Genomic DNA, 57671 nt, shown 5'->3' with positions numbered 1-57671 from the left:
GCAGCACGAAGAACACCGCATTGCCGACCCCGAATTTCGGCGCGATGAAGGTGATCGAGATCACGTAGAAGGCAACGAGGAGCCCCGCGAGAAACAGATACCAAGGCTGCCCCGGCAGACGTGCGAGCGGCGCGGGACCGACGGTGAAGAGCATCACGATCACCGCACCCGACAGCGCCACGCAGAACAGGACGACCGCCGCGACCGCAGGCGATGCGATCCGCGCGCCAAGCTGGGCATTGAGCGCGGCCAGCACCGGAATCCCTATCCCGGCGGCAAGCATGATGGCGGCATAGCGCAGGGCGTCGGGCATGGTCTGTCTCCTGTTGTTTTGCGGCGGAGAGTGGCGCGGAAGGTCGGGAGGCGCAAGCTGGATCGCGAAGCGTTCGGTCTGTTCGTCTGCGCGCACGAACCGCTTGGGACGACAAGCCCCAAGGCCGCGCCCGACCCTCAGCACCATCCCTGCAAAAGCAAACGGGCAGAGGTTCCCCCTGCCCGTCGCAAATTCCTGAAAGCTCTCGCCTCAGACCGCCTTCTTCAGCGCCTCGACCAGATCGGTCTTCTCCCAGGAGAAGCCGCCATCGGCCTCCGGGGCGCGACCGAAATGGCCATAGGCCGCGGTGCGCTCGTAGATCGGCTTGCAAAGATCGAGCGTCTCGCGGATGCCTTTCGGCGTCAGGTCCATCACCTGCGCCACGGCTTTCTCGATCACCTCGTCGGGCACTTCGCCGGTGCCGAACGTGTCGACATAGATCGACAGCGGTTTCGCCACGCCGATCGCGTAGGACACCTGGATCACGCATTTGCGCGCCATGCCTGCCGCAACCACGTTCTTCGCCAGATAGCGCGCCGCATAGGCCGCCGAACGGTCCACCTTGGTCGGGTCCTTGCCCGAGAACGCGCCGCCGCCATGCGGGGCCGAGCCGCCATAGGTGTCCACGATGATCTTGCGCCCGGTGAGGCCCGCATCGCCATCCGGCCCACCGATCACGAAAGTCCCGGTCGGGTTCACCCACCATTCGGTCTCGTCGGTGATCCAGCCTTCGGGCAGGGTCTCGCGGATATAGGGTTCGACGATGGCGCGGATATCATCCGAGGTCTGATGCTCGTGGGCGTGCTGGGTCGAAAGCACGATCTGGCTCACGCCGACGGGGCGGCCATTCTCGTAGCGCACCGAGAGCTGCGATTTCGCATCGGGGCGCAGTTCGGGCTCGGCGCCGGATTTGCGCGCTTCGGCCAGACGGCGCAGGATCGCGTGCGAATAATGGATCGGCGCGGGCATCAGTTCGGGGGTCTCGTCGGCGGCGAAGCCGAACATGATCCCCTGATCGCCGGCCCCGTCCTTGTCGACGCCCTGAGAGATATGGGCAGATTGCGGGTGCAGGAAGTTCGCGACTTTCAGCGTCGCCCAGTGGAACTCGTCCTGCTCGTAGCCGATATCCTTGACGCAATCGCGCACGATCTTGTCGATGCCTTCGAGATATTCGGCGAGCTTGGTTTTATCGGCCAGACCGACCTCGCCACCGACCACGACCTGATTGGTCGTCGCGAATGTTTCGCAGGCGACCCGCGCGTTGGGCTCTGCAGCCAGGAAAGTATCGAGAACGGCATCCGAAATCCGGTCACAGACCTTATCGGGATGCCCCTCCGAAACGGATTCGGAGGTGAAGACGTAATTCGCGCGTGCCATGAAAGGGTGCTCCGTTGTTGATATCCCCACCCCGTCAGGAAGCCGTTGGGGTGGTTCGGCTTTCTAGCTAGGAGCGCCTGCCGGTCGGGTCAATCGAAATACGCGTAAAGAGTGAAAGAAGCGCCAAAGCTGCAACAATCAGCGCGATGAACGGTGCGTCACCCAGCTTCGAATAGAGCGTCGGCGGCAGGCTTGGCGGCAGCGCCACGTCGAGCTTGCCCATCCGGTCGAGTCCGAGGCTCGCCGTGATCCGCCCCTTGGCGTCGATCATCGCAGTCACCCCGGTATTGGCGTCGCGCGCAAGCGGCAGGCCCTGTTCGATCGCGCGGAGCCGCGCCTGCGCGAAATGCTGATAGGGCCCGCTGAGCGTGCCGAACCACGCGTCATTCGTGACCTGCAAGATCCAGTCGGGCCGCTGCGGGAAGCCGCGCAGGTCCTGCGGGAAGATCGCCTCGTAGCAAATGAGCGGCGCGACATGGCCGAGCTTGCCCAGATCGAGCAGCTTCTCCCCCGGCCCGGACGAATAGCCATTGCCGACCTGCGCCGCGAAGGCGGTGATCCCGATTTTCGCCAGCGCATCGCCGAAGGGCATGTATTCGCCGAACGGCACGAGATGGGATTTGTCGTAAAGCGCCTCGATCCGGTCATCGGGGGTGATGACGGCGAGCGAATTGAAATAGCGGCTGCCTTCACTGCGCTGCACCCCCATCGCGAGCGGGATGCCACCCGCCGCCTCGGTCGACATCTCGAGCCCACCCTGCGGATGGTCGAGCAGGAACGGCACCGCCGTCTCGGGCCAGACGATCAGGTCGGGCTTGGGCTGACCGGGCGCGGGATCGGCCTTCGTCAGGTCCAGCAGGCGCTGGAAGAATTTCATCCGGTATTGCGGCAGCCATTTCAGGTTCTGCGGCGCATTGGGCTGTACCAGACGCAGGGTGATCGGCTCGGGCCTCGGCGCCACCGGCGCGTTGAGCCGCGCCACCCCGCCGAGCCAAAGCCCGACCAGCACGACCAGCGCCGCGCCCACGATCCCGAGGGCGGCAGGCATCCGCATCCCGCGCGTCATCGCGGGTGCGCTCGCGATCAGCAAGGTGATCAGGCTCAGCCCCAGCGGCCCGACAAAGGCCGCCGCCTGCGCGACGGGCGAGCCGATCCAGATATGGCCGACCAGCACCCACGGAAACCCGGTGAAGACGTAGGAGCGCAGCGCATCCGAAGCCGCCATGCCAAGCGCGATCCCGAGCGCACGCGAGCGCGGCCCCTGCCCCGCATAGGCCCCGAGCCCGTATCCGATCGCCCAGAATGCGCCCATCCCTGCGGCCATCAGGACCAGCGCGAAAGGCGCCATCCAGCCATAGACATCGGCCTCGACCATGAAAGGCTCGACGATCCAGAACATCGCGGCCAGCGCATAGCCGAAGCCGGTGGCGAACCCGATCCAGATCGTGGAGGCGCGCCAGCGTTCGGCGGAGGCGAACCAGACTGAGGCCGCCAGCGCGGGCAGCGCGATCCACCACAGACCGAGCGGCGCCTGCCCGGCGGCGAACAGAACACCGAAAAGCGCTGCCAGAGCCAAGCTCTGCCAGCGCGGGCGCAACGGTGCGCGAAAGCCCTCTCGGATGGTCGCGATCATGGGCGCGTCATAGCCCGCTCACTCGGCGGGCGCCACTCCCGGCAGACGTACGCGCAGACGTTTGATCCGGCGCGGATCGGCATCGACCACCTCGTATTCGACGCCGTTCTCGGTCACCACGACCTCGCCGCGCGCGGGCACCCGGCCAAGCTGCATGAAAACCAGACCGCCCATCGAATCGATCTCGTCATCGGCCTCCTCGTCGGAGAGCCGCATCCCGATCTGCGCTTCGAACTCGTTGACCGGCGCGCGGGCCTGCACGACCCATTGGCCGGGCTTTTCCTCGCGCCAATAAGCGTCGTCGGCCTCGTCATGCTCGTCCTCGATCTCGCCGATCACCTGTTCGATCAGGTCTTCGAGCGTGAGCAGACCGTCGACCCCGCCATATTCGTCGATCACCAGCGCCATATGGGTGCGCTGCACCTGCATCTTCTGCAAGAGCACGCCGATCGGCATCGACGGCGGCACGTAAAGGAGCGGACGGATCAGCTTGCGCAGCGAGAACCGGCCATTGCCCGATCCGAAGCCGTATTCCAGCGCCAGGTCTTTCAGGTGGACGAGGCCCAGAGGCGTATCCAGCGTTTCCTTGAAGACCGGCAGGCGCGAATAGCCGTGCTGGCGGAACTTCTCCACCAGCTCGTCGCGGGTGATGGAGACCGGAACGGCCTCGATCTCGACTTTGGGAATGGCGACATCGCCCACCCGCATCTTGCGCAGGTTCCCCAGCCCCAGCGGCGCTGGCGCGGGTTTGGGCGGCATTTCTACCTGTGGGGCCTCTTCTTCCATTGGGCGTTGCCCGAAAAAGCGGCTGAGCAACCCGCGCGAAGCGGGCTCCGAAGACTGACCGGGTTCTGCGTTTTCCGAACTACCGGTATTGGCGGAGGTAACTCCGTCGGCGACCTGTCCCATTGTTCCTTTCCGAAAGATGACGCGGAATGCGCCTAGTCTTACACATATGGGTTACGAATTCCTACGCTTTCAAGAAGCCGGATTTCGATTTGTTCCATAACTTGCGCATCTTCGTCGCGAATATGGTCATAGCCCAACAGGTGCAGCACCGCATGGATGAGCAGATGCAGCGTGTGATCTTCGACGGATTTGCCTTGCTCTTCGGCCTCCCGGGCGCAGGTTTCATAGGCGATCGCGAGGTCGCCGAGCTCGATCTCACCGAAGACATCGGGCGCGGGCGGTTCGGGATGCGCGCCGGGCTCTTCCGCGCCGCGTTCTTCGGCGGGCCAGCTGAGCACATTGGTGGGCTTCGCCTTGTCGCGATATTCGCCGTTCAGCTCGGCGATGCGCGCATCGTCGCAGGCGAGCACCGAGAGGCGGCAGAGCTCCGTCTCGATTCCGCGATCCTCCAGCACCAGTGACGCGGCGCGGGTCATCAGGTCTTCGAGCCCGACCGTCTCCCAGCGGGGGTCTTCGATCTCGAGGTCAATTTCCATCGGAATTCCCGCCCTCCGTGCCAAGCGTCAGATCGCCCACCTTCTGCCCGGCCTTGTCATAAACCAACACCTGCCCCCCATCGGTCACCACCACAGTATAGTTGCGCGCGAAGGTCACGGCCTCGGCCTGTGCGCCCTCGGGCAGCGTGATCGCGGCGGGCAGTTGCGGCAGCGGATCGGGTTGCTGCAAGCGGATGACAAGCAGCGCCACGATCGCTACAAGCCCGACGATCATCACCGCCGCAAGCGTGGTCACCAGTATCTTGAGAAAGCGAAGATCGGGTGGCAGCGTGGTGGCAGGCTCTTCGTCAGGCAGGTCGGACATGAACAAGGAAATCCTCAGCATCGAGATCGGACCCGGCATGGGCCCCCGCCTTGATAAGGCCTTGGCGGCGGCTGTGCCAGAGGAAGCGGCGCTCTCGCGCTCGCGTCTGGCGAAACTGATCGCGGAGGGCTCGGTCAGCCGCGAGGGCGTGGCCGTGACCGATCAGAAAACCAAGGTCGCCGAGGGCGAGGTCTATCAGATCGCGCTGGAGCCTCCGAAAGAGGTCGAGACCGTCGCGCAGGACATTCCGCTGGAAGTGCTGTGGGAGGATGACGACCTGATCGTCGTGAACAAACCCGCGGGCATGGTCACGCACCCCGCGCCGGGCACGCCCGAAGGCACGCTGGTCAACGCGCTGCTGCACCATTTCGGCGGGAATCTCTCGGGGATCGGCGGCGACGCGCGCCCCGGCATCGTGCACCGCATCGACAAGGACACATCGGGCCTGCTCGTCGTCGCGAAATCGGACCGGGCGCATCACGGGCTCGCCGCGCAATTCGAGGCGCATACGGTTCATCGCCATTACCGCGCGCTTTGCCACGGCGTCCCGCAGGCTTCCGATCCGCGGCTGCGCGGACTGAACGGCGTCAGCTTCGAGCAAGGCGGCGTGCTGAAGATCGTCACGCAACTCGCCCGCCACAAGACCGACCGGCAGAAACAGGCGGTGGTGGCCCATGGCGGGCGGCATGCCGTCACCCGGGCCCGCACGATCGAGGATTTCAACGGAACGGCGGCGCTGATCGATTGCTGGCTCGAGACCGGGCGCACCCATCAGATCCGCGTCCATATGGCCTATGCGGGGCACGGGCTGATCGGCGATCAGACCTATGGCGGCAAGCGCAAGATCTCGGAAAAAGCGGTGGGCGCGGCTGCGGCAGAGGCCGTCCGCGCCTTCCCGCGTCAGGCGCTCCACGCGGCGACGCTTGGCTTCGTTCATCCCGTCACCGGAGAGGAACTGTCCTTCGAGGCGCCCCTGCCCGACGACATGACCGACCTGATCGACGCGCTGCGCGCCGCCTCCATGCCCCCTGCAGGCGGCACCGCCCCGTGAACGTCTGGTGGGCGGAGCTTCTGACGCTGCTGTTTCACTTCGGCAGTCAGGCGCTCGCGCTGCTGCGCGTGTTCACCCGTCCCGACAAGCCGCCCGCGGTGCGCGCAAGCTGGACGGTGCTTATCCTGTCGGTGCCGTTCCTCGGCGTCATCCTCTACATCCTGATCGGGGAGACGCGACTCAACCAGCGCGTCGCGCGCAAGCTGCAGGCGACGGTCGCCGCCCTGCCCGCCCCCGATCCGGTCGAGCCCGCAGACCTCGAGGCCATCTCCCCGGCCTATCGCGCGGCCTTCGCCCGGGCCGCCGCGATCAACGGCTACGCGCCGAGTAGCGGCGATGCCATCGCCTTCCTGCCCGACCCTGCCGATCAGCTCGAACCGCTGATCGCCGATATCGACGCCGCCACCCGAAGCGTGCACCTCATCACCTATATCTGGCTGACAGACCTGACCGGCATCGCGATGGCCGAGGCGCTGACCCGCGCGGCCGAACGCGGGGTGACCGTGCGCGTCCTCGTCGACGGGCTGGGCGCGCGCGGCTTCATCAAGTCGCGCCATTGGAAGGCGATGAAGAAGGCCGGAGTGAAGACCGCGATCGCCTTTTCCTTCCGCTGGCCGCTGTTCAAGCTCGCGACGATGCGGATCGACCTGCGCAACCACCGCAAGCTCGCCGTGATCGACGGGCATGTGGCCTATACCGGTTCGCGCAACATCGCCGACCCGGAGTTCCGCATCAAGGCGCGCTTCGCGCCGTGGAAGGATGTCATGCTGCGGATCGAGGGGCCGCTCGCCGCCCAGCACCAGCACATCTTCGCGACCGACTGGGTGACGCATAGCCGGGAGGAAATCTCGGACCTCGTGATCCCCACTCCCGCCGCGCCGACCGCGCGGCCCGGAACGGCGGTCGCCTTCGCCACGGGGCCGATGCTGGACACGCGCGGGGTGCCGGATGTGTTCCTTGCGGTGATCGGGGCCGCGCGCGAGACGCTGACCCTCTCCACCCCCTATTTCGTGCCGGGCGAGGAAATCGCCTCCGCCCTGCGCGCCGCCAAGCGCCGGGGGGTGCGAGTGCAGGTGATCGTGCCGAGACGCAACGACTCGCGCTTCGTCGCCCATGCCGCGCGCAGCTTCTACCCGGTGCTGGCCGAGGCGGGCGTCGAGATCTGGGAGCACGGGCCGGGCCTGCTGCACGCCAAGACCCTGCTGGCCGATGGCCGCGTCGCGATCCTCGGCTCGGCCAATCTCGACCGACGCAGCTTCGAGCTGAATTACGAGAATTGCGTGCTGATCGAGGACCACGAACTCGGTCTCGAACTGGGCGAACGCCAGCGCCACTGGATCGCGCAGGCCCGCCGCGTCGGACCGGAGCGGATCGCGGAATGGCCCCTGCACTGGAAAATCATCAACAACCTGATGTCGGTGCTCGCGCCGATCTTGTGAAGCGTCAGATGTTTTTTTACACATCCGCGACGGAAATCCCGTTACGATACGTTGATCTTTCTATGCGACTGCGTCAGGGCGGCTTTCGGTGAACCAATCCGCACTGCCTTGCGTTTCTTGAAAGAACGGGGGGCGATCCCCATATTGAGCAGCCGCCAAAAGGGAGACATGGGAGACGATGACGAGCTACACGAACCTTCCGGCCCCGAGTCCTGAGCAGGGGCTGAACCGCTACCTTCAGGAGATCCGGAAGTTCCCGCTTCTGGAGCCGGAACAGGAATATATGCTGGCCAAGAGCTGGGCCGACCACCAGGACACCGATGCCGCGCACCAGTTGGTGACGTCGCACCTGCGTCTCGCCGCGAAGATCGCGATGGGCTATCGCGGTTACGGGCTGCCGCAGGCCGAGGTGATCTCGGAGGCGAATGTCGGTCTGATGCAGGCCGTGAAGCGCTTCGATCCCGAGAAGGGCTTCCGCCTTGCGACCTACGCTATGTGGTGGATTCGCGCCGCGATCCAGGAATACATCCTGCGCTCGTGGAGCCTCGTGAAGCTGGGCACCACCTCCGCGCAGAAGAAGCTGTTCTTCAACCTGCGCAAGGCGAAGTCCAAGATCGGCGCCTATGAAGACGGCGATATGCGCCCCGAGAACGTCAAACAGATCGCGTCCGATCTGAACGTGACCGAGGAAGAAGTGATCTCGATGAACCGGCGGATGTCGGGCTCGGACGCCTCGCTGAACGCACAGATCGGCGCGGGTGACGAAGGCGGGGCCGCGCAGTGGCAGGACTGGCTCGAAGACGAGGATGCCGATCAGGCCGAGGCCTATGCCGAGACCGAGGAGATGGAAGCCCGCCGCGAGATGCTGATGGACGCGATGGACGTTCTCAACGACCGCGAGAAGGACATCCTGATGCAGCGCCGCCTGCGCGACGATCCCGTCACGCTGGAGGAACTCTCGGGCGTCTATGACGTCTCGCGCGAGCGTATCCGCCAGATCGAGGTGCGCGCCTTCGAGAAGCTGCAGAAGCGCATGACCGAACTGGCACGGGAAAAAGGCATGAACGTGCCCGCGTAACCCGCGAACAGTAACGAGTGCGAAAGTATGTCGCCGCTCCCTTCCCGGGGGCGGCGATTTTCTTTGCGCCGCGCCGCATAAGCATTACCTTCGCCCCGGATACGAGCACGAAAAGAGGGAGAGAGACGATGCAGGTGTTGAACTGGGGAATCCTCGGCGCCGCGAAATTTGCGCGCGAACATATGGGCCGGGCGATCCATGCGGCTGAGGGCGCGCGGCTGGCGGCGCTCGCGACGTCGAGCCCCGAAAAAGCCGATCCGTTCAAGGCCTTCGCGCCCGATCTCAAGGTTCATGACAGCTATGATGCGCTGCTCGCCGACCCCGAGATCGACGTGGTCTATATCCCGCTGCCCAACACGCTCCATGTCGAGTGGACGAAGAAGGCGCTGGCGGCAGGCAAGCATGTGCTGACGGAAAAGCCCATTGCGATGAAGGCCGAGGAGATCGACGGGCTGATAGACGCGCGCGACGCCGCCGGCAAGTTCGCGACCGAGGCCTACATGATCGTGCATCACCCGCAATGGCGGCAGGTGCGCGACTGGCTCGATGCCGGTGCAATCGGAGAGCTGCGGCACGCCGATGTGGCCTTCACCTTCAACAACCCCGACCCCACCAATATCCGCAACAAGCCGGAGATGGGCGGCGGCTCGGTTCCCGATATCGGCGTCTATGCCTATTCCTGCGTGCGCTTCGCAGCCCGGGCCGAACCGGGCGATCTGCGCGCCGTCATCCATCGCGAGAACGATGTCGACACGTTCACGCAGGTCACGGGCGAGATGGTCGGCGACAAGGGCCGCTTCACCTATGGCGCGCTGACCTCGACCCGGCTGCATCCGCGCCAGGAAGCGGTCTTCCAGGGCTCCGAAGGTTTGATCCGCCTCACCTGCCCGTTCAACGCGAATGTTTTCGATCAGGCGGAGGTCACGCTGATCCGCAAGGGCAAGCCGGACGAGGTGGTCCGCTACCCGGGCGTGAATCAATATGTGATCCAGGTGGAGGCCTTCGTGCGTCATGTCACCGAGGGCGCGCCCTATGCGTGGACACTTGAAGATGCGCGCGGCACACAGGCGATGATCGACAAAGTGTTCGCCAGCGAACAGGGATAGCGCAGGCTCGCACAGGGAACAAAGCACGCGTGACGGGGTTCAGGACGAATGAAATCAGACAGTTCCCAAAGTGACGCGCAGGGCGGGTCCGACAACGGCAGCGGAAAAGCCCAGAACAACGCCGTGCGCGAACGGCACGAGGAGCGCTCGGTGAAGCAAGCCTCGCGCCTCTCCGCGCGGTTGATCTACGCCGTGATCCGGCATGACGGCGACGAAGAGCTGAACCGCCCGCTCACCTCTCTCGTGTGGTCGGGGCTCGCGGCGGGCATCCTGATCAGCCTCTCGGTCATCGCGCAGGCGAGCTTGCATGCGCGTCTGCCCGACGAAAGCTGGCGGATTCTGGTCGAGTCCCTCGGCTATTCGGCCGGGTTCATGGTGGTGATCTTCGGGCGGATGCAGCTGTTCACCGAGAACACGATCACCACCGTCCTGCCGGTGGTGGCCGAACGGTCGCTGACATGCCTGCTGAAAATGCTGCGGCTCTGGGCGATCGTGCTTGCGTCGAACATTCTTGGCTGCGCGATCGCCTCGGGGTTCCTGAGCATTCCCCATGTCATCCCCAACGAGATGACCGACAGCCTGCTGGCCGTGGCGCGCCACGCGACCGACGGCGACATGGGACAGAACTTCTACCGCGCGATGCCGGCGGGCATCATCATCGCCGCCGTGGTGTGGATCATGCCCGCGGCGCAGGGCAGTTCGTTCCTCGTGATCCTCGCGATGACATGGCTGCTCGCGGCTTCGGGCTCGGCGCACGTCGTCGCGGGCTCGGTCGAGGCGGGGCTGCTTGTCTGGAGCGGCCATATGAGCCTGACCGAGGCGATCAGCCGGTTTTTCTTCCCGGTTCTCGCAGGCAATGTCGCGGGCGGCACGGCGGTCTTCACGCTGCTGACATGGGGTCAGGTGAAGAACGAGGTGATCGGCGAGCACGACGAGGCAAACGGCGAGTCCTGAGCCGCCCCGACCGAGTTTTTCAAACCATATGCGAAAACCGCCGGGCGCGCCTCAGCGCAGCTTCGGCGGCTTGCTCGGATCCATGCCGGGGGCGGAACCGGGCCGCAGTTCCTGCACCTCTTCCTCGACCGGCTCGGGGACATGCAGCACGAGCCCCTTGTCCAGCAGAAGCTGCGCGGCCTTGTCCTCGGGCTCGAGGAAGGTCACGTCCAACTCGCCCGCATCCAGCCCCGAGAAGGTCAGCGCCTCGCCCATTGCCTTGGCGATACCCGCGCGGAAATGCTCATGCGCGCCGATCACCGCGAGCACATGGCCCCGGTGGCCGTCCTCGTAGGTGACGCCGCCCAGCACGGCAGCCTGCGCGATCCCGGCAAGCTGGTCCAGCTTGGCCTCGAAGGCGGGCAGCAGCAGCGCGATCACTGCGGGCGACAGGCCCGGAGCGGTGAATTCCACCGGACGGCCCTGCGCCTCCAACGGCGTATGCGCGAGCGTCTCGGTCAGCCAGTCCAGCGCCTCGGGCGGCAACAGCATCGCCGAGTCCGCAACACCGAGATTGACGCCCAGCCCGATATTCTCGCCCACCAGATGCTGCGCGATCACCCGCCCCGGCAGCGCCGCGTAGGGCTGCGGCCCGTCCGCGAATTCGCCGAGACGGTCTTCGGTATCGAAGACGAGAACGAACTCGCCCTCTTCGGTGGAGAACACCTGCGGCTTGATGTTTTCGTCCTCGGGCTCTTCTTCGAGCAGCAGGAACAACTCGGCATCGGCGAGACGGTCGAACACGGCGAGACGCTTGGCCTCGTTCTCCGGCTCGGCTTCCATCGCGGCATGGGCGCGGTCATAGGGGGTCATGTCAGCTCCTTCACCCGGGCGCGCAGGACAGGCAGCAGGTCGGCCTCGAACCACGGGTTTTTCTTCAGCCATCCCGTATTGCGCCAAGACGGATGAGGCAAGGGGAAGAGGCGCGGCGCGTGGTCCCGCCAGCCCAGCACGGCCTGCGTCACGTTGCGTGTGCCCAGATGCCAGCGCTGCGCGGCGCCGCCCACAAGAAGCGTCAGATCGACCGGGCCGATTTCCTCCATCACCCGGTCGCGCCACGTCTGGGCGCAGATTGCGGGCGGCGGCAGGTCGGACCCCTTCGTGTCATAGCCCGGAAAGCAGAACGCCATCGGCGCGATCGCGATGCGCGAGACGTCGTAGAAGGTCTCGCGATCGACGCCCATCCAGTCGCGCAGCCGGTCGCCCGAGCGATCGTTGAACGGCACGCCGGTCTCGTGCACCCGGATCCCTGGCGCCTGCCCCACGATCAGCACGCGTGCGCCGGCGGCGAACCACGCGACGGGACGCGGCGAATGCCCGGTCGCGGTCGCGCGGAACCGCGCCGCGCAAAGGCGGCAGTCGCGGATCTCGTCTTGCACGGGGCGGGTCATCGTTTCTCCTCTAGTGTCAATGTGTTCGTCATTGCATAACCCTCCCACAACTGAACATAATGCTGCCCAAATCCAAGGTTAGGCGGGTTCTCACACTGCTGCCCCCGTGATTTAGTGGCGAGGCGCGCACAGATGGAGACCCGGGCCAAAAAGTAATGATCGTATTCGAGAACGTCTCCAAATCCTTCTGGACCGGCAAGCAGCGCAAGGTGATCCTCGAACGCGCCAGCTTCCGCGTGGAGCTGGGCCAGAGCCTCGGCATTCTCGCGCCCAACGGCACCGGCAAGACCACGATCATCAACATGATGGCAGGGCTGGAAAAGCCCGACGAGGGCGAGATTCGCCGCACCAGCCGGGTCTCGTTCCCGCTGGGCTTCATGGGCGGCGTCGTCTCGAAACATTCGGCGCGCGAAAACGCCCGCTTCATCGCGCGGCTCTACGGGCTCGATCCCGATTATGTCGAGGCCTTCTCGCGCTGGCTGACCGGGATCGCGGAATATTTCGACCAGCCCGTGGGCACCTACAGTTCGGGGATGCGCGCGCGGTTCACCTTTTCCCTCCTGCTCGCGCTGGAATTCGACATATACCTGATCGACGAGGGGATGCCCTCGACCACCGATGTGGAGTTCAACCGCAAGGCCGGCTCGATCCTGCGCGACCGGCTGCGCAATTCCACCGTGGTCGTGGTCTCGCACCAACCCTCCACGATCGAGAAATTCTGCAATCGTGCGGCGGTGCTGCGCGACGGGCAACTTTACCAGTTCGACACTCTTGAAGAAGCGAAGCGGTTGTATGACTACCAGTCCTAAGGCCCCGAAATTCCGTATCCGCCGAGATGGGCCGGTGATCACGGGGAGCGACGGCTCGCTGCAGCTGGGGGCGATGCCGCTGAAATCGAGCGCCGGGACGACGGGAGAGCCGACCACGCCGCGCGCCTCCAACGCCTCTGCGGCCTCCGCCGCGCAAGCCGCACCCTCTTCCGACACGCCGGAACCGCAACGGCAACGGCAACGGCAACGGCGGCACAGAGACAGCGATCCCTCCAGCATGTTCGAGCCGCAGGATGACGGGTTCGGCGATCAGAAATTCCCGACGGCGGAGCGCAACGGCGCCGAGGTGATCGATGCGGGCCAGCGCACCCCCGAGGAAGAAATCGACGCGATCCGCGCCGAGGGGCTGACCGGCCGCCAGTTGCGCCTCGCCCGCCGGATGGCGCAGAAACACGGCGTGCAGGCCAGTTCCGATTTCGAGGCCGTGCTGCTCCTGCGCCGCCGCGGGATCGATCCGTTCGACCGCTCGAATATCGTGGCGATGGTGAAACCCGGCGAGGCGGAAGCGACTTCGCGGGCGCTGGCGCGGACCGACGGGCCGGGCGCGGATACCCGCGTGAACCTGCCGCAGACGATCAAGAAAGGTCAGCTCCCCTCGACCGAGGTGATGACCGAGGATCGTCGCGCCGCCGAGATCCTGCGCATCCAGCGCGACATCGCCAAACGGCGCCGCCGCAAGCTGATGCTGCTGGGTGCGCGGCTGGGCTTCTTCGTCGTGCTACCGACGCTGATGGCCGCCTATTACTATTTCGCGATGGCCACGCCGATGTATGCGACGAAATCGGCCTTCGTGATCCAGAAGGCCGAAGGGCTGGGCAATTCCGGGCTGGGGTCGCTCTTCTCGGGCACGCAGCTCGCCACCAATCAGGACTCGGTGACAGTGCAATCCTATCTGCAGTCGCGCGATGCCATGAAACGGCTCGACCGCGATCAGGGTTTCAAGAAAATCTTCGAGGATCCGAGCATCGACCCGCTTCAGCGCCTGCCGAAGGATGCCACCGACGAGCAGGCCTACCGGCTTTACTCGAAAATGGTCGAGATCGGCTACGACCCTTCCGAGGGCATCGTTAAGATGGAGGTCATCGCCCCTGATCCGCAGAAATCGCAGCAATTCTCCGAGTCACTGATCTCCTATGCCGAACAGCAGGTGGACCAGCTGACATCACGGTTGCGCGACGACCAGATGAAGGGCGCGCGCGAAAGCTATCAGGATGCTGAGGCGAAGGTTTTCGCCGCGCAATCCAAGGTGCAGCAGCTTCAGGAGAAGGTCGGCGTCCTCGATCCCGTCAGCGAGAACTCGGTGGTGATGGGCCAGGTCGCCAATCTGGAAAACCAGTTGCAGCAGAAACGGCTCGAGCTGGGCCAACTGCTCGACAATGCGCGTCCCAACCAGGCGCGGGTTTCGGGTGTGCAGGGCGACATCAGGCGAATTCAGGCGCTTCTCGAAAAGACGCGTGGCCAACTCACGGCGGGGCGCCAGGCCACCGGGGGCGAGTCGCTCGCCGCCGTCACCGGCCAGTTGCAGATCGCCCAAGGCGAATTGCAGACCCGCCAGATGCTGCTCTCTGCCGCTGCGCAACAGATGGAAACCGCCCGGATCGAGGCCAACAAGCAGGTACGCTATCTGGAGATGGGCGTACGCCCCGTCGCCCCGGACGAGCCCACCTATCCGCGCGCTTTCGAGAACACGCTGTTGGCTTTCCTGATCTTCTCGGGCATCTATCTGATGCTGTCGCTCACAGCGTCGGTCCTGCGCGAGCAGGTCTCGAGCTGAGCTAGAGCGGTCCGTCACAGGCTGCGGAGAGAGAAATGAAAGACGTGAAAATCGGCGGGCTGACCGTCTCGAACGATCGCCCGCTGACGGTGATCGCGGGTCCGTGCCAGCTCGAAAGCCGCGACCATGCGATGATGATCGCGAAGGAAATGGCCCGCGCCTGCGACCAGGCGGGCGCGCAGTTCATCTTCAAGGCGAGCTACGACAAGGCCAACCGCACCAGCCTAAAAGGCAAGCGCGGCCTCGGCATCGACGCGGGACTGAAGATCCTCGAAGAGGTGCGCGCAGAGATCGGCTGCCCGGTGCTGACCGACATCCACGACGCGGAACAGGCCCGGATTGCAGGCGCCGTCGTCGACGTGATCCAGATCCCGGCCTTCCTGTGCCGCCAGACCGATCTGTTGCTGGCCGCGGGCGAGACCGGCTGCGTCGTGAACATCAAGAAGGGCCAGTTCCTCGCGCCGTGGGACATGCCCAACGTGGCCGAGAAGGTCGCCTCCACCGGCAACGAGAAGATCCTGCTGACAGAGCGCGGCACCTCCTTCGGCTACAACACGCTGGTCGCCGATATGCGCGGCCTGCCCGAGATGGCGAAGACCGGCTACCCGGTGATCATGGACGCGACCCATTCGGTGCAGCAGCCCGGCGGTCAGGGCGGCTCCTCTGGCGGTCAGCGCGAATTCGCGCCGGTGATGGCGCGCGCGGCGGTGTCGCTGGGCATTGCGGGGGTATTCATCGAAACCCATGAGGCGCCCGATAGCGCGCCCTCGGACGGGCCGAACATGATTCCGCTCAACCAGATGCCGAAGCTGGTGCAGACGCTGATGGAGTTCGACCGGATCGCCAAGGACGACCCGATCCGGCTGTAATCGCGTATGAGAAAGGGCGCGCGAGTGTTCCGCGCGCCCTGCCCTGTTCGCAAAGACCTGCCTCAGGCGTCGGCCACGACCTCGGCGCGCTGCTGGCCCAGTCCTTCGATCTCCAACTCCACTACATCGCCCGGACGCAGGAAGCGCGGGGTCTCCATCCCCATCGCGACGCCCGGAGGGGTCCCGGTCGAGATCACGTCGCCCGGATGCAGCGTCATGAATTGCGAGAGGTAACTGACCAGCTTCTTCACGCCGAAGACCATCGTCTCGGTCGAGCCGTTCTGCATCACTTCGCCGTTCACGCTCAGCTTCATCGCCAGCTTCTGCGGATCGGCCACCGCGTCGCGCGTCACCAGATACGGTCCGAGCGGGCCGAAGCTGTCGCAGCTCTTGCCCTTGGTCCACTGGCCCGAGCGGTCCTTCTGGTAGCTGCGCTCGGACACGTCGTTGGCGAGCACGTAGCCCGCGACGTAATCCATCGCATCCTCTTCCGAGACGTATTTCGCAGGTTTGCCGATGACGATGCCCAGCTCGACTTCCCAGTCGGTCTGCTCGGCGCCGCGCGGAATCACGATCGGATCGTTCGGGCCCTGGATCGCGGAAGTGGCCTTCATGAAGATCAGCGGCTCCGGCGGCACCGTCGCGCCCGATTCCGCAGCGTGGTCGGCATAGTTCAGCCCGATGCAGATCATCTTCCCGATGCCCGCGATCGGCGCGCCCAGACGCGTGCCTTCGGGCACGGCGGGCAGCTCGGACACGTCCAGCGAGCCGATCGCCGCCAACCCGTCATCCGAGAGCACCGCACCCCCGATATCGGCGACCTGGCCCGACAGGTCGCGGATCACACCCTGACCGTCCATCAGCCCCGGTTTTTCGGCTCCGATAAGCCCGTGACGCAGAAGTTTCATGTAATGTCCTCCATAATTTGGCGGCATCAAGCCTGTGCGGCGACGAAGATGCAAGAGTGTCAGGTGACATGCAGGATGAAAATCCCGAGCAGAACCAGAAGCGCGATCACCAGCGCAAACAGCACCAGCTCGGGCCAGTTGGTTCCTTGGCTGTCCGGGGCCTTGCCGCTTTCGATCGCGGCGCGCAGCATCCGCATGCGCACGAAGGCGAGGATCACCACGACCCCGCCGCTCAGCACCATCGCCAGATCGGACCATTGCGGAAGATCCGTCCGGGTCAACTTCGCCGCGGTGAGCCCGACCCCGACGATCGCGACGGCCGTGCGGAGCCACGCGAGGAAGGTCCGCTCGTTGGCGGCGTGATCCTTGAAGTTCTCGTTCACGGCCACTCTCGAGCCTGCCTTTCCATCGCATCTCGCGCGATCCGCTGCGACACGCCACGCAAGGCGGCGCGCACCGCGCGCTCCTGTATCGGAATCGCATCTGCGGCCCGATCGGTTCCCCTATCCCCGGAAGCGGTCTGCCGCCCTGCCCCTTGGGGAACCCCGCCCCGCTTTCAACTCATCTCACGGCAATCGTGAGCCGCGGATCACGAGATCGTTGCCCCGATCAGCGCTGCGGGAGCGCCTCGCGAGCGTCCCGCCAGCGGATTTCCGCCCGAAAAACAAGGCCCGGCTGGCGCGTGCGCTTTCCGCGGAGGAAGGCTCTCCGAGCGGCTCGTTCAACCAAGATCATCATCGCGTGAGGAGAGGTGGTCGCGCCCCCGTGACTGCATCATTCTGGGCGCTCGCGAACATCCGGCGCCCGCGCCACATGGTCGTGATCGTCCCTCGGCGGGCGTCGGTGCGCCCGACATCTGCATACATCTGAATGTTTGGAACAGATCACTCCGCCATGCATTGTTCGTGAAAACGACGTGAACAAGAACCGACCGACCGGGCTAAAGGGAGAATGGAACAGTGACGAGCATCCACGCGTCGCACCGGCTCGGCCCGGGTCAAACCTGACACCGGAGCCAGCCAATGCAAATCACCGAAACGCTCGGCCTGCTGCTCGCCCTCAGCTTCGTCATCTCGCTACTGGCGTTGACGATCCTGATCTGGGCGATCGCGAACAAGCAGGTCCACACGCCAGACGCCGACGATGCGCGGACCATCTTCGAGCCCGGCGAGGGCGCGGATACCGACGTGCCGAACGACCCTCACCACTTCAACGCGGCGCGCGCCGGTATCGACGCGAGTTCCTCCAGAGTCGTGATGTGGCTCATCGCGGCGGCGGTGTTCTGGCTGATCTACGGCTCGCTGCACGGGCTGGCCGCCTCGCTGGAACTGCACCTGCCCGATCTGATGTCGGGAACTGCGCAGATGACCTTCGGGCGGATGCGCACGGTGCACCTGAACTCGGTCGCCTATGGTTGGGCGAGCCAGGGCGGCCTCGCCGCCGTCTGCTGGATCCTCCCGCGTATCTTCCGCACCGAACTGCGCATGACGGGCCTTCTGAAGACCGGGGTCGTGCTTTGGAATATCGGCCTCGCCGCAGGCGTGTTCGCCATCGCGAACGGCTGGACCGACGGGCTCGAATGGCTCGAGATCCCGTGGCAGATCGACATCGCCCTCGCAGCCGGCGCGGCCTGTTTCGTGGCCCCGCTGATCGCGACCGCGAAGCACCGCAACGTCCATCACATCTACGTCTCCGGCTGGTATTTCCTCGCCGCGGTGCTCTGGTTCCCGGTGCTGTTCGTCATCGCCAACATTCCCGGCGTCCATCACGGGGTCGAGCAGGCCACGATGAACTGGTGGTACGCCCATAACGTGCTGGGCCTCTGGTTGACGCCGCTGGGCGTGGGCGCAGCCTATTACTTCATCCCGAAGATCATCGGCAAACCGGTCTATTCCTACGCGCTCTCGCTGGTTGGCTTCTGGGCGCTGGCGCTGTTCTACAGCCAAGTCGGCATCCACCACCTGATCGGCGGCCCGGTCCCGACCTGGCTGGTGACGCTCTCGGTCGTCCATTCGGTGATGATGTTCGTTCCCGTGATCGCGGTGGCGATCAACCAGCACGTCACGGTGGCGGCCAATCTCTGGGCGCTCAAGGAGTCGATCCCGCTGCGCTTCATCTCCTTCGGGGCGGTGATGTACACGCTGGCCTCGTTCCAGGGCTCGATCGAGGCGCTGCGCTCGGTCAACACGATCACCCACTTCACCCATTACACGGTGGCGCACGCGCATCTGGGCGCCTATGCCTTCGTGTCGCTGGTGCTGATGGGCGTGATCTATCAGGTCGTGCCGCGCGCGACCGGGAAATACTGGCCCTTCCCGCGGATGATCGCATGGCATTTCTGGCTGAACGTGATCGGCTTCGCGATCTACTTCTTCTCGCTGACAATCGGCGGCGTGCTGCAGGGCCTTGCCCAGCTCGATGCGACGAAGCCCTTCGCCGACAGCGTGACCCTGCTCAAGCCCTATCTTGAAGGCCGTTCGCTCGGCGGCGGGCTGATGACGCTGGGCCATGTGCTGCTGGCGATCAACCTCATTGCGCTCGGCTTTTCCAAGAAGACCCGTGAGACCGAAACCGACAACATGGTGGCTGCAGAATGAACCGCTATCTTCCTCTCGCAATCACGGCGCTGGCGATCCTCGCGCTCGCGACCCTGTTCCTGGTGATCGCGCCGGGCATGCAGATCAGCGCACAGGGACCGACGACGGGGCTCAAGCCTTACACCGAGGCCGAGGCGGGCGGCCGTGAGGTCTATGTCTCGCTGGGCTGCCTCTACTGCCACTCGCAGCAGCCGCGTTCGCTGGCCCAGGCCCCCGATGCCGAACGCGGCTGGGGCCGGGCCTCGGTCGCGGGCGACTACGCCTATGACGCCCCTCACCAGCTGGGCACGATGCGCACCGGGCCGGACCTGATGGATATCGGCGACCGCATGCCCTCGCAGGCATGGCAACTGACCCATCTCTATCAGCCCCGCGCGATCTCCAGCTGGTCGATCATGCCCGCCTATCCCTACCTCTTCACGCATAAGGACAAAGCCGGGCCTGACGATGTGGTGGTCAAGCTGCCCGCGAAATACGCGCCAAAATCCGGTGTGATCGTGGCCAAGCAGGATGCGCTCGACCTCGTGAAGTATCTGCAAGGCATGACACGCCAATACGCTCCGCCGAAGGACGGTCTGCGCGACAACGGCTACGCGCTGATCGCCGAGAAGCAACGCGAAGCGACCGATGCCACCAAGGCCTCGAACTGAGACGACGGAGACAAGAATGACCGACAAGAAACCCGATCCCCGGCGTCCCGACGAGACTTTCGAGCCGTTCGAGGCAACCCGCCGCATCCCGTGGCCCGTCTATTCGATCGCGATCGCGCTCGCGATCTGGGGGGTGATCATGCTGGTCCAGACCAGCACGGCCGTTCAGGTCGCGGACAAGGCGCAAACCGAAGCGGCCAAGCAGGAGCCCACGAAACTCGCGCAGGCCGCCGCGCCCGATCTCGACGCGGGCAAGACGCTGTTCGCGGACAATTGCGCGACCTGCCATGGCGATGCCGGTGAAGGCGTCACCGGCGCCTTCCCCCCGCTGCACGGCTCTGACATCGTGAAGCTGGGCGGCGCAAAGGCGGTGACCCAGATCGTGATGCGCGGCATCGGTGGCAAGCTCAACGTCAATGGCGAGAGCTACGAGGGCGAGATGCCCGCCTTCGGCTCTGTTCTCAGCGACACCGAAATCTCCGAAGTCGCATCCTATGTTGCCACCGAGCTCAATGACGACGCCAAGACCATCAGCGCCCCGGAGGTCGCCGATATCCGCAAGGTGGCGGGCGACATGGACCCGCTCGATGGCGGCGCCGGCCTCGCAGGGCTGATCAACAACCTGCCCGCGCAGCCGGAATCCGCAGCTGCCGAGAAAGGTCCCGGGTCCGAGCGCGTCGCGCAGCTCGTCAGTCAGGGCTCGGGCACGGTCTGGGCCTGCGCAAGCTGTCACGGCGACAAGGGCGAAGGCACCGAGACCGTGCCGCGGCTGGCGGGCCTTCCGGCGCCCTATCTGGCCAAGCAGTTGCACGACTTCCAGAAAGGCACCCGGCCCAACGACTCGATGGCCTATGTGGCCAAGGGTCTGAGCGATCAGGAAATCGTCGAACTGGCGAACTACTACGCCACGATGACCAGCCCCTCGGGCGCGAAGCCTTCTCTGGAAGGCGATCTCAAGCGCGGCGCGCAGCTTGCCAAGGAAGGCGACTGGTCGATCGGCGTTCCGGCTTGCTTCACCTGTCACGGGCCCTCGGGCGTCGGCGTCGCGCCGAATTTTCCCGGGATCGCCGCGCAGCAGCCGGCCTATGTCGCGCATCAACTCGCGATGTGGGCAGGCGGCGCGCGCCATAACTCGCCGCTCGGCCTGATGGCGGGGATCGGCAAGGCGCTGAACGATGCGGATCGGCGCGCGGTGGCCGATTACCTCGCCTCGCTCGCCCCGATGCCGGCGATGGACAAAACCGAACTGGCCGCGATGGAAAGCAACATCCCGGTGCGTGAAGGAGTGGATCAATGAGTAACAAGCACCCGTCCGACATCCCTCCGCGCGGAGAGACCGACCCCTCCCGCGGCAAGACGGCCCTGCGCGCGATCCTCGCGGTAGGCGGTGGCCTCGCACTGGTCGTGCTGGGCTCGCTGCTGGTAAATTTCGGCCTCGCACCCAGCTGGTTGACCGGCGCCACGCGTGACCAGAGCGAAGCCGAGGCCGCCGCGCAGCAAAGCGGTGGCGACACTCAGCAGGCGAAGCTTTTCACCCCGCCTGCGGAGAGCACCATTCCCGACGACGATTTCGGCAAGTCGGTCCGCCGAGGCATGGCGATTTTCAACGATACCGGCACCAACGCGCATGACTTCGTCGGAAACGACCTGTCCTGCTCGAACTGCCACCTCGACGCGGGCCGTCAGGCCTTCTCCGCGCCGATGTGGGCCGCCTACCCGGTCTATCCGAAATATCGCGGCAAGAACAAAATGGTGAACACCATGGAGGACCGCATCAAGGGCTGCTTCACCTATTCGATGAACGCGCAAGGTTCGCCCTCGGGGGGACCGCCGCCCTATGGCTCGGATGTCTATCGCGATCTGCAGGCCTATTTCTTCTGGATGTCCAAGGGTCTGCCCACGGGCGAGAAACCGGAAGGCGCAGGCTTCGGCAAGATCGACAAGCCAGCGAAAGAGCCCTCGCGCCAGCGCGGCGAAGCGGTCTTCGCCCAGAACTGCGCGGTTTGCCACGGCGCCGACGGTCAGGGTCAGAAGGACATCAACGGCAAGGTCGTCTTCCCGCCGCTCTGGGGGCCGAACAGCTTCAACTGGGGCGCGGGCATGCACAAGATCAACGCCGCCGCCGCCTTCATCAAGCATAACATGCCGCTGTCGGAGCCGAACAAACTGACCGTGCAGGAAGCCTGGGACGTGGCCGCCTTCGTCGACAGCCATCCGCGCCCGAACGACCCGCGGCAGATCGGCGACGTGACGGTGAAGGACGCCGTCGACAAATGGCACCACAACCATCAGGGCTTCTACGGCAAAGAGGTCGACGGCAAGCTGATGGGTCCGGGATATCCCTCCAGCGATCAGGCCTCGGCGCCTGCGCAAAACGAAAGTTCGGGAGGCTAAGCCTTTCCATTAGACCTCCTAGAACGGGCCGGCGCAGCAATGCGCCGGTCTTTTCCTTTTGAGCCCTTCCCGCGGCGGCCCGCGCTTGCCTTTGGCGATCTGCGCTGCAATATGTCTGGTGAAACATATCGAAGGAGGCCCCATGTCCCTGCCCCGCATCCTCGCCCTTGCGCTTACGACGGCGAGCCTCGCGCTACCCGCCCGCGCAGAGGAGGTCACGATCTTCGCCGCCGCCTCGATGAAGACCGCGCTCGATCAGGTGGCCAAAGCGTGGGAGACGAAGACCGGCGACGTGGCGCATATTTCCTTCGCCGGGTCCGGTGCGCTGGCCCGCCAGATCGCCGCCGGAGCACCGGCCGATATCTACATCTCCGCAAATCCCGGCTGGATGGAGACGGTCGCGAAGACGGGCCGCATCAAGGTGCAGGAGGACCTGCTGGCCAACCACCTTGTGCTGATCGCCCATGATCCGAAAGCGAAACCGGTGACGATTTCTCGCGATCTCGATTTCGACGCGCTTCTGAATGGCGGCAAGCTGGCCATGTCGCTGGTGAACGCGGTGCCCGCAGGCCAATACGGCAAGGCGGCGCTGGAGCATTACGGGCTCTGGTCCAAGGTCGAGCCCGAAGTCGCGCAGGCCGATAACGTGCGCGCGACACTTGCGATGGTGGCACTTGGCGCGGCACCCTACGGGATCACCTATGCGACCGACGCCGTGGCCGAGCCGCGCGTGCATGTCGTGGCGACCTTCCCCGAAGACAGCCACCCACCGATCCGCTACCCCGCCGCCCGCCTCACCGATAGCGACGCGGCGAAAAGCTTCTATGCCGAGCTGAAATCCGACGCCGCCGCGAAGATCTTCCACGTGCAAGGCTTCGAGACACTGAAATGAGCTGGCTGTCGTCCTCCGACTGGCAAGCAGTCTTTCTCTCGCTGAAAGTGGCAGGCTGGGCGACGCTGCTGTCATTGCCGCCAGGACTGTTCGTCGCCTATGCGCTGGCCCGCTGGCGCTTTCCGGGGCGCAGCCTCGTCAACGGGCTGGTGCATCTGCCGCTGATCCTGCCGCCGGTTGTCACTGGCTACCTCTTGCTGATCGGTTTCGCGCCGAACGGGGTGATCGGGGCGGCGCTGGCGCGGGTCGGGATCACGGTGGCTTTCTCATGGCGCGGGGCAGCGCTGGCCGCCGGGATCATGGCCTTTCCGCTGATGGTGCGCGCGATCCGGCTCGCGATCGAGGCGGTGGACCCGAAGCTGGAACAGGCGGCCTCCACCCTCGGGGCCTCGCGCATCGCCAGTTTCGCAACGATCACCCTGCCCCTGATCCTGCCCGGCATCCTTGCGGGCGCGATCACCGCCTTCGCCAAGGCGATGGGCGAATTCGGCGCGACGATTACCTTCGTCTCGAACATCCCCGGCCAGACCCAGACCCTGCCGCTCGCGATCTACTCGCAATTGCAGGTGCCGGGCGGCGAGGTCGAGGCCGCGCGGCTGGTGGTGATCTCGGTCACGCTGGCGCTTGGCGCGCTGTTGGTCTCGGAGTGGCTGGCGCGACGGATCGCGGCGCGGATCGCGGGACAGAACTGATGCTGGAAATCTCGCTCAGCCATCGCCTGCCGGCGCTCGATCTCGACGTAGATTTCACCGCGCCTGAGGGCGTGACCGCGCTGTTCGGCCCGTCCGGCGCGGGCAAGACGACCGTGGTGAACGCGGTCGCGGGGCTGCTGCGGCCCGACCGGGGGCGGATCGTCGTCAATGGAGAGGTGCTGCTCGAGACCGAGGCCGGGATCTGCCTGCCGCCCCACAAGCGCCGCATCGGCTATGTCTTCCAGGACGCCCGGTTGTTCCCGCATCTGAGCGTCAGATCAAACCTACTCTACGGGCAGCGTTTCAACAAAACCAAGACCGCGCCGGAGTTCGACCACATCATCGATATGCTCGGCCTCGGCGCGCTGCTGGAGCGCCGTCCCGCCGCGCTCTCGGGCGGTGAGAAAAGCCGCGTCGCGCTTGGTCGCGCGATCCTGTCGAACCCGCGGATGCTGCTGATGGACGAGCCACTCGCGGCGCTGGACGCTGCGCGAAAATCGGAAATCCTTCCCTATATCGAGAGGTTACGGGACGAAGTTAAACTTCCCATCCTCTATGTCAGCCACGCACCGGCCGAGGTCGCGCGTCTCGCCACCTCCATCGCGCTGATCGAGGCCGGCCGGCTGCGCGGTTTCGGCCCCGCGCGCGAGATTCTGTCCGATCCGACACTCGCCCCCGCGCTCGGGCAGCGCGAAGCGGGGGCGGTGATTTCGGGACGTGTCATGGCGCAGGAAGCCGACGGCCTGACCCGGATCGAAACCGCAGGCGGGCCGGTGCTGCTGCCCTATCGGGAAGGTCAGCCCGGCCAATCGCTGCGGCTGCGAATCCATGCGGGGGACGTAACGCTTGCGGTTGCGCGGCCCGAAGGCCTCTCTGCGCTCAACATCCTGCCGGTGACGGTCACGGAGCTGCGTCCTGCGGCTCCCCCCAGCGTCTATGCCCGCCTGAAGATGGGCGACGAGCATCTGCTGGCCCGGCTCACCACCCGCTCGGTCGCGGCGCTTGGCCTGACCGAGGGGAAGAGGTGCCACGCGATCATCAAGGCGATGTCGGTGGCCTCCGAGGATGTGGGCTAGCAGGCCAGCGGGATTTACCCCGCCAGCAATGCCGCGTTACCGCCCGCCGCCGTGGTGTCGACGCACAGATGCCGCTCGTGGAGGACATCGGCCTTCTGCACAGCGCCGGTGGTCAACGTCAGGATCGGGCCCTCGCGTTTCGCCAGCGCTTTCACAAGGGCGCGCGTATCGTGGCCCCACCAGATGGCGCCCGCGATATCCTCAAGCGTTTCAAGCACGTCCGGGGCGATCTTGCCATCGGCACCGACGGCCACACCGCCCAGCTTCTCGACTTCCTTGATCTGCGCCACCTGCGCAGCTTCGCCCGGCCCGAGGCACAGGATCGGCCCGCGCGGATAGCGGCGCAGCGTGTTGGCCTCGCCCGTCGGCCCCGGCAACTCCAGCGCCTCGAGCGGCTCGCTCGCCTCGGCCTTCGCCGCAGCTTTCGCAAGCTTTTTGCGCAGCGTGTCGAGATCGGCCTTGTGGCCCCATTCGCCGTTTTTCGACGACGCCTCAGGCGCCATCGCGAAGCGGGTCAGGTAAAGCGGTCCACCCGCTTTCGGCCCCGTGCCCGACAGCCCCTCGCCGCCGAAGGGCTGCGAGCCCACGACCGCGCCGATCTGGTTGCGGTTGACGTAAAGGTTGCCGACATGCAGCGCGTCCGAGACCTCCTGCACGCGGTTGTCGATCCGGCTGTGCAGACCCGCGGTCAGCCCGTAGCCGGTGGCGTTGATCGCGTCGAACACCTTCTCGATATCCTCTGCGCGATAGGTCGCGATATGCAGAACCGGGCCGAAGACCTCACGCTCTAGCGCCTCGATGCCGGAGATTTTCACCAGCGTCGGCGCGATGAAATGGCCCTTCGACGGCGCATCGAGCTTGTGCAGCACGCGGCCCTCTTTCTCGGCATTCGCGATATAGGCGGCGATGTCTTCCTGCGCCTCGCTGTCGATCACCGGTCCGACATCGGTCGACAGATACCACGGATCGCCCAGCGACAGCTCGTCCATCGCGCCCTTGATCATCGAAATCAGGTTCTCGGCCACGTCTTCCTGCACATAGAGGCAACGCAGCGCCGAGCAGCGCTGACCCGCCGACTGGAAGGCCGAGGCGATGATGTCGCGCGTCGCCTGTTCGGGCAGCGCGGTCGAATCCACGATCATCGCGTTCAGACCGCCGGTTTCCGCGATCAGCGGCGCGGTCGGATCGAGATTGTCGGCCATCGACCGGCGGATCATCTTCGCCGTCTCGGTCGAGCCGGTGAAGGCGATGCCCGCGATCTTCGGGTTGGACGACAGGGCTGCGCCCACCGTCTCGCCCTGACCCGGCAGCAGTTGCAGCACGTCGCGCGGCACACCCGCCTCATGCATCAGGCGCACGGCGATGGCGGCGACGAGCGGCGTCTGCTCGGCCGGTTTCGCGATCACGCCATTACCGGCAGCCAGCGCCGCCGAGATCTGGCCGGTGAAGATCGCCAGCGGGAAGTTCCACGGGCTGATCGCCGCGAAGATGCCGCGCGCCGTCGGGTCGCTCTCTTCGGCCTGCGCCGAATAATAATGCAGGAAGTCGACCGCCTCGCGCAATTCGCCCACGGCGTCGAGCTGGCTCTTGCCCGCCTCTTTCGCGAGCACCGCGAAGAAGGGTCCGAAGTTTTCCTCGTAAAGCTCGGCCACGCGGCGCAGCACGGCGGCGCGCTCAGCGACCGGGGCAGCCCACGGACGCGCAGCGTCGATGGCGGCCGCGACACAGGCCTCGTCGGCCTCGGTGACCTTGGCCACCTCTTCGCCGGTCGAGGGGTTGATGACGGCCACGGGCTCGCCCGTCGCCTCGCCCGCCACCAGCGGACCCGCATCCGGGATCGCCACATTGCGGGCGGCGTCGATGCGCGCAAGCGTGCCCTCGTCGGTCAGATCGAAGCCCATGGAATTCTCGCGGGACTCGGCGAACACCTCCGAGGGGAGCTTGAGCATCGCCGAACGCTCGGCCGTCTCGAGTTGCACGAACGGGTCTTCCGCGATGGTCTCGGGCGCCACGTCCTCATCGACGATTTGGTGCACGAAGGAAGAGTTCGCGCCGTTCTCCAGCAGGCGACGCACCAGATAGGCCAGCAGGTCGCGATGCGCGCCGACGGGGGCGTAGATGCGGCAGCGGGTGCCCTCTTCGCGGTGGACGATCTCGTGCAGACGCTCGCCCATGCCATGAAGGCGCTGGAACTCATAGGGACGGCCCTCGGCCATCTCGAGGATCGCCGCGACCGAATGGGCATTGTGGGTCGCGAATTGCGGATAGATGCGGTCGGTATAGCTGAACAGCTTGCGCGCATTGGCAAGGTAGCTGACATCGGTCGCAGCCTTCGTGGTGAACAGCGGGAAATCCGGCAGGCCTTCGACCTGCGCCAGCTTCATCTCGGTGTCCCAATAGGCGCCTTTCACCAGACGCACCATGATCTTGCGGTCGAGCTTTTCCGCCAGCGCGCCCAGCCAGTCGATCACGAGGCTCGCGCGTTTGCCGTAAGCCTGCACGACCACGCCGAACCCGTCCCAGCCGGCAAGCTCGGGGTCGGACAGAACCTCCTTGATGATCTTGAGCGAGATCACCAGACGGTCCTGCTCCTCGGCGTCGATGTTGAGGCCCATGTTCCCGGCCTTCGCGGCCTTCGCCAGATCCTTGAGCACCGGCACGATCTCGGCCATGGCGCGCTCTTCCTTGGCGACCTCGTAGCGCGGATGCAGCGCCGAGAGTTTCACCGAGATGCCGGGATTTTCGGCCACAGGGCGGTCCTTGCAGACCTTCGTGATGGCGGCGATGGCGTCGGCGTAATCCTTCGCGTAGCGCTTGGCATCGCGCGCGGTGCGGGCGGCCTCGCCCAGCATGTCATAGCTGTAGGTATAACCGCGATCTTCAAGCTTCTTCGCGCGGCTCAGCGCGTCCTTGATCGTCTCGCCAAGGACAAACTGGCGGCCCATCTCCTTCATCGCGCGGCTGACGGCAGCGCGGATCACCGGCTCGCCCAGACGGCGCACGGCACCGCGCAACACGCCTGCCATGCCGGGCTTTTCGTCTTCGAGCACGCGGCCCGTCAGCATCAGCGCCCAGGTCGAGGCGTTGACCATCGAGGACGACGCGGTGCCCATGTGCTTGCCCCAGTCCGACGGTGCGATCTTGTCTTCGATCAGCGCGTCGATCGTCTCGGCATCGGGCACGCGCAGCATCGCCTCGGCCAGACACATCAGCGCCACGCCTTCCTGCGTGGACAGGCCATATTCCGCGAGGAAATGCTCCATCAGCGTCGGTTTGGCTTCGGTCCGGATACGGCGCACGAGCTTTGCCGCGCGGGCGGAGATCTGCTTGCGATCACTCTCGCTCAGTTCGGCCTGGCCCTTTAGCCGCTCCAGAAGCGCGGCTTCTTCGGCGAATTTCGCCTGTGTCGTGAACTGATCGAACGTGTCGCCCATGCGATCCTCCCTTGAATCTGATTGTCCGATACTATTCGATTTCCTCTAGGCGATTGGCGCAAAGATTTGCTAAGCGATGGTCTCTGGAACTTATTTTTGGAGACTCTGTAGCCCATGAGTGAAGAGATCGATGCAATCGACAGGCGAATCCTCAACGAGCTTATCGCCGATGCACGCCTTCCCGTGGCTGAGATAGCGCGCAGGGTCGGCTTGTCGAAGACGCCGGTGGCCGCGCGCATCCGCCAAATGGAGGAAACCGGGCTCATCAAGGGCTACCGGGCGATGATCTCACCGATCAAGCTGGGGCTGACCCATGTGACCTATATCGAGCTGAAATTGAGCGATACGCGCGAGACCGCGCTGAAGGCGTTCAACGCTGCGGTGCGCGCGATCCCCGAGGTCGAAGAGTGCTACATGATCGCCGGGGGCTTCGATTATCTGGTGAAGATCCGCGCCCGCGACATGGCCGATTACCGGCGGATCATGTCGGAAGAGCTGTCCACCCTGCCCCATGTCCATTCCTCGTCGAGCTATGTCGCGATGGAGACCGTGGTGGAGGCCAGCGCGCCGCCCTTGGAGTGAGGTTACAGAGGGCAGCGCCCGATCGCCGGGCGGGCGTCCCTCGTCATGTGGTCCGTACTTAATCGCGGCCAAATCCGGATGACCTCGATCCGCGCGCTGACGTCACCCAAGCGCCCGCCCGAGGGGGCGGTCGGGCGCTGCCCGGGCCGCTTCGCGGCTGTTCCGGGCAAGCAGATTGCGTTCGTTCAGATCGAGGCCCTCTCTACGCTTCCCTGTCCCTGCACGCGCATATTGGCAATAGTTGTCCACTTGGCACAGGGCGACCAGCCCCGGGCCGCGCCCGACCCTCACCACATTAGGCGCAATAGAAAAGGCGGCAGGTCTCCCCGCCGCCTCTCGATCCGATCAGGTCTAACTCACTCGCCCTGTTTTTTGATCCGCCCGTCGAGCTTGGGTGCGACCGTCCCCTTGCCCTCGATATAGGTCATCACGTCATTGGCCATCAGGTTGCCGTTGCCGGCGTTCACGATGACCTTGCCGCCGCCGAGCGACGTGTAGCCGTCGCCGCCGCCCAGCATGTAATCGTTGGTCGCGACCTTGTAGACCTTGTCCTTGTCGAGCGGCTGACCGCCCACCTCGACCGAGACCACGCGCGACCCGGCCGGTGCGGAGGGATCGTAGACCACGCTCATGCCCGATATCTGCGGGAAACGGCCCGCACCGTTCTCGACCTGGCTGAAGCCGTTCTCCAGCGCGCTCAGGAGCTGCGAGCCGGGGATCTCGGTCACCACCGTCTTGTTGCCGAAGGGCAGCTCGGTCAGCACGTCCTTGCGGGTGATCTTGTGGCCCGCATCATAGGTCGTGTCGCCCCGGATGCCGCCGCCATTGATCAGCGTCACATCGGCCTTGGTCGCGGCGCGCAGCGCATCGGCGATGAGATCGCCCATCGTGCTCTCCTGCGAGCGCACCACGTTGCGCCGCGAGTCCAGTTCGGTCTCCGACGTGCCGATCTGCTGGCCGAGATTGTCGTCGAGTTGCTGCTTGAAGCCGTTGACCAGCTTCATCGATTCCGGATCCGGCGTCACATTCGCGGTGTCGATCCAGCGGAAATCCGGGGTCCAGCTGATCTTGCGCTTGCCGTCCTTCTCGGAGATGTCGACGGTCAGATCGACCGGCATCAGGTAGCGCGCGTCGATCGAGGTCTCCACATAGGCCGTGATCCCGTCATAGAACATCGCATTGAGGTGGTCGTCGCCCGAGATGATGACGTCGAAATCCTTGCTCGCGATCAGGTCGCGGTCGTTCGACTGATCGGTCTGCACGACCCCGATCACCAGATCCGCGCCATCCTCGCGCGCCTTCTTGGCTGCTGCGATGGCGCTGTCCACGGTCGGCCCGAATTTCAGATCGCCCGAATTGGCGACCTCGGGCGTCGTGTCCTGCGCGACCGGAACGAGCGCGACCTTGAGACCGGCGATCTCTTTCATCATCACGCCGCCCAGACCCTGAACCGGCGAGCCGTCTTTCTGGGTGATGTTGATCGCGGCCCACGGGTATTTCGAGGCTTCCATCTTCTTCTCGAAATTCTGCGGGCCGAAATCGAATTCATGGTTGCCCGGCACCGCGATATCGAAGGGCACGATATTGGTCAGGTCGATCGTGTTCTGACCTTCGTCGATCCCCGACAGAAGCGAGGGCGAGAGCATGTCGCCATCGAAGACATAGAGCGTGTTGGGATTGTCCGCGCGCTCCTTCTTGGCGACCGCGTTGAGCCGGGCGAACCCGCCGCGCTCGCCATCACCGTCGAAATTGTAGATATCGCCAACCCCGAGGATCGTGAGCTTCACCGTCTCGGCCTGAATTGGCCCGGCGGCGAGAAGCCCGGTGGAGGCGGCGCCCAGCATGAGGGCAGCCAGACGGCGCTTGAAATCGGACATTTCGGTCTCCCTGCGGAATGAATTTATTCATAGACCCCGAACGGCCGCATGGCCCGGGGCGTGGGAGAAAGCTTAGCCGCACTCTGTCATCGCGCAAACCTCAAGTCAGATGACCTCGCGTTCACGATCGGGCGCGCGCCTCTTTTCGCGTCACCCCGCGCAGATCAGCGCGCTGGGTACGCTTTCAGACCAATACGCCCGCCAAGCGCGCGAACAACGCATGCGCCGCCGCCTCGTCGATCAGGTCGACGGTGAATTGCGCGAAGGTCAGGCCGGTCTCCGGCGCGCTGGAGAACATGACGCGGACGTCCTCGCCCGACTCGGTGATCATGTCGAGCTGCCCGCCGAAGACGGTCGTGTAGCTTCCCGCGAATCCGGACATCATGGCCTCCAAAGCCTTGGCGCAGGCCACGATCTCGTCCGACGACCCTTTGACGGGCCGCAAGATCCGGTCGCTGGGGCCGATCCGCCCCGCAAGCTGCAGCCCCTCGGGCAACTCGATACCCAGCCGGAGCCGCGTGGTGGCGAGAAGCAGCGGGTTTTCCTGCTCCACCGGGGCCTCCCTCTCGGCCTCGGTTTCAGGCACGACGCCGCCGGTGACATTCGGCCCCGGCTTGAGCGCGGGCTCTCGAACGGGCTCGCGCGCAGGATCGCGAAGGAGTTTCGACGCCCGCGTGACACGACGTGGCGACACCTCGGGCGTGCGGTCGACGGGGTTCGGGTCCGGCCGATACTCGGGCTCGGCCCCGGGGGGCGCGACCGGCGCGACCGGCGCGCCCGAATTTGCGGGCTCGGAGCTGCGTTTACGCTCCCCGGGCGCGCGGAACGGCAAGATCGCCCCGCCATGTTCCGAGAGCAGCGGGGACGGCGCGTCATGGGCCCCGATCGCCAGATCCGCCTCGGTCTCGGGATCGAGCGCGTCGAGCCCGGCCACCGCGCGCCCTGTCATCGCCCCGAGCGCCGCGATCAGCGCCGCGCCGCCGCTACGCTGGAACGCTTCATCCGAAGTCTCGGCGGCGCGCAACAGATCACGCGATCCGTGCAGAAATGCGATCCGCGAGAAATACGCCGCCGACTCGCGCTGAACCCGTGCCTTCAGCTTCGCCCGGTCCCTGTCGTTGCGCAGCTTGTCGCCACGCGAAATCGCGAGCAGGCAATCGGACGGGCGCGCAGACCCCAGACATTCGATCAGAGTCTTTTCGGTCAGCCGCCATGCCTGCGAGGCGATCGTGACCCAAATCATCACGTCGCAGGTGGCGATCAGGCCGACCTGTCCTTCGTTGAGATCCTCGGCGCAGGTCAGCGGCACCTCGACGAATTCGAACCCCTGCAGATGCGGCTGCGCGGAATAGACGTAAATCTCGGAGGGCACGGCGCCGCCCTCTTCGACCTCCGCCGCGTCGATCTCCCGCCCCGTCGCGTCGCGCATCACCACGCCCGGCGTCGCCCGGTAGCGCGCGACGACCGTGGGTCGCTCGGTCCGGCCCAGATTGTCGCCGATGCTGCGCGCGCGCAAAATCGCGTTGAGCACCGTGGACTTGCCGGAATTGACCTCGCCGCAGATCGCGACCCGCAACGGTGCGCGGACCGGATCGGGCGGTGCCTGATCGTGGCGGAGGTCTTGTTTGAAGATCATTTGCTTCCTTGTCCTCACGCCGCGCGGGATGCGGGCTTGCGCCGCGGCATCATCGTGCTGCTGACGGCGCTTTCGATCGCGCCGAGGTTGATCAGGCGCCGCTCCAGAACTTCCAGCTTGCTCTGGATGCGCGACGCCATCCGGCTTTGCTGGGCGGGATCACGCGCCAGCCGTTCTAACTCGGCCCGCTCCTGCTTGAGCTGCAGGGTCCGCTCGCGCACGACCATCTCCATCATCCGAACCATGACCCGCAGTCGCGACCCGCCCGCGGTCGCGCGCTCCACCAGCGTCTCGCCATAGGCTTGCAGGATCTTCTCCACCGCAGGGCGCAACTCTTCCGCCGCGACGATGCGCAGACCCTCGAGCGTTTTCTCGATATTCACGGTCGGTCCACGCCAGAAGGCCCAGCCGCGCTCCAACGCGAAATTGATGCGCAGCGCGCGCCGGGTCAGCGTCAAGGTCGAGGTGAACGTGTCATGCGGCATATCCGCGAGGTCGATCTCTTCGCTGGGATCGTCGAACCGGTCCACGATGGTCGTGCGGCAGGCATGGATCGCATTGTCGAGCAGCACGTCGATCGCGGCCCGCGAGCGGGCGTAGCTTTTCGTCACTTCGCGTTCGAGCGCGATCTGCAACGCGGTCGTATCGGTCTCGAAGCTGCGCGGCGGACGGCCGTCGCGGATCCGATTGGTGCGCAGAACCTCCTCGAACCGGGCACGCTGACTGTTGACGAAATCCTCGATGCTCTTGTTGAGCCGCGTCTCCAACGCCGACCAGCCTCGGTTCAGCACGGATTCGATCTGGTGTTCGGCGCTCTCGACATGGTTTTCGAGCGCGCCGCGCAGCGCCTCCGTCGCCTCGATCTCGCCGGTCATCTCCTCGATCGCGGCCTCCGCCACGTCCGAGCGAATGCTCTCGATCTGCATCTGCAGCGTATCGCGTTCGCGGCGCGCGACGAATTGCATCCCCGACAGCTCCGCGCGCAGATCGCCCCGCAGCTGGGCGAGCTGCTGACGCCCCACCCCGCCATCGATCACGGCAGAGAGCACGTGTTTGACCTCTTCGACGCCCGAGGCCAGCAGAAGCCGATCGATCGGATCTTCGGGCACACGGCCGAAACGCGAATACAGATATTGCGCCAGCTCCATCGAATCCATCTCGGCGCGCGCCCAGGCGGCTTCCTCGTCGGAGCGCTGGGTGAGATCGGCGAGATAGGCACTGCCCGCGACGATCTTGAAGTCGATGTCGGGGATCGCCGCGCGCAGACGGCGCGACACATCGGCAATCACGCGGGGCACTTCGACCGCGTAATCGTCCAACTCGTCGATCCGGTTGAGGAAGATCAGCACGTCCTTGTCGTCCTGCCGCGCGAGGATACGGATCAGGGCGAGGTCCACATCGGTCAGCGGCTGATGCGCCGAAAGCACCATGATGAACACGTCCGAGCGGTCGAGCGAGCGGCAGGTAAACTCGTCGCGCACGAGGAACGGGTCGTTCACGCCGGGCGTGTCGGTGATGATCGTCGGCACCTGAAACTCGGGTAAGCGCATGTAGATATGGGCGCTTTTCGTCAGCGCGGCGAACCGGCCGAGCGCCTCGCGATCCAGCCCGTCATCCGCGCCCGGCCCGGCACAGACATAGCGCTGCAACAGGTCGGGGGCGAGGAAGTCGTAGTCGTGCTGCTGCCCCAGAAGCGTGTGGTAATGCTTGCCGAGCCGCCGTTGCGCGCGCCGGCGCATCTGCTCGGACTGCTCGCGCAGGATGTCGGTATCGAATCCCGGCAGCAGCTCTTCGGTCAGTTGCCGGATGCGCGTGCCACCATTGATGATCTCGTCCCAATCGGCTTCCGAGAAGAACTCGAACCGGGCCCCCGTCACCGGATCTTCCGGCAGGTTGATGCGCATGTTCGTCACGACCGAGGTCCACGGGTTCACGTCCGAGGGCAGGAAGTCATGTTGGTGCAGGAAGGCGTTGAGGAAGGTCGACTTGCCCGCCTTCACCTGCCCGATCACCGCCACGCGCGCCGCCCAGTCATGCAGCCGCAAGCGCAGATCGCGGATGCGCGGACGGGCGCTGCGTTCGACGGCGGTTTCTATCTGGTCGAGCGTGCCGTCGAGAAAGTCGAGTTCCTTACGCAGTTGCGGGGCGATCTTCATGGCGTGCTCCTCCTCGTCGCGTAGGCCGGCTCGGGTTCGTCTGCGGCTCTGGCATCGAGCCGGTCAAGCAGATGTTCGACATGGGCGAGGACATCTGCGGCATCGGTAAAGGCGTGACCCGCCGTGAGTTCCTCCCACAGCGCGCGGGCCGGGCCCGGCATCGAGGCGGGCTCTGCGGGCGGGTAGTCGGGCAGCGGCGAGTCGAGGATCAGCGGCTCGGCATCGGTCACCTCGGGCAGCTCCGCGCCCTCCGCCTTTATCAGGCGCGCCGAGCGCAGACGGCGCGGCTTGACCGGCATGCGCGGCTTCGGGAAAGCGATCACGTCGCGCTCGCGCACGAATTTGGCGACCGTCTCGTTGGTCTCTCCCGATGGTTGGCCGATCGGGCCGATCAGCCGCTCGATCTCGCGCCCGATCTGCGCGACGTCCTGCGCGTCGGTCAGTGCCGCCAGACGGATCGTCGGGAAAACCTCCCCCGCCTCGCGCTGAACCCGGCGCATCAGGCGCGCGCGGGTGCGTTCGTCGGGCAGACGGTCGCCATGGGTCACGACGAGCATCGGCTGCTCGAGAAGCGCCTGGGGCATCGCGTCCCAGACCGCCTTCTCGCTTTGCCGCCACGCCTGCGTCGCGTTGGTGCACCAGATCACGAGATCGGCATAGCGCAGCATCCGCTGCCAGCTTTCCATCGGCATGTTCGGGTCCGACGAACCGGGCGTGTCGATGATGTCGATCCGCTCGAGGATCGGCGCACCATGGGCGATCACGCAGTAGCGCGCCTTTTCCAGATTGAGCTGCGCCAGATCGCAAAGCGGGCGCGCGACCTCCTCCTTGTCGATCCAGATCTGCCCCCGGTCCCTGCCGTGCACCAGCCAGATCGGCGGCAGGGCGGTCGCGGTGACATGCGAGGGCAGCACCTTCTCGCCCAGCAACCCGTTGATGAGACTGGTTTTGCCAGCCGAGAATTCGCCCGCCACCAGCACCCGCAGCTTGCGCGGTTTCGCGGCGGCTTGCGGGCTCTGGGCACTCGTGAGGTCCGGCAAGGCAGGGCGTTCGCGTTTGCGCATCGAGTTCATGCCGAGAGCCTTTCCTTGTCGTGTCCCGCCGCGCCCGAGAGGCAGCGCTCGCGCACCGCCTTGCAGAACTGACCCTGATCGAAGACGAAGCGCTCCACGATCTCGCGGCTGCGCGCGATGGCGGGGTCGAAATACTCGGTCATCAGGTCTTCGATCAGCGGCGTGGTTTCCGCGATTATCACATCGCGGTAGCGCGCCTGTGCCGCGCCCTTGCGATTGAACCGCCAATAGCGACGCCACCACGCGCCCTGCATATCCAGCGTGATCATTCGCGCGAGCACCGTCGGCGCGCGATGTTGCGGCTGTTCGGGGAAGCGGCTCACATCGGCCTCGCGGATCACGCCGAACTCGGCAGCGAGGAAGCTGTCGATCCCGTCGCTGACCATGTCGAGCGCCGCCTCGCCCTTGCGCCGCAGCCGCGCGCAATTGGACGCGAAGGCGGTCTTCATCGCCATGCGCAGCGAAGTCGGATCATGGGTCCACGCGCCGATCTCGCCATAGGTGTCGATATGCGACTGCAGCGCCTCTAGCGCCGAGGCCACGAATTGCTCCTGCGCCCGGTCGAGCCGCTCGCGCAGCTCCGCGCGCAGGTCCGCGGCATCGCGGTTGAAGGCGGAGACGGCCTCTTCCTCGATCTCGGCAAGGCGCATCATCAGTTTGGACTCGCTGAGGATGGTGGAGGGATCAGCCACCCGGGCGACGCTATCCACGGTCTCGGCGCGCTCGATGATGCGCTCCAGCTCGTCCTGCACATCGCCAAGCACCGCCTGCCCCGGCCCGTCGACGATCCGCTTGACCACCGCCTGCATCAACGCACCGATCCCGGACGCTTCCATCGCGCGCTGGCGCAACTCGGTCTCGCTGGTGGGCGTGAGGCCGGTCATCTTCTCCAGCGCCGCGCGGCTGGCAGGCGCCATCTCGTTCACATCGCCCATCGCGCAATTGGCCCAGTAGCCCGAGCCGAACAGGATCTCGATCTCCTCGCCCAGCCCCATGCGCCCCAGCGTCTTGCGGATCGAGCCGCGGATCGCGGCCTGCGCCCCGCGCGGGTCTTCCAACTCGTCGATGCGGTTGACGAAGATCACCACCTCGCGCGCATCGATCGCGCAGATGATGCGCAGCAGCGCGAGATCCATCGTGGTCAGAGCCTGATGGGCGGAGAGCACGACGATACAGGCGCGGCTGTCGCCGATGGCATTGAGCGTGATCTGCTCGCGCATCATGAAGGTGTCGTTCACACCCGGCGTGTCGCGCAGACACAAGCCGCGCGGCAGATGCGGCAGATCGAGATAGAGATCGGCGGATTTCGTCAGATCGGCATAGGTGCCTTCGCTCGCGCCCTCGGCCAGATCGTCGGGATCGCCGTAGCAGATATATTGATCCAGCACCGCCTTATCGAGCGTCGGGAAGGCGCGGCTGGTGCCGAGAAGTTCCTCGAACTGCTCGCCAAGCCTCGCCTCGGTCGCGTTGCGCATCGCGGTGACCTGCTTGCGCACGCTCTCGGCCTCGGTCTCGAAGCCCGCGCGGTTGGCCATCTCGCCCAGACGCCCGCCGGTCGCCACAAGCCGATCCCATTCGTGGCGGTCGAAGAAACGAAACAGCGCGCGCGTGTCCATCGGGCGGTGGCGCGCGTTCAGATGCAGCGCCGTGATCACCGAGGTCCAAGGGTTCACATCCGAGGGCAGCATCCCCGGCTTGCCGATCAATGCGTTGAGAAGTGTGCTCTTTCCCGCTTTGACCTGGCCGATGACGCTGACGGTCGGCTCGAACGCGTCGATCATCTCGAGCACGCTGTCGAGCTGGTCCTCGACGAAGCCGAGATCGGCGTCCGAGACATCCTTTACCGCCTGTTCGAGCTGGTCGAGCGTCTCCCAGTAAGAATTGAGCGCCTCGAAACCGCGGCGATGCCAATCAAAGATGGAATTCGCTTCATACACGAGGGGCACTCCTTTCCGCAGGGGCGATGCGGTCTTGGGCGGAAACGGTTCGGCACACCCCATGCCGCCCGAGACCGCCAACGTTACAGGGACGGCGCGCGCCCCCTTCTTGGCGACGCACCGGCTGGGTCGGTTCGTGCTTAAGTTCTGTTGTGCACTCTTGTCCGAAATGCGGCAGAGATTATGGCAGAGCGACCATAATTGCCGTCCGGGGCAGCGCGCGGCGCATTTCCCCGATCACGATTTTTCGCCTGTTTTCTTTGCTTTGCTGGGTCGATGCGAAATATGTGACGCAGGGGAAGTCTCGTTTCGGCCCTATTTGTCTGCGTATTCACGAATTTGTGAGTGTTTCCGGTTATCGCGAGTTACCGCAGGTTTTCCGTGGATTGTTTACACGTAATCCGTCTATCGCGCACCGTCATCAAAGCTTCACTTGATCCGACTCTCTTATTTCGTAAAACCTCGAAATATGGATGAGATGACACCCCAACGGCTCACCGTGCTGGGCCACGCGCAACGCCTAGCGATCTTCCGGCTGCTGATGCGCCGGTATCCCGACCGGCTGCCCGCAGGCGAAATCGGCGCGGCGCTGGGGCTGAAACCCTCCACGCTCTCGGCCTATCTCGCAGCCCTCGCCGAAGTCGGGCTGATCGGTCAGACGCGGGCCGGCACTTCGCTGCGCTACGGGATCGAGATGGAGACCGTGCGCAACCTCTTCGACGCGCTTCTGATCGACTGCTGTCAGGGACGCCCCGATATCTGCTCTCCCCTCACGCAACCCGATCCCAGCAGAGACAGCCGCATGACGCAATCTGCAACGGGCCGAAAATTCAACGTGCTTTTCATCTGCACCGGCAATTCGGCGCGCTCCATCCTTGCCGAGACGATCCTGCGAGACCGGGCGGGCGACCGGTTCAAAGTCTATTCGGCGGGCACGAAGCCCTATTCAGAGCTGAACCCTTTCGCGGTGCAGGTGCTGCGCGACAAGGGCCATGACGTGGAGCCGCTGCGCGCGAAGAACATCTCCGAGTTTCACGGAGAGGACGCGCCGGTACTCGATTTCGTCTTCACTGTCTGCGATCTCGCCGCCAACGAGGAATGCCCGCCCTGGCCCGGCCAGCCGATCAGCGGCCATTGGGGGATGCCCGACCCGGTAAAGGCGACCGGCACCGAGGCCGAACGCGCGCTGGCGTTCCAGCAGGCCTATGGCGCGCTTCACCGCCGGATCGAGGCCTTCGCCGCCCTGCCGCTTACCACGCTCGACCGCATCGCGCTGCAATCCGCCGTCGATGACATTGGCCGTAACTGAAGGACTGACCATGACCACCTACGCCCTCAATGGCCTCGGCCGCATCGGGAAACTCGCCTTGAAGCCGCTGCTGGAGTGCGGTGCGAAGATCGCATGGATCAACGACGCGGTGGGCGATGCGGCGATGCAAGCGCATCTGCTGGAATTCGACTCCGTTCATGGCCGCTGGGACGCGGAGTTTTCGAGCGACGCGAACAGCGTCACCATCGACGGCACCCGCCTGCCCTTCATCGGCACGCGCAACATCGAAGACCTGCCACTCGACGGGGTCGACGTGGTGATCGACTGCACCGGCGTCTTCAAATCCGAGGCCGCACTCGCCCCCTATTTCGCAGCCGGCGTGAAGAAGGTCGTCGTCTCGGCCCCGGTGAAGGACGGCCCGACCGCGAATATCGTCTATGGCGTGAACAATGACGCCTACGATCCTGCTGCGCATAGCATCGTGACGGCGGCCAGCTGCACCACCAATTGCCTCGCCCCGGTGGTGAAGGTGATCCACGAGAACCTGGGGATCAAGCACGGGTCGATCACCACGATCCATGACGTGACCAACACCCAGACCATCGTTGATCGCCCCGCGAAGGACCTGCGTCGCGCGCGTTCGGCGCTCAATTCGCTGATCCCGACCACGACCGGCTCGGCCACCGCGATCACGCTGATCTACCCCGAGCTGAAGGGCCGCCTGAACGGCCATGCGGTGCGCGTCCCGCTTCTGAACGCCTCGCTCACCGATTGCGTCTTCGAGGTCGAGCGCGAAACGACCGCCAAAGAAGTCAACGCGCTGTTCAAAGCCGCCGCTGAGGGCGATCTGCACGGCATCCTCGGCTACGAGACGCGCCCGCTGGTGTCGTCTGATTACACCAACGACATCCGCTCCTCGATCATCGACGCGCCCTCGACGATGGTCGTGAACGGCACGCAGGTGAAGGTCTATGCGTGGTATGACAACGAGATGGGCTATGCCTGCCGGCTCGCCGATGTCGCGCTGATGGTGGGAGCCTCGCTGTGACCGACCACCCCGCCAGCCGCCCCGAAGGCTTCTCCGCCTATATCGCGGTGACGGCGGCCTATTGGGCCTTCATGCTCACCGATGGCGCGCTCCGGATGCTGGTGCTGCTGCATTTCCACACGCTCGGCTTCTCGCCGGTGCAGCTGGCTTACCTGTTCATCCTGTATGAAGTCGCGGGGATGGTCACGAACCTCTCGGCGGGCTGGATCGCGGCGCGGTTCGGGCTGGTTTCGACGCTCTATGCGGGGCTGTCGCTGCAGGTCGTGGCGCTGATCGCACTGGCGCAGCTGAACCCGGGTTGGGCGATTGGCGCGTCCGTCACGTATGTGATGATCGTGCAGGGCCTCAGCGGGGTCGCGAAGGACCTTGCCAAGATGTCCTCGAAATCGGCGGTGAAGCTGCTGGCGCCCACCGACAATGGCGGGCTCTTCAAATGGGTCGCGGTGCTGACCGGGTCGAAGAACGCGGTGAAGGGCGTGGGCTTCCTGCTGGGCGCGGCGCTGCTGGCGGCGCTCGGCTTCGATTACGCGGTGGTCGCGATGGCGGTGGTGCTGGCGCTGATCCTCGCCGCAATCGTCGTGGCGATGCCGCCGGGCCTGCCGCGCGGGCGCAAGGGCGCGAAATTCTCGGAAGTCTTCTCGAAATCGGCCAATGTGAACTGGCTCTCCGCGGCGCGGGTTTTCCTGTTCGGCGCGCGCGACGTCTGGTTCGTCGTCGGCGTCCCGATCTATTTCTACGCGGTTCTGTCGGACGGGACAGACGCGGGCGACCGCGCGGCCTTCTTCCTCGTGGGCACCTTCATGGCGCTCTGGATCATCCTCTACGGCGCGGTGCAGGCCGCCGCCCCGCGCATCCTGAAGGCCAAATCCCGCCCCGAAAGCGCACTGATCGGGGCCGCGCGGCACTGGGCGCTGGCGCTGCTTGCCGTGCCTGCGCTCCTCAGCGCCGCCGTGCTGATCGACCCGACGCCATCGCTGTGGCTCAGCACCGTGCTGGTCGTGGGTCTGCTCGTCTTCGGCGCGATCTTCGCGGTGAATTCCTCGCTCCACTCCTATCTCATCCTCGCCTTCACGCAGGCCGAGCGGGTGACGATGGATGTGGGCTTCTACTACATGGCCAATGCGGGCGGGCGGCTGATCGGCACGCTGCTGTCGGGGCTGAGCTACCAGATGGGTGGGCTCCCCGCCGTGATGATCACCGCGACGGGGATGGTGGCCTTCAGCGCGCTGGCGGCGGGGCGGCTCTCAGCGCAAAGCCCCGCATAAGCCCGTGAGCGGAGATGGACATTCCCGGCTCTCCGCGCTTTTCTGAGCGGCGGAGGAAAGCGGCCCCCGCGCCGCTTGCAAAATGGGAGGAGAGCCGGTGCTGTCACGCGGCAAGGATTACGCGGCCACGCGGGCTGCGTTTCGATGGGACATACCCGAACGCTACAATATCGGCGTCGACACGTGCGACAAATGGGCCGCGCGCGAGCCTGACCGCGTCGCGCTGATCGAAGTCGAGGAGGACGGCTACGGCGCAGTGCGCGAGACCACCTTTGGCGCGTTGCGCGAGGCGTCGAACCGCTTCGCCAATGTGCTGGCGGCGATGGGCGTAGGCGGCGACGGGCGCGAGACCGGCGACCGGGTGGCGATCCTGCTGCCGCAACGCCGCGAGACCGCCATCGCTCATATCGCGGCCTTCAAGGCGGGCTGCGTCTCGCTGCCGCTGTTCACCTTGTTCGGCCCCGAGGCGCTGCTGCACCGGCTGCGCGACAGCGGCGCGCAGGTGCTGGTGACCGACCCGGCGAGTTACGAGGTGATCGCCGCAATCCGCTCCGAGCTGCCCGATCTGGAGACGGTTTTCGTCACCGATGGCGGCGGGACGCAACCGGAAGGCGCCGCGGATTTCGACGCCGCTCTCGCCGAGGCTTCGCCCAAGTTCACCCCCGTCGATACCAGCGCCGAGACCCCCGGCGTGCTGATCTACACCTCGGGCACGACGGGCAATCCGAAAGGCGCGCTCCATGCCCATCGGGTGCTGCTGGGCCACCTGCCCGGCGTCGAGATGAGCCACGATTTCCTGCCGCAGCCGGGCGACCGCATCTGGACGCCCGCCGATTGGGCGTGGATCGGCGGGCTCTTGGACGTGCTGCTCCCGGCGCTGCATCACGGTGTGCCGGTCGTGGCTTGCCGCTTCCGCAAGTTCTCGGCGCAGGCGGCGGCCGATCTGATCCGGCGTCTGGGCGTGCGCAACGCTTTCCTGCCGCCCACCGCGCTGAAGATGATGAAAGCCGACCCGGAGAGCCTGTCTTGGAGCCTCAATATGCGCTCAGTCGCCTCGGGGGGCGAGCCGCTGGGCGCGCAACTCCTCGACTGGGGGCGCAAGGCGCTTGGCGTCACGATCAACGAATTCTACGGCCAGACGGAGTGCAACATGGTGGTCTCGTCCGCCGCGAGCCTTGATGCGCCCGAACCGGGTGCTATGGGCTGGCCGGTGCCGGGCCACGAGGTCGCGATCGTCGACAGCCAGACGGGTCAGATCCTGCCCGATGGCGAGGAAGGCGCGATCGCGGTGCGCGCGCCCGACCCGGTGATGTTTCTCGGCTATTTCAATCAGCCCGAGGCGACAGAGGCGAAATTCGTGACCGGCCTCGACGGGCGCTGGCTGCTGACCGGCGACCGGGGCGTCAGCGGCGCAGACGGCAGGCTGCGCTTCATCGGGCGCGACGACGACATCATCTCGACCGGCGGCTACCGTGTCGGCCCCGCCGAAATCGAGGATTGCCTGATCTCGCATCCGGCGGTGCAGATGGCGGGCGTCGTGGGGCAGCCCGATCCGCTGCGCGGCGAGATCGTCGCGGCCTTCGTCACGCTCTGCCCCGGCCATGCCGATACCGAGGCGCTGCGCGACGACCTTGCCGCCCATGTCCGCGCACGGCTCGCGAAATACGAATACCCCCGCGCGATCTACGTGATCGACGACATGCCCGTGACCACCACCGGCAAGATCATCCGCAACGCGCTACGCGCCCGCCTACCCAAGGAGCCCGCCCAATGAGCCCCGTCCTATTCGAGACCCGCGGCAAGATCGCGATCATCACCCTCAACCGCCCCGAACGGCGCAACGCGATCAATGCCGAAGCCGGCCACGCCCTGACCGAGGCGGTGGCCCGTCTGGAAGCGGATGACGCGCTGCAGATCGGCATCCTGCGCGGCGAAGGCGCGGTGTTCTGTGCGGGCATGGACCTCGCCGCCTTCACCGAAGGTAAGGTCGAGGAGTTACTATTTGCTGAAGGCGGTTTCGGCGGCCTGACCCAATCCCACCGCAGCAAGCCGATCATCGCCGCCTGTCACGGCGCGGCGCTCGCAGGCGGGTTCGAACTCGCCTTGGGCTGCGACATGATCGTGGCGGAAGACGGCTGCCGCTTCGGCCTGCCAGAAGTGCTGCGCGGTCTGGTTGCGGGCGCGGGCGGCGCGTTGCGGCTGGCGAGCCTCATCCCCCCGGCCCGGGCGCGCGAATTGCTGCTGACGGGGCGGCTTTTCGACACGGCGGAGGCGTGGGAGCTGGGCCTGATCGCCCGCCGCGCCGAGGCCGGGCAGGCATTTGACGCGGCGCTGGCGCTGGCCGAGGAGGTCGCGAAGAACGCGCCCTTGGCCCTGCGCGAAACCCTGCGGCTGTCGCGCGAGATCGAGCGCCGCGCGGTCGACCCTCTCTGGGAGGAGAACGCGCGGACCTTGAAGGCCGTGATGGAGAGCGAGGACGCCGCCGAAGGCGCGCGAGCCTTCCTCGAGAAACGCGCGCCGGAGTGGTCCGGGAGATAAGGGCCGCACCCGAGCCTTGGGGTGAGCCGCGTCTCGGAAGGGTTCCAGTGGAAGTCTTCAGCGGCGAACGCGCCGCGCGTCGCGGCGCAGGGGGCGCCTGTGTTTCGCGGAAAGGGTTGCGCCCGAGCCTCGGGCGGGCGCTTCGTTCCCGTCGACGCTCGGCACTTTATCTCGCAAGCCCGGACGACGGTAATGCCCTAGATGACATCGCCAATGCGCCCTCCCGGGGGGAGGATCGGGCACGGCCCGGGGCTGGTCGCCCCGCGCCAAAATCAGACCTGAGAGCGTTTCGCAAAATGAAAAGGCCCGAGGCGCATCGCCCCGGGCCCCTTTTCTTAACTCCGAACGGCCCCTGAGGCGCCCGGCCCTTATGTCTCCGCCGCAGCCAAGAACGCCTTGCGGCGTTCGACCCGCTCGCGGATCTTTTCGACATCGGCGATCGGCGTCGCGGCCAGCAGCGTCTTGGTATATTCGTGCTGCGGATTGGCGAAGATCTGATCGCGCGAGGCGTATTCCACCACCTCGCCCGCATTCATCACCATCACCTCATCCGCGAAATAGCGCACGACCGAGAGGTCATGGCTCACGAAGATATAGGACAGGTCGAACTCGTCCTGCAGGTCCTTGAGCAGGTTGAGCACCTGCGCCTGCACCGACAGATCGAGCGCCGAGACCGGCTCATCCAGCACGAGGATCTGCGGGTTCAGCATCAGCGCGCGCGCAATCGCGATCCGCTGGCGCTGGCCGCCCGAGAACATATGCGGGTAGCGGTTGTAGTGCTGCCGCTCGAGGCCGACCTTCTCCAGCATCTCCTCGGCGCGCTTGCGGCGCTCCTTGGCGGGGATGTCGGTATTGATGATCAGCGGCTCGGTCAGAACCTCGCCCACCTTCTGGCGCGGGTTGAGCGACGAATAGGGGTTCTGGAAGACGATCTGAACCTTGGCGCGCAGTTCGGACGTCACCTTGGTTTCCTTGATGTCGATCTTCTCGCCCTGGATATACAGATCGCCCGAATTGGCCGGGTCGATCAGCGTCAGGATACGCGCCAGCGTGGATTTGCCGCAGCCGGATTCGCCGACGATGGCCAGCGTCTTGCCCTGCTCGAGCGAGAAGGAGATGCCGTGCAGCGCCCGGATCGTCTTCGCCCCGCGCAGGAACCCGCCCGAGACGATGTAGTCGCGCGTGATGTCGCGCCCTTCGAGGATCACACTCATTGCACGCCCTCCCAGCCATCGGCGACGGTCAGCAGACGGTCCCCGGTCGCGTTCTCCGGCAGCGCCGCCAGAAGCGCGCGCGTATAGGGATGCTGCGGGTTCTCGAAGAGTGAGAGCACGTCGGCCTCCTCCAGTTTGCGGCCCTTGAACTGGACCGAGACGCGGTCGGCGGTCTCGGCCACGACGCCCATGTCATGGGTGATCATGATCAGCCCCATGCCGTATTCTTCCTGCAGGCTCATCAGCAGATCGAGGATCTGCTTCTGGATCGTCACGTCGAGCGCGGTCGTCGGCTCGTCGGCGATCAGCAGGCGCGGCTTGCAGGCGATGGCCATCGCGATCATCACACGCTGGCACTGCCCGCCCGAGAGCTGGTGCGGATAGCTGTTCAGCCGCCGCTCGGGATCGGGGATGCCGACCTGTTCGAACAACTCCAGCGCGCGTTTGCGGGCACCCTTGCCCTTCAGGCCAAGGTGACGCGTCAGCACTTCCTCGACCTGGAAACCACAGGTGAAGGAGGGGTTGAGCGAGGAGATCGGCTCCTGGAAGATCATCGAGATTTCCTTCCCGATGATCTGGCGACGTTCGCGGCCAGACATTTTCAGCATGTCGCGCCCGTCATAGGTGATCTCGTCGGCGGTGATCGTCGCGGTGGGCGGCAGAAGCCCCATCACGGCGAGCATAGAGACCGATTTGCCCGAGCCGGATTCGCCCACGATGGCGAGCACTTCGCGGCCGGAGACCTCGACATCGATCCCGTCCACGGCGCGGAAAGCGCCCTGAGCGGTGTCGAATTCGACGGTGAGATTGCGGATTTTCAGCAAGGACATTGGCTCAGCTCCGCTTCAGTTTCGGATCGAGCGCGTCACGAAGGCCGTCGCCCATCAGGTTGATCGCCAGCACCGTCACGAGGATCGCGATACCCGGGAAGGTCACGACCCACCATGCGCGCAGGATGAACTCGCGCGCTTCCGACAGCATCGTGCCCCATTCCGGCGTCGGCGGCTGCGCCCCCATGCCGAGGAAGCCAAGCGCCGCCACGTCGAGGATCGCGTTCGAGAAGCTCAGCGTGCCCTGCACGATCAGCGGCGCGAGACAATTCGGCAGCACCGTGCGGAACATCAGGCGCATATGGCCTGCGCCCGCGACCTGTGCGGCCATGACATAATCACGGTTCTTCTCGGACAGCACCGCGGCCCGCGTCAGGCGTGCGAAATGCGGCTGGTAGACGATGGCGATGGCGATCATCGCATTGATCAGGCCCGGGCCGAGCACCGCCACGAAGACGAGCGCGAGCAGCAGCGACGGGAAGGCGAGGATGATATCCATCACCCGCATGATCACGGTATCGACCCAGCCGCCGAACCAGCCGGCGAGCAAGCCGAGGAGCACGCCCACGGAGAGCGCGAGCAGCACGACCATCACGCCGATGAACAGCGAGAAGCGCGCGCCGAACAGCAGGCGCGAAAGGATGTCGCGCCCGACCGCGTCGGTGCCCATCAGGAACGTCCCGTTCGCGTCATGGGTCAGCGGACCCGCCAGAAGCGCGTCACGGAACTGCGTATCGGGATCGAAGGGCGCGACCAGCGGCGCCGCGATCGCGGCCAGCGCGATCAGCACGAACACCACCAGACCCAGAACGGCCCCACGGTTTTCCTTGAAATAGAACCAGAACTCGGCGAATTGCGCGCGGCGCGTGCCGGCCGGGATATCGGTTTCGATCACTTCGGACATGTCACTCACCTATGCCGGATACGCGGATTGATCAGACCGTAGAGCAGATCCACGATCAGGTTCACGAACATCACGATCAGCGCGATCATCAACAGCCCGCCCTGCACGGAGGGGTAGTCGCGCCGCGAAATCGAGTCGACCATCCATTTGCCGATGCCCGGCCAGGAGAAGATCGTCTCGGTCAGGATCGCGCCCGCCATCAGCATGCCGACCTGAAGGCCGATCGTGGTGATGACCGGGATCATCGCATTGCGCAGCGCGTGGACGCCCACGACGCGGCGCGGCGGCATCCCCTTGGCGCGTGCGGTGCGCACGTAATCCTCGCCCAGCACTTCAAGCATGGCCGAGCGGGTCTGGCGCGCGATCACCGCGAGCGGGATCGTCGCCAGCACGATCGCGGGCAGGATCAGGTGGCTCAGCGCCGAGGTGAGCGCGCCGGACTGCCCCGACATCAGCGCATCCCAGATCATGAAGCCGGTGCCGTTGGGGAAGTAATACATCAGCGAGATGCGCCCCGAGACCGGCGTCCATTGCAGAATGCCGGAGAAGAGGATGATGAGCAGCAGGCCCCACCAGAAGATCGGCATCGAATAGCCCACCAGCGCCGTGCCCATCGTCGCCTGATCGAACCACGAGCCGCGCTTGATCGCGGCCATCACGCCGATCGGAACGCCGATCACCACGGCGAGGAACATCGCGCAGACGCCCAGCTCCAGCGTGGCCGGGAAGAGTGCGAAGAACTCACCGAGCACGGGTTTGTGGGTCACGAGGCTGTCGCCGAGATTGCCATGGGCGAGTTGCCAGATGAACTCGAGATATTGCTGCCAGAGCGGGCGATCGAAGCCCAGCTGATGCGCCAGCTCGGCATGGCGTTCGGGGCTCAGCCCGCGCTCGCCTGCCATCAGCAGCACGGGATCCCCGGGCAGCACCCGAACGAAGCCGAAAGCCACGATCGTGATGCCGATCAGCGTAGGGATCAGCCAGAGGATCTTGCCGATTATGAAACGTAACATGTCACCGGTCCTGTTTGCGGTTCTCTGCGGAACCTTCGTGGAGCCCCTGCCCGCCGCACACTGTCGCGCCCGCGGTCATCGGTCTCCGATGTTTGGCCCCTGAAAGTATTGCGAGGCGCCCGGTCTCCCGGACGCCTCAATCAGACGGGTATTCTCAGGATCACTCCGAGATGTCCACCCCATAGAAGTCGTGACCGCCCAGCGGGCTCATCACGTAGCCGGTGACCTTCTTGGACATCGGCATGAACACGGTCGAGTGGGCGATGGTGTCCCACGGCGCCTGTTCCTTGAAGACTTCCTGAGCCTCTTTGTAGAGCTTGGTGCGCTCGGCCTGATCGTTGCTCTGACGCGCCTTGGTGATCAGATCGTCGAATTTCTGATTGCACCAGAAGGCACGGTTCGCACCGCTTTCGGCCGCCGAGCAGCCCAGCAGAACCGCGAGGAAGTTGTCCGGGTCGCCGTTGTCGCCGGTCCAGCCGAGAATCACCGCGCCGTCACGGCTCGGGTCTTTCGACTTCTTCAGGTACTCGCCCCACTCGTAGGAGACGATGTTCGCCTTCACGCCGACCTTGGCGAGATCCGACTGCATCAGCTCCGCGGTGCGGCGCGCGTTCGGCATGTAGGGCCGCTGCACGGGCATCGCCCAGATGTTCATCTCGAGGTCCTTCACGCCGGCATCCTCGAGCATTTTCTTAGCCTGCTCAGGATCGTAGGCGTCGTCCTTGATGTCCTTGTTATAGGACCACATGGTCGGCGGGATCGGGTTCTTGGCAACCTGACCCGCGCCCTGGAAGACCGCGTCGATGATCGCATCCTTGTTGATCGCCATGTTCAGCGCCTTGCGGACTTCGACCTTGTCGAACGGAGCCTGCGTGGTGTTGTAGGCGAGGTAGGCCACGTTCAGACCGGGCTGCTCGTCGACCTTGATGTTCGAGTCGTCCTTGAGCGCCTGGATGTCGGCCGGCGCCGGGTACGGCATGATCTGGCACTCGCCCGCCTGCAGCTTCTGCATGCGCACCGCCGGATCGGGGGTGATCGCGAAGATCAGGTCGTCGACCGGGGTCTTGCCCTTGAAGTAGTCCGGATTCGCCTTGTAGCGGATCACGGCGTCCTTCTGGTAAGCCACGAAGGAGAACGGGCCGGTGCCGACGGGCACGTTGTTGATGTCGGCCTTGCGGTCTTCGCCGGCGAGCTTGTCGGCATATTCCTTCGACAGGATCGACGCGAAGTCCATCGCGAGGTCTGCGAGGAACGGCGCGTTCGGCTCGGACAGGGTGAACTTCACCGTGTAATCGTCGACTTTCTCGATCGATTTGATGATCGTCGGCATGTCCATGCCGGCATAGTATTCATAGGACACGCCCGGCGCGTAAGCGTAATAGGGGTTGTCCTTGTTGCCCTGACGGTCGAACGAGAAAATCACGTCATCGGCGTTGAAATCGCGGCTCGGGGTGAAGCCCTCGACCGAGTGGAATTTCACGCCCTTGCGCAGGTTGAACGTGTAGGTGAGGCCGTCATCCGAGACGTCCCAGCTTTCCGCGAGGCCCGGTTCGATCTCGGTCGTGCCCGGCTTGAATTCGACGAGCTGGTCGTAGACCGGGTGCGAAGAGGCGTCGAAGGTCGTGCCCGCGGTGTAGGGCGCGGGGTCGAAGCCTTCCGGCGACGCTTCCGAGCAGTAAACGAGCGTCTTGGCGCCGGCCCCGCCTGCGGTCATCATCACCGCGGCAGCCCCCGCCAAAAGCATCGAGCGAATGGTCATGGTCTGTCCTTCCTGTTGGTTGGTCTTCTCGTGTGTGCCGCCGCCCCCTCAACGGTCGCGCGGACGCGACATCGTGGGACGGTTCAAACACAAACTGGTGAGGAGTAAATCGTGCTTTGATCACGTGGTCAATGAATGCCGTGACGTCGCGGGTCACGAGCGGGTGAAGCTTTCGTGCGTCCGAGGCACGGGGTCACGCCGCAGCGCGCCGTTCACCGCCTCAATCGAGCGGGATCACGTCCACCGCCTGCGCGCTTTGCTGACCGCCCGCCCCGCGCATCGCGCCGCGCAAAGGCGGCACGTCGTCATAGTCGCGGCCATAGCCGACGGTGATGTAATCCTCGCCCGCATATTGATCGTTCGTGGGGTCGAATTCGATCCAACCGGTCTCCGCCCCCGCCCATGCTCGCACCCAGGCATGCATCGCATCCGCGCCTTCCAGGCGCGGTTGGCCGGGCGGCGGATAGGTTCGCAGGAAGCCCGAGACGTAGCCCGCAGGGATGCCCACCCCGCGCAGGCAGGAGATCATGATATGGCTGAAATCCTGGCAGACGCCGTGGCGGTTCGCGAATGCCTCCGCCGCGGGCGTGTTCACATCGGTCGCGCCCGCATCGAAGCGCATCTCCCGGTGCAGCGCACGCCCCAATGCCTCGATCGCGCCGCGCGCGGTCTGGCCCGGCTGCAACTGCGCCCGGGCGAACTCGGTCATCGCCTTGGTCGGCCAGGCGCGGCGCGAGGGCGCGAGGAAGTGATGCGGCGCGTCGGGCGCGAGGCTGCGAAATTGCGCGATCTCCTGCGCCAGTTCCTCGCGCGGCGACGACAGGTCCAGCCCCGGCTCCGCCAGCCCGCGCTCAATCTTGGCGTTCAGCGTCACTCCGATCTCGGCGACCGGCGCGTGCCAGACCGCCGAGGTCATGCCATTGCCGAAGAAATCGCGCGACTCGTGACGCTCGTCGGGCGGAGGATCGAAGCTGAGCACCCGCGATGTGACGGTTTGCAGCCCCGCGATGTCCGAGGGTAGCACCCGCAGCAGGGTCCGCGCATGATCCGATGGCGCGTTATATCTGTAGGTCAACTTCAGCTTCACCTCGTAACGCATCGGATTACCTCAGATATTTCTGCGACACGAGATCGGAGAGCCGGAACAGGTCCGACCGGATCTGCTGTAACATCTGCAGCGTGACCTCCTCGGGCTCGATCACCGAGAGCTGGGTGCGCAGCGGCATGAGCGCGCGCAGCAGATCGCCCGGACGCCCGGCGACCTCCGCACCGGGGAGTTCATCAAGAAGCGCTTTCAAACCGTTGATATGGAAAAGAATTGCGCGCGGATTGGCGGCGTCGAGCACCAGCAGGTCCAGCACCGTCTCCAAGTTGGTGCGCACCCGGTAGCGGCGCTGGTGGGTGATGACGCTGTCGGCGACCTCCACCGCCAGATCGAGCGCTCCTTCCGGTGCGTCCTCGGCGGTGAAACGGATCAGCAGCGCGGCCAGCCCGTCGGCGCGCTCCAGCGCCCGCCCGATCGACAGGAAGCGCCAGCCCTCGAAACGATACATGTTCTCGTGCACGAGCCCGGAGAACCCCGTGATCTTGCGCAAAAGCACCCCCATCGCGCGGGCCGCATCGTCGCCGGGGCGCGCGGTATTCACCATCTCCCGGGCGGTTTTCGACAGATCCTTCAGCGCGAGCCAGCCATCGGTCGAGAACCGGTCGCGTACTTTCGACGCGCAGGCCTGCGCCGCATCGAGCCGCTGCAACAGCGCGTCGGGCACGGGCTGGGAAATGTCGAAGCCATGCGCGCCGAGGAACTGCGCCAGTCGGGCCAGCCGCGGGTCCTCCGGGCTGCCTGTCGCGGCGAGGCGCAGGTGATAGGCGCGGATCACCCGGATCGAGTCTTCGCAGCGCTCGATATAGCGGCCGAGCCAGTACAGGTTGTCGGCGGCGCGCGCAGGCAGCGTGCCGGGGATCTTGCGCCGGAAGGTGCCAGTCTGGCGCGGCGCGATGCTCGCCGAGGGCACCGGCTTATCCGAGACGATCCAGACATCGGCCACCGCGCCGCCTTGCTGCATCGAGAGCGCGGTCGCATCGCCTTCTGGCCCGATCCGGGCATAGCCGCCCTTCATGAACTGCCAGCCCTGCGGCGTGCGCGCGGCAAACACCCGGACCGTCATCGGACAGGGCCGGATCGCGCCGCCGCCCTGCCCGTCGTCATGCCATGCGGGCGTCGTCGACAGAGTCACCGCCTCCTGCCCCACGAGCTGGCCGCCCTCGGCCTCCAGCCAGTCCGCGATCGGCGCCTCCGCCCCCGAACGGAACTGCCCGCCCAGCGCGGTCGCGGCATCCAGATCGAACGGGAGATCCACCGCCATCGCGGGGCCGATCATCATGTTGGCCGCATTGGCGCGGACATGGGCGCGCTCTGACGCGCCGCCGCACCACCATGTCGCGATATTGGGCATGGCGAGCGGCTGCCCGGTCAGCACCCGCGAGATCTTCGGCAGGAAAGCCATCAACGCGCGGGTTTCCAGCACCCCTGCGCCCAGCGCATTGACCATCGCCAGATTGCCTTCGCGCACCGCCTCCATCAAACCGGGCGTGCCGATCTGCGTGGCGGGATCGAACTCCAGCGGATCGACGAAGCTCGCATCCATCCGCCGCCAGAGGGCACCCAGCGGCTGTGGCCCCTCGATCGTGCGGACCATCGCCTCGCCGTTCTGGACCAAGAGATCCTCGCCTTCGAGAAGCGAGAGGCCGAGGTAGCGCGCGATATAGGTGTGCTCGTAATAGCTGTCATTGGCCGGGCCCGGCGTCAGGATCGCGGCGCGGCGCATATCTCCCTCGCCTCGCCCCGCCAGCGTCTCCAGCGCGGCGCGGAAATCGCCGAAGAAGGTGGCGAGCTTGTGGATATGATCGCGCGGGAAGCTCTCGGGGAAGATGCGCCCCGTGGCCATCCGGTTCTCCAGCGCGAAACCTGCCCCCGAGGGCGCCTGCGTCCGATCCCCCAGCACGAACCACGACCCGTCCGGCGAGCGCCCGATCTCGAAGGCGAGGAAATGCAGGTAGTTCCCCCCCTTGGGTTGCACCCCCACCATCGGGCGCATCCAGTGCTTATTGCCCGCGATGAGTTCCGGCGGCAGGTGTCCGTTGGAGACCAGCGTGCCAGGCCCGTAGAGATCGGCCATCACCGCCTCGAGCAGATCGGCGCGCTGTGCCAGCCCCTCGCAGATACTCGACCATTCGCTTTCATGCAGCACGACGGGAATATGGCTAAGCGGCCATTCGCGTTCGGCCAGAACGTCGTTGGAATATTGCCGGTAATAGACGCCCGCGTCGCGCAGGTATTGATTGCCGCGCTCGAACCGCTGGGGGATTTCCCCCGGTTCGAGCTGCAGGAACTTCTCCACGAAGGGCCGCCAGACCCGCCGCATCGCGCCGGAGCGTTCGAACAGCTCGTCGGCCACGCCGGGCACAGGCGCATAGCCCGCCAGAAGTGGGTGCTGTTCGAGCGGGCTCGCAGCGTCGGGCGTATCGGGGCTTTGCATCGGGTCTCCGTTAGGCTCGGATCAACTCAGCCCGACAGGACGTCGCAGGTCAAGCGTCAGGGGAAACTCCGGATGCGGGGTGTCCGGTTCCGGACGATATGCCCCCGGCGTGTGACCGTGCCCCTCGAAGCGCGCCAATCGGCGGGCTTCCGCCTCGTTGCCGTTCACCGGGAAGGTATCGTAGTTGCGCCCCCCCGGATGGGCCACGTGGTAGACGCAGCCCCCGATCGCCCTGCCCGTCCAGTCGTCATAGATGTCGAAGGTCAACGGCGCATTGACCGGCAGCGTCGGATGCAGCGCCTCTGCAGGTTGCCATGCCTTGAACCGTACTCCCGCGACAGAGACCCCGCTCTCCTGCGTCCGCGCCAGCGGCACGGGGCGACGGTTGCACATCACCCTGTAGCGGTCCTGATGGAGCGAAGTCATTTTCACCTGCAGACGCTCCACCGAGCTGTCGGTATAGCGAACCGTACCGCCAATGGCGCCGGTCTCCCCCAACACATGCCACGGCTCCAGCGCCTGACGGATCTCCAAGTGCACGCCTTCCGCCTCGATCTGACCGCAGAAGGGGAAACGGAACTCCGATTGCGCCTCGAACCATTGCGGATCGAGATCGAAACCGTGGCGGCGCAGATCGGCGAGAAGATCGGTGAAATCCTCCCACAGGTAATGCGGCAGCATGAAGCGGTCATGCAGCACCGTCCCCCAGCGCACCGGACGCCCCTCTACCGGCACATTCCAGCACCGCGCGATGATGGCCCGCAACAGAAGCTGCTGGGCGAGCGACATGCGCGGGTCCGGCGGCATCTCGAAGCCGCGAAATTCGACGAGGCCAAGTCGCCCCGTGGGGCCGTCGGGCGAGAACATCTTGTCGATGCAGATCTCGGCGCGGTGCGTGTTCCCGGTGACGTCGGTCAGCATGTTGCGCAGCAGCCGGTCCACCAGCCACGGCGGCGGGACGTTGCCTGCCTCGGGCGGATGGATCTGGCTCAGCGCAATTTCCAGCTCGTAGAGCGTATCGTGCCGCGCCTCGTCGATCCGCGGGGCTTGGCTGGTCGGACCGATGAACAACCCTGAGAACAGGTAGGACAGCGACGGGTGCCGCTGCCAGATCAGGATCAGCGATTTCAGCAGATCGGGGCGACGCAGGAAGGGGCTGTCGAGCAGCGTCTCCCCGCCGACAACCACATGGTTGCCGCCCCCCGTGCCGGTATGGCGCCCGTCGATCATGAACTTGTCGGCCCCCAGCCGGGACTGGCGGGCCTCCTCATAGATCGCCTCGGTGGTGGCGACGCAGTCCTCCCAGCTATGAGCGGGATGGATATTCACCTCGATCACCCCGGGATCGGGCGCGACCCGGATCACGTTGAGGCGCGGGTCATGCGGCGGGGCGTAGCCTTCGATATGGATCGGCAGCCCCATCGCCTTGGCGCTTTCCTCGGCGGCGGCGATCAGTTCGAGATAGTCCTCCAGATCCTCGGTCGGCGGCATGAAGACGCACAGCCGCCCGTCGCGCGGCTCGACCGAGATCGCGGTGCGCACGACGCCGTCGATCGTATCCAGATCCTGCTCCACGATGGTCTGGCCCGGCTCGGCCGATTGCGCCTCGGAGACGGGCTGGCTGTGTTCCTCGGTGGGCTTGTCGACCAACCCCTTCGCGACGGCCTTCTCCATCTCGGCATGGAAATCGGGCAAATCGCCTTTGGGCAGCGAGGTATCGGTGACGTAGTGATAGGGATATTGCGCGGGCGGCACATAGGGCAGCGCGCCCAGCGGCAGACGGAACCCGGCAGGGCTGTCCCCGGGGATCAGGAACAGCTTGCCGCGCCGGGTCTTCCACTTCTCCGAGCGCCAGCGATGGCCGGGCTGCGCCTTGGCCTGCCAGCGCTGCACCGGCAGGATGTAGCCCGTGGGCGTCTCCAGCCCGCGATTGAAGACCCGGGCGAAACGGGCGCGATCCTCGGGGTTCTTCAGCTTGCTGTCTTCGGGCGTGACGTTCTCTGGCAGGTTGCCTTCCTTGAGCATCCATTCAGCCGGGTCTTCATAGGCGGGCTGCGCGTGATCGGGCTCGATCCCCAGATGCTCCGCGATGCCGCGCATCAACGTGCCGGCCTCCTCCGGGCCCGCGCCGGTCTCGTCGCCCTCCTTGGCGATCAGATCTTCGTCGCGCCAGATCGGCTTGCCGTCGCGCCGCCAGTAGAGCGAGAAGGTCCAGCGCGGCAGGCTTTCACCGGGATACCATTTACCCTGCCCGTAATGCAGAAACCCCCCCGGCGCGAAGCGGTCGCGCAGCCGCCGGATCAGCTCATCGGCCAGCGCGCGTTTTTGCGGGCCCACGGCGGCGGTGTTCCACTCGTCGCTCTCGAAATCGTCGATGGAGACGAAGGTCGGCTCTCCCCCCATCGTCAGGCGCACATCGCCCGCCTTCAGGCTTTCATCCACCTTGCGCCCCAACGCATTGAGCCGCTTCCATGCCTCGTCGGAGAACGGCTTGGTGATGCGAGGATGTTCGGCCACCCGGTCCACCGTCATGTCGAAGGCGAAACTCACCTCCGGGCTGCCGACCGAGGAAAAGCCCCCCGAGATCGGCGCGGCATTGCGGAAATGCGGAGTGGCGGCCAGCGGGATATGGCTCTCCCCGGTCAGCAATCCGGACGTCGGGTCCAGACCGATCCAGCCCGCGCCGGGGATGAACACTTCGCACCACGCGTGCAGGTCGGTGAAGTCGTGATCGGTGCCAGACGGCCCGTCGAGCGCCTCCAGATCGGGCTTCAGCTGGATCAGGTAGCCCGAGACGAACCGCGCCGCGAAGCCGAGATGGCGCAGTACCTGAACCAGTAGCCACGAGCTGTCCCGGCACGAGCCCGAGCGTTTCTCCAAGGTCTCCTCTGGCGTCTGCACGCCGGGATCCATGCGGATCGTGTAATCGACGACGTTCGAGATATGCGCATTGAGCGCGACAAGAAAATTGACCGTCCCTTTGATCGTGTAGTCGATCTCGCCGATGAACTGCGCCAGACGCGGGCCTTCCGGCTCGGGCGTGCGGTAGATCGACAGATCGTCGCGCAGCTCCTCGGGATAGTCGAAGGGCCATTCCTCGGCATATTCCTCGGTGAAGAAGTCGAACGGGTTGTAGACGGTCATATCCGCCGTGAGGTCCACTTCGATCTTCAGCTCGGTCACCGGCTCGGGAAAGACGAAGCGCGCAAGCCAGTTGCCATAGGGGTCCTGCTGGTGATTCACGAAATGCCCGCCGGGCGAGACCTTGAGCGAATGCGAGATCACCCGGGTGCGCGAATGCGGCGCAGGCCGCAGGCGGATGATCTGCGGGCCGAGCGTCACCGGGCGGTCATATTGGTAATGGGTCAAGTGATAGATGCTGGCATGGATCGCCATAAGTCTCGCTCCCGCAATAGGATGTCGCGTTTCTTCACGATGACGGAGCGAGGGCATCGGTGAAAGGAACAATTTCGAAAAATACGCCCTGCCCCTGCTTATTGCGAAATCGAACGCCCAATAATGAGGCAGGAAGCGCGCCGGCAAATTATTCCGATTATTTCACTCAGGCATTGACGCCTTCGTGAACCGCCGTTACCTCTTCGCTCACGAAAACGCGAATGGAGACTTCAATGACCCGGACCCTCGCCCTCGCCCTGATGGGCACGGCCCTCGCCACGCCGACGCTTGCGGATGTGAACATCTATTCCCACCGCCAGCCTGAATTGACCCAGCCCGTGCTCGACGCCTTCACCGAAGAGACCGGGATCGCGGTGAACATCGCCTATGTCGAGAAAGGCATGGTCGAGCGTCTCAAAGCCGAGGGCGACCGCTCCCCCGCCGATCTGGTGCTGACCGTCGATATCGCGCGGCTGAGCGAAGTGGTGAATGCCGACGTGACGCAGGCGGTCGAGGCCCCGGCGCTGCAAGACGCGATCCCCGCCGAATTCCGCGATCCGGAGAACCACTGGTTCGGCCTGACCTCGCGGGCGCGCATCGTCTATGCCTCGAAAGAGCGCGTGGCCGATGGCGAGGTGACGACCTATGAAGACCTAGCCTCCGAGAAATGGAAGGGCCGCATCTGCACCCGCTCCTTCACCTCGGATTACAACGTCGCGCTGACCTCCGCCTATCTCGCCCATCACGGCGAAGAGGCGACCAAGGAATGGCTCGAAGGGCTGAAAGCGAACCTCGCCAAGACGCCCGAGGGCAATGACCGCAGCCAGGTGAAATCGATCTGGGCGGGCGAATGCGACATTTCGCTGGGCAATACCTATTACATGGGCCAGATGCTCGCCGATCCCGAGCAGGCGCAATGGGCCAATTCCGTGCGCATCACCTTCCCGGTCTTCGAGGAAGGCGGTACCCATATGAACGTCTCGGGCATGGCGATGACCAAATCTGCGCCGAACCGCGAGGACGCGCTCAAGCTGATGGAATTCCTCGTCTCCGATGAAGCGCAGGAAATCTACGCTCAGACCAACCACGAATTCCCGATCAAGCCGGGCGTTGCGCGGTCCGAGCTGGTGCAAAGCTGGGGCGAGTTCACGCCCGACACGCTGGACCTCGCGAAGCTGGCAGAACTGCGCCCGACCGCGCTGAAGCTGATCGACGAGGTCGATCTCGACGGCTGATCGCAGGCGTGCCTCCGAAAAAAGAAAGCGGCGTCCAGAAGGCGCCGCTTTTTTCATTCTCGCAAAGGAGCGAACCGAACCGTTTACTGGGCGGCGATCTGCAACGCTTCGTCGGGGCCGATGCGCACGCCG

At 65.4% G+C, this 57671-nt stretch carries 47 protein-coding genes and 1 riboswitch (2 of these 48 cut by a window edge); of the genes, 22 read left to right on the top strand and 25 right to left on the bottom strand.

The window, feature by feature from the left end:
- The 6 genes from B6V75_RS01570 to B6V75_RS01545 form a co-directional block, all read right to left on the bottom strand.
- Positions 1–313: the 5' portion of a DMT family transporter gene (locus tag B6V75_RS01570; RefSeq protein ID WP_075774959.1), read on the bottom strand. 134 nt of this gene lie to the left of the window's left edge; only the first 313 of its 447 coding nucleotides appear in the window; the start codon lies at positions 311–313; the stop codon falls past the left edge of the window.
- A 210-nt stretch (positions 314–523) separates the two neighbouring features.
- Positions 524–1690, bottom strand: a complete 1167-nt coding sequence (metK, locus tag B6V75_RS01565) for a methionine adenosyltransferase (RefSeq protein WP_075774960.1) — start codon at positions 1688–1690, stop codon at positions 524–526.
- A 7-nt stretch (positions 1691–1697) separates the two neighbouring features.
- Positions 1698–1747: riboswitch (SAM-SAH riboswitch) on the bottom strand.
- Between the two features lie 10 nt (positions 1748–1757).
- Positions 1758–3323, bottom strand: coding sequence for an apolipoprotein N-acyltransferase (gene lnt / locus B6V75_RS01560; RefSeq protein ID WP_088718517.1), 1566 nt, complete (start codon positions 3321–3323; stop codon positions 1758–1760).
- 18 nt (positions 3324–3341) lie between these two features.
- Entirely contained in the window at positions 3342–4082 is a 741-nt protein-coding gene (locus B6V75_RS01555) for a hemolysin family protein (RefSeq protein WP_306461393.1), read from the bottom strand.
- A 188-nt stretch (positions 4083–4270) separates the two neighbouring features.
- On the bottom strand, positions 4271–4768 hold the full coding sequence (gene ybeY, locus B6V75_RS01550) for an rRNA maturation RNase YbeY (protein WP_088718516.1): 498 nt from the start codon (positions 4766–4768) through the stop codon (positions 4271–4273).
- The gene (locus tag B6V75_RS01545; RefSeq protein WP_088718515.1) at positions 4758–5093 is read right to left on the bottom strand and encodes a DUF6476 family protein; all 336 of its coding nucleotides are present in this window, start codon (positions 5091–5093) and stop codon (positions 4758–4760) included. The genes ybeY and B6V75_RS01545 overlap by 11 nt, the downstream gene beginning before the upstream one ends.
- Here B6V75_RS01545 and B6V75_RS01540 point away from each other — a divergent pair.
- The 5 genes from B6V75_RS01540 (at position 5092) to B6V75_RS01520 (ending at position 10721) form a co-directional block, all read left to right on the top strand.
- The gene (locus tag B6V75_RS01540; protein ID WP_088718514.1) at positions 5092–6144 is read left to right on the top strand and encodes an RluA family pseudouridine synthase; all 1053 of its coding nucleotides are present in this window, start codon (positions 5092–5094) and stop codon (positions 6142–6144) included. The two genes, B6V75_RS01545 and B6V75_RS01540, sit on opposite strands and share 2 nt — an antisense overlap.
- The gene (gene cls / locus B6V75_RS01535; RefSeq protein WP_088718513.1) at positions 6141–7583 is read left to right on the top strand and encodes a cardiolipin synthase; all 1443 of its coding nucleotides are present in this window, start codon (positions 6141–6143) and stop codon (positions 7581–7583) included. Before B6V75_RS01540 ends, cls begins: the two co-directional genes overlap by 4 nt.
- A 178-nt stretch (positions 7584–7761) precedes the next feature.
- Entirely contained in the window at positions 7762–8661 is a 900-nt protein-coding gene (gene rpoH, locus B6V75_RS01530) for an RNA polymerase sigma factor RpoH (RefSeq protein ID WP_075774967.1), read from the top strand.
- 128 nt (positions 8662–8789) lie between these two features.
- Complete coding sequence (locus B6V75_RS01525) at positions 8790–9767, top strand: Gfo/Idh/MocA family oxidoreductase (protein ID WP_088718512.1); 978 nt, start codon at positions 8790–8792, stop codon at positions 9765–9767.
- A gap of 48 nt (positions 9768–9815) precedes the next feature.
- Positions 9816–10721, top strand: coding sequence for a formate/nitrite transporter family protein (locus B6V75_RS01520; protein WP_141104863.1), 906 nt, complete (start codon positions 9816–9818; stop codon positions 10719–10721).
- Between the two features lie 51 nt (positions 10722–10772).
- On the opposite strand, the gene B6V75_RS01515 is transcribed toward B6V75_RS01520, so the two are convergent.
- The gene (locus B6V75_RS01515; protein ID WP_075774969.1) at positions 10773–11573 is read right to left on the bottom strand and encodes an SseB family protein; all 801 of its coding nucleotides are present in this window, start codon (positions 11571–11573) and stop codon (positions 10773–10775) included.
- The gene (locus B6V75_RS01510; protein WP_088718511.1) at positions 11570–12151 is read right to left on the bottom strand and encodes a uracil-DNA glycosylase family protein; all 582 of its coding nucleotides are present in this window, start codon (positions 12149–12151) and stop codon (positions 11570–11572) included. The genes B6V75_RS01515 and B6V75_RS01510 overlap by 4 nt, the downstream gene beginning before the upstream one ends.
- A 155-nt stretch (positions 12152–12306) precedes the next feature.
- Between B6V75_RS01510 and B6V75_RS01505 the strand changes: the two genes are divergently transcribed.
- Genes B6V75_RS01505 through kdsA form a run of 3 tightly spaced genes read left to right on the top strand, consistent with a single transcriptional unit; the run spans position 12307 to position 15624 of the window.
- Positions 12307–12960, top strand: coding sequence for an ATP-binding cassette domain-containing protein (locus tag B6V75_RS01505; RefSeq protein WP_075774971.1), 654 nt, complete (start codon positions 12307–12309; stop codon positions 12958–12960).
- A complete protein-coding gene (locus B6V75_RS01500; RefSeq protein ID WP_088718510.1) occupies positions 12944–14755 on the top strand; it encodes a capsule biosynthesis protein in 1812 nt (603 codons plus the stop codon). Before B6V75_RS01505 ends, B6V75_RS01500 begins: the two co-directional genes overlap by 17 nt.
- A 35-nt stretch (positions 14756–14790) precedes the next feature.
- The gene (kdsA, locus tag B6V75_RS01495) at positions 14791–15624 is read left to right on the top strand and encodes a 3-deoxy-8-phosphooctulonate synthase (RefSeq protein WP_088718509.1); all 834 of its coding nucleotides are present in this window, start codon (positions 14791–14793) and stop codon (positions 15622–15624) included.
- A 62-nt stretch (positions 15625–15686) separates the two neighbouring features.
- Here the strand turns inward: kdsA and B6V75_RS01490 are convergent, their stop codons facing one another.
- Both B6V75_RS01490 and B6V75_RS01485 read right to left on the bottom strand, forming a co-directional pair.
- Complete coding sequence (locus B6V75_RS01490; RefSeq protein ID WP_075774974.1) at positions 15687–16532, bottom strand: fumarylacetoacetate hydrolase family protein; 846 nt, start codon at positions 16530–16532, stop codon at positions 15687–15689.
- 59 nt (positions 16533–16591) lie between these two features.
- On the bottom strand, positions 16592–16921 hold the full coding sequence (locus tag B6V75_RS01485) for a DUF202 domain-containing protein (RefSeq protein ID WP_240496886.1): 330 nt from the start codon (positions 16919–16921) through the stop codon (positions 16592–16594).
- A 633-nt stretch (positions 16922–17554) separates the two neighbouring features.
- Here B6V75_RS01485 and B6V75_RS01480 point away from each other — a divergent pair.
- From B6V75_RS01480 to modC, 7 genes are all read left to right on the top strand, one after another.
- Complete coding sequence (locus B6V75_RS01480; RefSeq protein WP_240496885.1) at positions 17555–19129, top strand: cbb3-type cytochrome c oxidase subunit I; 1575 nt, start codon at positions 17555–17557, stop codon at positions 19127–19129.
- Positions 19126–19779: a cbb3-type cytochrome c oxidase subunit II gene (locus B6V75_RS01475; RefSeq protein ID WP_088718508.1), complete on the top strand. Its 654-nt coding sequence runs from the start codon at positions 19126–19128 to the stop codon at positions 19777–19779. Before B6V75_RS01480 ends, B6V75_RS01475 begins: the two co-directional genes overlap by 4 nt.
- Before the next feature lie 16 nt (positions 19780–19795).
- On the top strand, positions 19796–21076 hold the full coding sequence (locus tag B6V75_RS01470) for a c-type cytochrome (RefSeq protein ID WP_168174421.1): 1281 nt from the start codon (positions 19796–19798) through the stop codon (positions 21074–21076).
- Entirely contained in the window at positions 21073–22173 is a 1101-nt protein-coding gene (locus B6V75_RS01465; protein ID WP_088718506.1) for a c-type cytochrome, read from the top strand. The genes B6V75_RS01470 and B6V75_RS01465 overlap by 4 nt, the downstream gene beginning before the upstream one ends.
- A 142-nt stretch (positions 22174–22315) precedes the next feature.
- Positions 22316–23065: a molybdate ABC transporter substrate-binding protein gene (modA, locus tag B6V75_RS01460; protein WP_088718505.1), complete on the top strand. Its 750-nt coding sequence runs from the start codon at positions 22316–22318 to the stop codon at positions 23063–23065.
- Positions 23062–23757 carry a molybdate ABC transporter permease subunit gene (gene modB / locus B6V75_RS01455; RefSeq protein WP_088718504.1) on the top strand — a complete coding sequence of 232 codons (696 nt, stop codon included), beginning with the start codon at positions 23062–23064 and terminating at the stop codon, positions 23755–23757. The genes modA and modB overlap by 4 nt, the downstream gene beginning before the upstream one ends.
- Complete coding sequence (gene modC / locus B6V75_RS01450) at positions 23757–24833, top strand: molybdenum ABC transporter ATP-binding protein (RefSeq protein WP_088718503.1); 1077 nt, start codon at positions 23757–23759, stop codon at positions 24831–24833. The genes modB and modC overlap by 1 nt, the downstream gene beginning before the upstream one ends.
- Before the next feature lie 14 nt (positions 24834–24847).
- Here modC and putA read toward each other — a convergent pair whose 3' ends face one another.
- A complete protein-coding gene (gene putA / locus B6V75_RS01445) occupies positions 24848–28267 on the bottom strand; it encodes a bifunctional proline dehydrogenase/L-glutamate gamma-semialdehyde dehydrogenase PutA (protein WP_088718502.1) in 3420 nt (1139 codons plus the stop codon).
- A 114-nt stretch (positions 28268–28381) separates the two neighbouring features.
- Between putA and B6V75_RS01440 the strand changes: the two genes are divergently transcribed.
- Entirely contained in the window at positions 28382–28849 is a 468-nt protein-coding gene (locus tag B6V75_RS01440) for an Lrp/AsnC family transcriptional regulator (protein ID WP_075774978.1), read from the top strand.
- 356 nt (positions 28850–29205) lie between these two features.
- Here B6V75_RS01440 and B6V75_RS01435 read toward each other — a convergent pair whose 3' ends face one another.
- From B6V75_RS01435 to B6V75_RS01415, 5 genes are all read right to left on the bottom strand, one after another.
- Entirely contained in the window at positions 29206–30726 is a 1521-nt protein-coding gene (locus tag B6V75_RS01435; RefSeq protein WP_088718501.1) for a bifunctional UDP-sugar hydrolase/5'-nucleotidase, read from the bottom strand.
- Positions 30727–30910: 184 nt separating this feature from the next.
- Entirely contained in the window at positions 30911–32362 is a 1452-nt protein-coding gene (locus B6V75_RS01430) for a GTPase (RefSeq protein WP_088718500.1), read from the bottom strand.
- A 14-nt stretch (positions 32363–32376) separates the two neighbouring features.
- Entirely contained in the window at positions 32377–34518 is a 2142-nt protein-coding gene (locus B6V75_RS01425) for a dynamin family protein (protein ID WP_075774981.1), read from the bottom strand.
- A complete protein-coding gene (locus B6V75_RS01420) occupies positions 34515–35591 on the bottom strand; it encodes a dynamin family protein (protein ID WP_088718499.1) in 1077 nt (358 codons plus the stop codon). Before B6V75_RS01420 ends, B6V75_RS01425 begins: the two co-directional genes overlap by 4 nt.
- Positions 35588–37528 (bottom strand): dynamin family protein, encoded by a 1941-nt coding sequence (locus B6V75_RS01415; RefSeq protein ID WP_166504514.1) that lies wholly within the window; start codon positions 37526–37528, stop codon positions 35588–35590. Before B6V75_RS01415 ends, B6V75_RS01420 begins: the two co-directional genes overlap by 4 nt.
- 469 nt (positions 37529–37997) lie before the next feature.
- On the opposite strand from B6V75_RS01415, the gene B6V75_RS01410 reads away from it, so the two are divergent.
- The 5 genes from B6V75_RS01410 to B6V75_RS01390 all read left to right on the top strand — a co-directional run bounded on the left by B6V75_RS01410 (position 37998) and on the right by B6V75_RS01390 (position 43649).
- Positions 37998–38837 carry a helix-turn-helix domain-containing protein gene (locus B6V75_RS01410; RefSeq protein WP_088718497.1) on the top strand — a complete coding sequence of 280 codons (840 nt, stop codon included), beginning with the start codon at positions 37998–38000 and terminating at the stop codon, positions 38835–38837.
- Positions 38838–38847: 10 nt separating this feature from the next.
- Positions 38848–39846 (top strand): ArsJ-associated glyceraldehyde-3-phosphate dehydrogenase, encoded by a 999-nt coding sequence (locus tag B6V75_RS01405; RefSeq protein ID WP_088718496.1) that lies wholly within the window; start codon positions 38848–38850, stop codon positions 39844–39846.
- The gene (gene arsJ / locus B6V75_RS01400) at positions 39843–41111 is read left to right on the top strand and encodes an organoarsenical effux MFS transporter ArsJ (protein ID WP_088718495.1); all 1269 of its coding nucleotides are present in this window, start codon (positions 39843–39845) and stop codon (positions 41109–41111) included. Before B6V75_RS01405 ends, arsJ begins: the two co-directional genes overlap by 4 nt.
- Before the next feature lie 97 nt (positions 41112–41208).
- The gene (locus B6V75_RS01395) at positions 41209–42885 is read left to right on the top strand and encodes an AMP-binding protein (RefSeq protein ID WP_240496884.1); all 1677 of its coding nucleotides are present in this window, start codon (positions 41209–41211) and stop codon (positions 42883–42885) included.
- Complete coding sequence (locus tag B6V75_RS01390) at positions 42882–43649, top strand: crotonase/enoyl-CoA hydratase family protein (RefSeq protein ID WP_088718493.1); 768 nt, start codon at positions 42882–42884, stop codon at positions 43647–43649. The genes B6V75_RS01395 and B6V75_RS01390 overlap by 4 nt, the downstream gene beginning before the upstream one ends.
- 368 nt (positions 43650–44017) lie before the next feature.
- On the opposite strand, the gene B6V75_RS01385 is transcribed toward B6V75_RS01390, so the two are convergent.
- From B6V75_RS01385 to B6V75_RS01350, 8 genes are all read right to left on the bottom strand, one after another.
- Positions 44018–44863, bottom strand: coding sequence for a dipeptide ABC transporter ATP-binding protein (locus B6V75_RS01385; RefSeq protein WP_075774989.1), 846 nt, complete (start codon positions 44861–44863; stop codon positions 44018–44020).
- Positions 44860–45693, bottom strand: a complete 834-nt coding sequence (locus B6V75_RS01380) for an ABC transporter ATP-binding protein (protein ID WP_088718492.1) — start codon at positions 45691–45693, stop codon at positions 44860–44862. The genes B6V75_RS01385 and B6V75_RS01380 overlap by 4 nt, the downstream gene beginning before the upstream one ends.
- Before the next feature lie 4 nt (positions 45694–45697).
- Positions 45698–46597: an ABC transporter permease subunit gene (locus B6V75_RS01375; RefSeq protein WP_075774991.1), complete on the bottom strand. Its 900-nt coding sequence runs from the start codon at positions 46595–46597 to the stop codon at positions 45698–45700.
- Positions 46598–46602: 5 nt separating this feature from the next.
- The gene (locus B6V75_RS01370) at positions 46603–47610 is read right to left on the bottom strand and encodes an ABC transporter permease subunit (protein WP_075774992.1); all 1008 of its coding nucleotides are present in this window, start codon (positions 47608–47610) and stop codon (positions 46603–46605) included.
- Positions 47611–47770: 160 nt separating this feature from the next.
- Positions 47771–49369, bottom strand: a complete 1599-nt coding sequence (locus B6V75_RS01365) for an ABC transporter substrate-binding protein (protein WP_075774993.1) — start codon at positions 49367–49369, stop codon at positions 47771–47773.
- A gap of 220 nt (positions 49370–49589) precedes the next feature.
- Positions 49590–50468: a transglutaminase family protein gene (locus B6V75_RS01360; RefSeq protein WP_088718491.1), complete on the bottom strand. Its 879-nt coding sequence runs from the start codon at positions 50466–50468 to the stop codon at positions 49590–49592.
- A gap of 4 nt (positions 50469–50472) precedes the next feature.
- Positions 50473–52908 (bottom strand): circularly permuted type 2 ATP-grasp protein, encoded by a 2436-nt coding sequence (locus B6V75_RS01355; RefSeq protein ID WP_088718490.1) that lies wholly within the window; start codon positions 52906–52908, stop codon positions 50473–50475.
- 21 nt (positions 52909–52929) lie between these two features.
- Complete coding sequence (locus tag B6V75_RS01350) at positions 52930–56304, bottom strand: transglutaminase family protein (RefSeq protein WP_088718489.1); 3375 nt, start codon at positions 56302–56304, stop codon at positions 52930–52932.
- A gap of 233 nt (positions 56305–56537) precedes the next feature.
- Between B6V75_RS01350 and B6V75_RS01345 the strand changes: the two genes are divergently transcribed.
- Complete coding sequence (locus tag B6V75_RS01345) at positions 56538–57539, top strand: Fe(3+) ABC transporter substrate-binding protein (RefSeq protein ID WP_240496883.1); 1002 nt, start codon at positions 56538–56540, stop codon at positions 57537–57539.
- Positions 57540–57622: 83 nt separating this feature from the next.
- Here the strand turns inward: B6V75_RS01345 and B6V75_RS01340 are convergent, their stop codons facing one another.
- Positions 57623–57671, bottom strand: the 3' end of a protein-coding gene (locus B6V75_RS01340) for a hypothetical protein (protein ID WP_075774998.1). 668 nt of this gene lie beyond the right edge of the window; the window shows 49 of its 717 coding nt (coding positions 669–717); its start codon lies beyond the right edge, outside the window; the stop codon is at positions 57623–57625.

Source organism: Thioclava sp. F1Mire-8 (genome assembly GCF_002213165.1).
In the GTDB taxonomy this organism is placed as follows: domain Bacteria; phylum Pseudomonadota; class Alphaproteobacteria; order Rhodobacterales; family Rhodobacteraceae; genus Thioclava; species Thioclava nitratireducens.
The sequence above is the reverse complement of the archived record's forward strand: the minus strand, read 5'-3'. Positions and strand labels throughout refer to the sequence as shown.

Coding starts and splice junctions, on each gene's coding strand:
- metK (WP_075774960.1), bottom strand. CDS start 1,690: ATGGCACGCGCGAATTACGTCTTCACCTCCGAATCCGTTTCGGAGGGG.
- lnt (WP_088718517.1), bottom strand. CDS start 3,323: ATGATCGCGACCATCCGAGAGGGCTTTCGCGCACCGTTGCGCCCGCGC.
- B6V75_RS01555 (WP_306461393.1), bottom strand. CDS start 4,082: ATGCCGCCCAAACCCGCGCCAGCGCCGCTGGGGCTGGGGAACCTGCGC.
- ybeY (WP_088718516.1), bottom strand. CDS start 4,768: ATGGAAATTGACCTCGAGATCGAAGACCCCCGCTGGGAGACGGTCGGG.
- B6V75_RS01540 (WP_088718514.1), top strand. CDS start 5,092: ATGAACAAGGAAATCCTCAGCATCGAGATCGGACCCGGCATGGGCCCC.
- B6V75_RS01545 (WP_088718515.1), bottom strand. CDS start 5,093: ATGTCCGACCTGCCTGACGAAGAGCCTGCCACCACGCTGCCACCCGAT.
- rpoH (WP_075774967.1), top strand. CDS start 7,762: ATGACGAGCTACACGAACCTTCCGGCCCCGAGTCCTGAGCAGGGGCTG.
- B6V75_RS01525 (WP_088718512.1), top strand. CDS start 8,790: ATGCAGGTGTTGAACTGGGGAATCCTCGGCGCCGCGAAATTTGCGCGC.
- B6V75_RS01520 (WP_141104863.1), top strand. CDS start 9,816: ATGAAATCAGACAGTTCCCAAAGTGACGCGCAGGGCGGGTCCGACAAC.
- B6V75_RS01515 (WP_075774969.1), bottom strand. CDS start 11,573: ATGACCCCCTATGACCGCGCCCATGCCGCGATGGAAGCCGAGCCGGAG.
- B6V75_RS01510 (WP_088718511.1), bottom strand. CDS start 12,151: ATGACCCGCCCCGTGCAAGACGAGATCCGCGACTGCCGCCTTTGCGCG.
- B6V75_RS01505 (WP_075774971.1), top strand. CDS start 12,307: ATGATCGTATTCGAGAACGTCTCCAAATCCTTCTGGACCGGCAAGCAG.
- B6V75_RS01500 (WP_088718510.1), top strand. CDS start 12,944: ATGACTACCAGTCCTAAGGCCCCGAAATTCCGTATCCGCCGAGATGGG.
- kdsA (WP_088718509.1), top strand. CDS start 14,791: ATGAAAGACGTGAAAATCGGCGGGCTGACCGTCTCGAACGATCGCCCG.
- B6V75_RS01490 (WP_075774974.1), bottom strand. CDS start 16,532: ATGAAACTTCTGCGTCACGGGCTTATCGGAGCCGAAAAACCGGGGCTG.
- B6V75_RS01480 (WP_240496885.1), top strand. CDS start 17,555: ATGCAAATCACCGAAACGCTCGGCCTGCTGCTCGCCCTCAGCTTCGTC.
- B6V75_RS01475 (WP_088718508.1), top strand. CDS start 19,126: ATGAACCGCTATCTTCCTCTCGCAATCACGGCGCTGGCGATCCTCGCG.
- B6V75_RS01470 (WP_168174421.1), top strand. CDS start 19,796: ATGACCGACAAGAAACCCGATCCCCGGCGTCCCGACGAGACTTTCGAG.
- B6V75_RS01465 (WP_088718506.1), top strand. CDS start 21,073: ATGAGTAACAAGCACCCGTCCGACATCCCTCCGCGCGGAGAGACCGAC.
- modA (WP_088718505.1), top strand. CDS start 22,316: ATGTCCCTGCCCCGCATCCTCGCCCTTGCGCTTACGACGGCGAGCCTC.
- modB (WP_088718504.1), top strand. CDS start 23,062: ATGAGCTGGCTGTCGTCCTCCGACTGGCAAGCAGTCTTTCTCTCGCTG.
- modC (WP_088718503.1), top strand. CDS start 23,757: ATGCTGGAAATCTCGCTCAGCCATCGCCTGCCGGCGCTCGATCTCGAC.
- putA (WP_088718502.1), bottom strand. CDS start 28,267: ATGGGCGACACGTTCGATCAGTTCACGACACAGGCGAAATTCGCCGAA.
- B6V75_RS01440 (WP_075774978.1), top strand. CDS start 28,382: ATGAGTGAAGAGATCGATGCAATCGACAGGCGAATCCTCAACGAGCTT.
- B6V75_RS01435 (WP_088718501.1), bottom strand. CDS start 30,726: ATGTCCGATTTCAAGCGCCGTCTGGCTGCCCTCATGCTGGGCGCCGCC.
- B6V75_RS01430 (WP_088718500.1), bottom strand. CDS start 32,362: ATGATCTTCAAACAAGACCTCCGCCACGATCAGGCACCGCCCGATCCG.
- B6V75_RS01425 (WP_075774981.1), bottom strand. CDS start 34,518: ATGAAGATCGCCCCGCAACTGCGTAAGGAACTCGACTTTCTCGACGGC.
- B6V75_RS01420 (WP_088718499.1), bottom strand. CDS start 35,591: ATGAACTCGATGCGCAAACGCGAACGCCCTGCCTTGCCGGACCTCACG.
- B6V75_RS01410 (WP_088718497.1), top strand. CDS start 37,998: ATGGATGAGATGACACCCCAACGGCTCACCGTGCTGGGCCACGCGCAA.
- B6V75_RS01405 (WP_088718496.1), top strand. CDS start 38,848: ATGACCACCTACGCCCTCAATGGCCTCGGCCGCATCGGGAAACTCGCC.
- B6V75_RS01390 (WP_088718493.1), top strand. CDS start 42,882: ATGAGCCCCGTCCTATTCGAGACCCGCGGCAAGATCGCGATCATCACC.
- B6V75_RS01385 (WP_075774989.1), bottom strand. CDS start 44,863: ATGAGTGTGATCCTCGAAGGGCGCGACATCACGCGCGACTACATCGTC.
- B6V75_RS01380 (WP_088718492.1), bottom strand. CDS start 45,693: ATGTCCTTGCTGAAAATCCGCAATCTCACCGTCGAATTCGACACCGCT.
- B6V75_RS01375 (WP_075774991.1), bottom strand. CDS start 46,597: ATGTCCGAAGTGATCGAAACCGATATCCCGGCCGGCACGCGCCGCGCG.
- B6V75_RS01370 (WP_075774992.1), bottom strand. CDS start 47,610: ATGTTACGTTTCATAATCGGCAAGATCCTCTGGCTGATCCCTACGCTG.
- B6V75_RS01365 (WP_075774993.1), bottom strand. CDS start 49,369: ATGACCATTCGCTCGATGCTTTTGGCGGGGGCTGCCGCGGTGATGATG.
- B6V75_RS01360 (WP_088718491.1), bottom strand. CDS start 50,468: ATGCGTTACGAGGTGAAGCTGAAGTTGACCTACAGATATAACGCGCCA.
- B6V75_RS01355 (WP_088718490.1), bottom strand. CDS start 52,908: ATGCAAAGCCCCGATACGCCCGACGCTGCGAGCCCGCTCGAACAGCAC.
- B6V75_RS01350 (WP_088718489.1), bottom strand. CDS start 56,304: ATGGCGATCCATGCCAGCATCTATCACTTGACCCATTACCAATATGAC.
- B6V75_RS01345 (WP_240496883.1), top strand. CDS start 56,538: ATGACCCGGACCCTCGCCCTCGCCCTGATGGGCACGGCCCTCGCCACG.